Here is a 56494-nt window from a genome sequence, read left to right as displayed (position 1 = left end):
CTCCAGGGTCTGTTCCAGCACGCGCCACACCAGCTCTTCGAAGCTGATGCCGGCCTGGCCTGCGGCCTTGGGCACCAGCGAATGGCTGGTCATGCCCGGCGCGGTATTCACTTCCAGCAGGAAGAAGCGGCCGCTGCTGCGATCGCGCATCACGTCCACGCGGCCCCAGCCACGGCAGCCAGCGGCACGGAACGCGGCCAGCGCGATGCGGCGGATTTCCTCTTCGTCGTCACCGTCCAGGCCTGGGCACAGGTACTGGGTGTCCTCGGCGATGTACTTGGCGTTGTAGTCGTACCACTGGCCCTTGGGCACGATGCGGATCGACGGCAGTGCGACATCGCCGAGGATGGCCACGGTCAGTTCGTCGCCCACCACCATCTGTTCCATCAGCAGCTGGCCGTCGTAGCGCGCGGCCAGCGCCACGGCTTCATCGAGGCCGGCGTCGTCGGTGACCCGGCTGATACCCACGCTGGAGCCTTCATTGGCCGGCTTCACCACTACCGGCAGGCCCAGTTCGGCTGCCAGTGCATGCACCGTGGTCGCGTCCACCTTCCGGTACTGCGGGGTGGGCAGGCCCAGCGACAGCCACACCTGCTTGGTGCGGATCTTGTCCATGCTCAGCGCCGAGCCCAGCACGTTCGAGCCGGTGTACGGCACGCCGAAGGCGTCCATCAGGCCCTGCACGATGCCGTCCTCACCGCCACCGTTGTGGCCATGCAGGATGTTGAACACGCGATCGATGCCACCGGCGGCGAGCGCCTTGGCCAGCGCCGGAATGCCATCCACCGCGAACGCATCGACGCCGCGCGACTGCAGCGCTTCCAGTACGTTGTGGCCGGAGTCCAGCGACACCTCGCGTTCGCTGGAACTGCCACCGAGCAGCACGGCGACGCGGCCGAACACGGCCGGGTCGGTCACGCGCAGCGGCGGGAAGGTCAGCGCGCTCACGCCTCGCCCTCCCCCTTGAAGCCTTCCACCGCGATATGGGTGGCCACGGCACCGATGTCGCCGGCACCCATCATCAGCAGCAGGTCACCGTCCTGCAGCACGTCCGGCAGCACGCTGGCCAGCTCGGCGGCCTTGCCCACCACCACCGGCTCGCTGCGGCCACGCGCACGGATGGCGCGGGCCAACGCATGCGAATCGGCACCAGCAATCGGTTCCTCGCCGGCCGGGTAGACCTCGCTCAGCACCAGTGCATCGACGCTGGACAGCACCGCGGCGAACTTGTCGAACTGGTCGCGGGTACGGCTGTAGCGGTGCGGCTGGAAGGCCACCACCAGGCGCTTGTCGGCCCAGCCACCACGGGCGGCGGCGAACACCGCTTCCAGCTCGCTCGGGTGATGACCGTAGTCGTCGATGATGCGGACCTTGGCGCCGCTGGCGGTGGTCACTTCGCCCAGATCGTTGAAGCGACGGCCGACACCGGCGAAGCCTTCCAGTGCACGCGCGATCGCGTCCGGTGCCACGCCCAGCTGCCAGCCCACCGCAGCGGCGGCCAGCGCGTTGAGTACGTTGTGCTTGCCCGGCAGCGCCAGCACCACTTCCTGGCTGGTGCCCTGCGGCAGGCGCAGGGTGAAGCGCATGCGCGAGCCTTCCTGCACCACGTTCTCGGCGCGCACGTCGGCCTGCGGGCTCATGCCGTAGCTCATCACGTGGCGCGGGGTCTTGGCAGCCAGAGCCGCGACTTCTGGATCGTCGATGCACAGCACCGCCAGGCCGTAGAACGGCAGGCGCTGCAGAAACTCGGCGAACGCCGCCTGCACGCGGGCGAAGTCGTTGCCGTAGTTCTCCAGGTGGTCGGCATCAATGTTGGTGATGATCGACATCAGCGGATTCAGGCGCAGGAAGCTGCCATCGCTTTCGTCAGCCTCGGCCACCAGCCACTGGCCACCACCCAGCTTGGCGTTGGCACCGGCGGCCAGCAGCTGGCCTCCGATCACGAACGTCGGGTCCAGGCCGCCTTCGCTCAGCACCGCAGCGGTGAGGCTGGTGGTGGTGGTCTTGCCATGGGTACCGGCCACCGCGATGCCGCGGCGGAAGCGCATCAGCTCGGCCAGCATCGCCGCACGCGGCATGATCGGAATACGCTGGCTGCGCGCTTCCATCAGTTCCGGGTTGTCTTCGCGGATGGCACTGGAGACCACCACGCAGTCGGTGCCCAGCACGTTGGCTGCGGAGTGGCCGCGCATGATGCGCGCACCCAGGCTGGCCAGGCGACGGGTCGCCACGTTGTCGGCATTGTCCGAGCCGGACACCTCATAGCCCAGCGTCAGCATCACTTCGGCGATACCGCTCATGCCGGTGCCGCCGATGCCGACGAAATGCACGCGCGGGAACGCGCGCACGAGGTCGTTGGTGTCGTGCAGGCGACGGATCATGCGCGGCCTCGCGCAGGGCAGGCGCGGTGGCATGCCTTCTTCATACAGCTTCCTCAAGAATGATATCGGCGATGCGCTCGGCGGCATCGACCTTGGCCAGGGCACGCGCGGCTTGCGCCATCTGCATGCGGCGGGCGGGATTTTCGGACAGATCGCGCAGCAGTGCGGCAATGCCGTCGGCCAGCGTTCCGTCCTGCTTCAGCAAAACCGCCGCGCCGCGCTCGACCAGGTACTCCGCATTGCGGGTCTGGTGATCGTCGACGGCAGCGGGGAAAGGCACCAGCACGCTGCCGACACCCACCGCACACAGCTCGGCCAATGTCGAGGCGCCCGCGCGACACACCACCAGGTCCGCCCAGGCAAAGGCCTCGGCCATGTCGGCGATGAACGGCGTGATTTCTGCCTGCACGCCGGCCTTGGCATACGCCTCGACCGCTTCGGCATGCATCTTCTCGCCGCTCTGGTGGCGCACCTGCACCGGAACCCCGGTACCCAGTGCGGCGATCGCCTGCGGCACGCCGGTGTTGAGTGCGCGCGCGCCCTGGCTGCCGCCCACCACCAGCACGCGCAGCGGGCCATGACGGTCGGCGAAGCGTTGTTCCGGCGGTGCGATGGCGGCGATCTCCGCACGTACCGGGTTGCCGACGAACTCCTCGCCCTTGGCGAAGGTGCCCGGGAAGCCGGTCAGCAGCCGGCGCGCATAGCGCGACAGGATGCGGTTGGTCATGCCGGGAGCGCGATTCTGTTCGTGCACCAGCAGCGGCAGGCCGTGCAGGCGTGTGGCCATGCCCCCCGGGCCGGACGCGAAACCACCGAAGGCGACCACCGCACGCGGCTGGCGCTTGCGGATGATCATGCCGGCGGCACGCAGCGCGCGCATCAGCCGCCACGGCGCGCCCAGCAGGGCCAGCTTGCCTTTGCCGCGCAGGCCGGTGATGGCCAGGGTGTCGATCGGAATGTCGTGCTGCGGCACCAGGCGGGTTTCCATCGCACCATCGGCGCCCATCCAGGTGACCGGTACGCCGCGGGCGCGCAGCACGCGGGCCACGGCCAGGCCGGGGAAGATGTGACCGCCGGTGCCACCGGCCAGGATCATCACCGGGCGCACGTTATCGGTGGCTGCGCTCATGACAGCCTCCCGAAGGTCGGTTCGATGCGCGACTGCAGGCGGCTGGTGCCGCGTGCAGCGTTCGCTGCAGCGGCAGCCGTCGGCTCGGCGCTCATCGGCACGCTGGCCGCAGCCGGTGCGGCCGGCGCGTCCACGGGTGCATCGGCCACGGCCTCGTCGCCACCACCGATGCGCACGGCCTGGCGACGCTCGGCGCGCTTGAGTTCATAGGACACGCGCAGCAGCAGGCCCATCGCCACACAGGTCATCAGCACCGACGAACCGCCGGAGGAGATCAGCGGCAGGGTCAGGCCCTTGGTCGGCAGGATGCCCAGGTTCACGCCGATCGAGACGAAGGTCTGCATGCTGATCCACAGGCCGATGCCGAAGGCGATGTAACCGGAGAAGTGGCGCTTCATTTCCACGCAGCGCATGCCCAGCCAGAACGTGCGGCCGACCAGCAGCGCGTACAGGGCCACGATCACGCAGGTGCCGAGGAAACCGAATTCCTCGGCAGCAACCGAGAAGATGAAGTCGGTATGTGCTTCCGGCAGGTAGTACAGCTTCTGCACCGAGTTGCCCAGGCCAACGCCGGTCCACTCGCCGCGGCCCACGGCCATCAGCGCGTTGGACAGCTGGTAGCCGTCGCCCTGCTGGTCGGCCCACGGGTCGAGGAAGGAGGTGATGCGGCGCATGCGGTACGGTTCGATGATCGCCAGCGCGCTCATGCCGACCAGGCCGATGATCACCGGCATCGACATGCGCGGCATGTTCACACCGCCCAGCACCAGCATGCCGGCGGTGATCGCCAGCAGCAGGGTCGAGGAACCGAAGTCCGGCTGCAGCAGCAGCAACAGCACCAGCGCACCGGCCACGCCCAGTGGCTTGAGCATCGCCGGCCAGGTCGCGTTGACCTCGTCGCGGAAGCGCACCAGGTAGCTGGACAGCCAGACGATATAGAGCACCTTCACCGCTTCCACCGTCTGGAACTTGGAGATGCCCAGATTGATCCAGCGGCGTGCGCCGTTGACCGTGCTGCCCAGGCCCGGTGCGAACACCGCCAACAGCAGCACGAAGCAGCCCAGCAGCAGCATCTGGTTGTACTGCTCGATGGACTTCAGTTCAGTGCGGGCGGCAACGACCGCCAGCACGATACCCACCGCCAGGAAGATCAGGTGGCGGTTGAGGTAGTAGAACGGGCTGCTCATCAGAGCGATCGAGCTGGACGCCACCATCACCACGCCGATGCCCGTGAGCGCGATGATCGCGCCCAGCAGCCACTTGTCGTAGCTGCCTTCGATGGCCTCAAGGCGTGTTGCCTGGCGGGACAGGTCGTTCATCTCAGCGCACCTTCAACGTGGCCAGGCCGATCAGCACGAGCACGACCGAGATGATCCAGAAGCGCACGATCACGCGCGGCTCCGGCCAGCCCTTCAGTTCGAAGTGGTGGTGGATCGGCGCCATGCGGAACACGCGCTTGCCGGTCAGCTTGAACGAGGCGACCTGGATCATCACCGACAGCGTTTCGATGACGAACACGCCGCCCATGATCACCAGCACCAGCTCCTGGCGGGTGATCACTGCGATCGTACCCAGCACCGCACCCAGCGCCAGCGCGCCGATGTCGCCCATGAACACCATGGCCGGATAGGTGTTGAACCACAGGAACCCCAGGCCCGCACCGGCGATGGCCGCGCAGATGATGACCAGCTCGCCGGCGCCCGGGATCTGCGGGATCTGCAGGTAGTTGGCGAACACCACGTTGCCCGAGGCGTAGGCGAACACGCCCAGTGCGCAGGCCACCAGCACGGTCGGCATGATCGCCAGGCCGTCCAGGCCGTCGGTCAGGTTCACCGCGTTGGAGAAGCCGACGATCCAGAAGTAGGCGATGGCCACGAATCCGATGCCGGCCAGCGGCAGCGCGATCGACTTGAACATCGGGATGTAGAAGGTCAGTGCTGCCGGCACGTCGGCCGTGTAGAACAGGAACAGGCCCGCGGCCAGGCCGAAGATCGACTGCAGCAGGTACTTCCAGCGCGACTTCAGGCCGTTCGGGTCGCGGCGGACGATCTTGATCCAGTCGTCATACCAGCCGATGGCGCCGAAGCACAGCATCACCGCCAGCACCAGCCACACGTAGCGGTTGCGCAGGTCGGCCCACATCAGCACCGACAGGGTGATGGTGAGCAGGATCAGCGAACCGCCCATGGTCGGCGTACCGGCCTTGGAGAAATGGGTCTGCGGACCGTCCTTGCGGATCGGCTGGCCGCCCTTGAACTGGGCAAGCTTGCGGATCATCGCCGGGCCGAGCCACAGCGACAGGAACAGGGCCGTCAACGCGGCAAGGATGGCGCGGAACGTCTGGTAGTTGAACAGCCCGAACAGGCTCTCCAACTGCTGCAACCATCGAGCCAGTTCATACAACATGCGGGGATTCCTCTCCTTGCGCCAGCAGCGCTTTGACAATCGTGTCCATGGCGCTGCCACGGGAACCCTTGACCAGGCAGCGCACGCCGGCGTGCAGCTCGTCCTTCAGCGCCTGCGACAGCGCGTCATGGGTGGCGAAATGACGGCCGCCTTCACCGAAGGCGGTGGCGGCAGCGGCGCTGAGCGGGCCCAGCGCATACAGGCGCTTCAGGCCAGCAGCGCGCGCGCGGAGCCCTGCCTGCGCGTGCAGCGCTTCGGCGTCCGGACCCAGCTCGCGCATGTCGCCCAGCACCAGCCAACCATCTTCCGGTGCGGCGGCAAGGGCGTCGATGGCCGCGGCCAGCGAACCGGGGTTGGCGTTGTAGCTGTCGTCCACCAGCACCGCGCCGTTGCGCAGCTGATGGGCGATCTGGCGGCCCGGTACCGGCTGTGCTTCGGCCAGGCCGGCCGCGATCAGCGCCAGATCGACACCGGCGGCCAGCGCCAGGCTGGCAGCGGCCAGCGCATTGCTGACGTTGTGGCGACCCGGCAGGCCCAGCACCACGCGGGCTTCGCCGCCCGGTGCGACCAGGGTGAACTGGCTGCCCTGCGCGCCGGCGCGGATGTCGCGCGCGGTGATGTCCGCGGTGTGCTCCAAGCCATAGCGCAGTACGCGGCAGCGCGGCGGGGTGCCGACGAAGTGCTGTTCGAACCAGCGGCCGTAGGCATCGTCGACGTTGATCACGGCCACGCCATCGGCCGGCAGCGCGGCATAGATCGCGCCCTTGGTCACTGCCACGCCGAGCAGGCTGCCCATTCGTTCCAGGTGCGCCGGGGCGATGTTGTTGACCAGCGCATAGCGCGGGCGGGCGATATCGGTCAGGTAGGCGATGTCACCCGGCTTGCCCGCGCCCATCTCGTAGACAGCGTAGTCGGCATCTTCCGGGGCATCGATCACTGCCAGCGGCAGGCCGATCTCGTTGTTGCGGTTGCCCGGGTTGGCGTAGACCACCTTGTGCGCATGACGGGCCACCTGCTGCAGGATCGACAGCAGCAGGCTCTTCACGCTGGTCTTGCCGTTGCTGCCGGTGATCGCGAACACCTCGGTATCACGGTCACGCTGCATGCCGGTGGCGATCTTCGCCAGCGCCAGTTCGCTGTCGGCCACCAGCACCTGCGGCAGTTCGATCGGCAGCAGGCGCTCGACCAGCAGCGCGCTGGCACCGCGCGCCTGCGCGTCGGCGGCAAAGTCATGGCCATCGAAACGCTCACCGCGCAGCGCCACATACAGGCTGCCCGGGCCGAGGCTGCGGGTGTCATTGCTGACCGCATCGATGGCCACGTCGTCGCCGTGGATCTCGCCGCCGGCCCAGTGTGCGATCAGCGAAAGCAGAGTGCGCTTCATGCGATGCCCTCCCCGGCCTGCGCGCTGAGCACACCGGCCTTGGCGGCCAACGCAGCGGCGGCCACTTCGGTGTCGTCGAAGTCATGGCGCACGCCATTCACTTCCTGGTACGGCTCGTGGCCCTTGCCAGCGATCAGGATGATGTCGCCGGCACCGGCACGCTTCACCGCCAGGCCGATCGCACGCGCGCGGCTGCGCTGCACGGTCACGGCGGAGGCATCGGTGAAGCCGGCCAGGATGTCGGCTACGATCACGTCGCCATCTTCGCCACGCGGATTGTCGTCGGTGACGATGACCTGGTTGGCCAAGCGCTCGGCGATCGCGGCCATCTGCGGGCGCTTGCCGGTATCACGCTCGCCACCGCAGCCGAACACGCAGAACAGCGTGCCCTGCAGGTGGCCGTGCAGGCTGTCCAGCGCCTGTTCCAGTGCGTCCGGGGTATGCGCGTAATCGACCACCACGGTCGGCAGGCCGTCTTCGCCGCCGAGGCGGTTCATGCGGCCACGGATCGGCTGCAGCGCCGACAACACCTCGGCAATGCGCGGCAGCGGCTGACCCTGCGCGTGCAGGGTGCCGGCCACGGCCAGCAGGTTGTCCACGTTGAAGCGGCCCAGCAGCGGCGACTGCACCGCCGCGCGCTGGCCGTCGATGACCAGTTCGAAGGCAATGCCACGGCCGTCCAGCTGCAGCGCCTCGGCGCGCACGCTGGCATCGGTGGCACCGCGCGAGCTCAGGCCGATCGGTTGCACGCCCGCCGGGAGGCCGGCGAACAGCTGGCGACCGAACGCGTCGTCAAGATTGATCACCGCGGCCTTCAGTCCCGGGCGATGGAACAGCCGTGCCTTGGCCGCGCCGTAGCTGGCCATGTCGCCGTGGTAGTCCAGATGGTCGCGGGTGAGATTGGTAAACACCGCCACGTCGTAGTGCACCGCATCCACGCGGCCCTGGTCCAGCGCGTGCGAGCTGACTTCCATCGCCACCGCGCGCGCACCGGCATCACGCAGCTGCGCCAGCAGCGCATGCATCTGCAGCACCAGCGGCGTAGTGAAACCGGTCGGCTCAACCGAACCATAAAGTCCGGCGCCCAACGTGCCGATACTGCCACTGGGCGTTCCGAGCAGGTGCCAGGCCTGGGCCAGCAGCTGCACGGTGGAGGTCTTGCCGTTGGTGCCGGTCACGCCCACCATCGCCATCGCCCGCGACGGCGCGCCATGGAACTGGTCGGCCATCGCACCCATGCGCGCGCGCAGGCCCGGCACAGCGATCGCATCGTCCGGTGCCGGCAGTTCGACCGGTGCCGGCGGTTCGAACAGGATGGCGCCAGCGCCGGCCGCACGGGCCTGCTCGACAAAGCCCAGGCCATGCGCGCCGAAACCGGCGATGGCGACGAAGGCATTGCCGGGGCGCACGGCGCGGCTGTCCAGCACCAGGCCGGTCAGAACGGGATCGTGGCCCGCCAGGGCCACATCCGGAAGCAACTGCGAAAGCAACATCGAAGGACTCATTGCGTGCCTCCCGTAGCGGGCGGCGTCTGGGCTTGCGCGCTGGGCAGCGCAGCGTCGAATTCAGCGGCGGCATCCACCGGCAGCGCGGCCTCGGCCGGCGGCGCGGGCAGGATCGAGGCCGAGTGACCGACCTTGCCGGACTGCTGTGCGGCCAGCCACGACTGCAGGTCGTCCAGCGGCACGTCCATCAGGCGCAGGGTGCCTTCCATCACGTTGTGGTAGACCGGCGCCGACACCAGGCCGCCGTAGAACTTGCCGGCCTGCGGGTCGTTGATGACGATGACGGTCGCGAAGCGCGGATTGGTGGCCGGCACCACGCCGGCGAACAGCGCGTTGTAATGGCCACGCTCGTAACCACCCGGGCCGGTCTTGCGCGCGGTACCGGTCTTGCCGGCCACGCGGTAACCCAGCACCGCCGCCTGCTTGGCGCCGCCTTGGGTAACAACCGTTTCCATCATCGCCACCACCTGCCTGGCGACGCTCTCATCGATGATCTGATGCGCTTCGTTGCGCTGGCCTTTGACAAAGGTCGGCGCGATCAATTTGCCGCCATTGGCCAGCGCCGAATAGGCGGTGGCGATCTGCAGCGGGGTCACATTCAGGCCGTAGCCGTAGGACATGGTGGTTTTGGTGGCACCGTCCCAGTTGGCCGGGCGCCGCACGACGCCGCCGGATTCACCCGGGAAGCCGCTGTGCGGCACCGAGCCATAGCCGAAGCGGCGCACGCCGTCATAGAACACCTGGTCCGGCATCTTCGCCGCGACCTTGGCCGCGCCGATGTTGGAACTGCGGGTGATCACGCCGGTCACGTTCAGCACGCCGTTGTTGCGCGGCACGTCGCGGATGGTGAAGCGCGCCACCTGCATGTAGCCCGGATTGGTGTCGATGACGGTGTCCTTGGTCACCGCACCGGCCTGCAATGCGGTGGCGATGGTCAGCGGCTTCATCGTCGAACCCGGCTCGACCAGGTCGGTCACTGCACGGTTACGGCGCGCATCGGGCAGCGCGCCGGTCAGCGAATTCGGGTTGTAGGTCGGCAGGTTGACCATGGCCAGGATCTCGCCGGTGGTCACGTCCATGATCACCATCGAACCGCCGGCCGCCTTGTTGGCCACCAGCGCGTTGCGCAGTTCCTTGAACGCCAGGTACTGGATGCGGCGGTCGATGCTGAGGGTCAGGTCCTTGCCCGGTTCGGCGGCGCGCAGCAGATCGCTTTCGACGGTCTCGCCCTTGCGGTTGCGGATCACCCGCTTGGCACCGGCCTTGCCGCGCAGCCATTCGTCGAACGCCAGCTCCAGGCCTTCCTGGCCGCGGTCGTCGATGTTGGTGAAGCCCAGCACGTGCGCCATCGCCTCACCCTGCGGGTAGAAGCGGCGGAACTCGCGCTGCGCGGCCACGCCCGGAATCTTCAGCGCGACCACCTTCTCTGCCTCGTCCGGATTGATCCGGCGGCGCAGGTACATGAATTCCTTGTCCGACTTCTGCGACAGGCGGCTGCTCAGTTCATCCACCGACATGCCGACCGCCTGGGCCAGCTCAGGGATGCGCTCAGGCGAACGCAGCAGGTCCTGCGGGTTGACCCAGATCGAAGCGACCGGGGTCGACACCGCCAGCGGCTCGCCGTTGCGGTCGGTGATCATGCCGCGCGAGGTCTTGATCGGCAGCTCACGCAGGTAGCGGGCCTCACCCTGGCGCTGGTAGAAGTCGCTGTTGATGATCTGCACGTAGGCCGCGCGGCCGACCAGCGACACCGAGCACAGGCCGAGCGCCAGGGCAACCCAACGCAGGCGCTGGCGCAGGTTGAAGGCGTTGCGGGGGCGGTTGCGGCCGGTCTTGCTCATGGGCGCACCACCACGATGTCGGCGGCCTCGGGGAACTTCATGCCGAGCTTCTCGCGGGCGATGCGATCCACACGGTTGGCTTCGGCCAGGGTGGCCTGTTCCAGCTGCAGGCGGCCGAATTCCAGATTGATGTCATCGCGCTTGCGCTCAGCGCGCGACAGCTCGATGAACGTCTGCCGGTGACGGTGACGCACGAACACGACGCCGATCGCCGAGGCCACGGTCGAGGCCAACAGGATGATCAGCAGCAGCCGGCTCATGCATCAGCCTCCCGCTTCTGGGCCACGCGCAGCACGGCGCTGCGGGCACGCGGGTTGGCCGCCAGTTCTTCGTCGGTGGCCTTGATGGCGCCACCGATCAGATCCAGGGTCGGCACGAACACCTCCGCCTCGGGCAGGCGGCGGTTGGCCGGCGGCGCCTTGGCCAGGCGGTTCATGTACTGCTTGACGATTCGATCTTCCAGCGAGTGGAAGCTGATGATCGCCAGGCGGCCGCCGGGCTTGAGCCGTTCCACGGCCGCATCGAGCCCGGCTTCCAGATCGGCCAGCTCGCGGTTGATGTGGATGCGGATGGCCTGGAAGCTGCGCGTGGCCGGGTGGATCTTGTCCTTGCCGCGCGGCATCACCGAGGCGATCAGCTCAGCCAGTTCGGCGGTGCGGGAGAACGGCTGCTTCTCGCGGCGGGCCACGATGGCACGGGCGATACGGCGGCTCTGGCGCTCTTCGCCGTAGGTCCACAGCACGTCGGCAATCTCGCGTTCTTCAACGCGGTTGATCCATTGTGCGGCGCTTTCACCGTTGTCCGGATCCATGCGCATGTCCAGCGGGCCGTCCTTGCCGAAGCTGAAGCCACGTTCGGCCACGTCCAACTGCGGCGACGACACGCCCAGGTCGAACAGGACGCCGTCCAGGCCTTCAGCCGTCGCATCCCACTGCAGCAGCTGGGCGAAGCTGCCACGGAAGATGGACACGCGCGGGTCCGGCGCGAAATCGCGCTCGGCTACGGCGATGGCTTCCGGATCCTTGTCCATGACCAGCAGGCGCCCCTCGGGACCGAGCTGGGTGAGCACGCCACGTGCATGACCGCCACGACCGAACGTGCCATCCAGATAACGTCCGTTTTCGATCACCCTCAGGCCTTCAAGGACCTGGGTGTACAGGACCGGCAGGTGCACCGCCGGCGACTGCGACACCGGAAGGTGACCGGCCTGCGCTTCTGGGCGCATCCGGGCACCCCGGCTCACAACTTCAGGTCGAGCAACCCATCACCCAGATCCTCGTCAGACAATGTCTGCTGGATCAGGGCCCGATGCGCCTGCTCGCTCCACAATTCGAACTTGTCGCCCATACCGAGCAATACCGCCTTCTTCTCAATGCCCACCGCACCGCGGTGGCTGGCGGGGATGCTGATGCGACCGTTGCCGTCCAGCTCAAGATGGGCGGCCGAACCGACCAGCTTCTGCTGCAACAGGCGCACGACGCGCTGGGTGTTGGGCTTGGACATCACGTCGTCGCGGACCCGCTCCCATTCCGACTCTGCATACAGCCACAGGCAGCCGGCTTCGAACGGGTTGTAGGTCAGCACGAGACGGTTGTTGCTGGCGCGCGCGACGAGGTCGCGGTAAGCGGTGGGAACCGCCATGCGCCCTTTATCGTCAACTGTGATGGCCGTCTCGCCCTGGAACACGACGCGTGCACCTATCCTTCGCCCGGTGAAACATTGAACCACGAAAACCCACAAAACACCCGGATTTCCCTCTGATGCCCACCTTAGCAGCGGCCGAAGGGTTGTCAACAACTTTTCAGCGGGGAAATCGCCAGCCACATCAATGGCTTGCAACAACCTTTAGAGAATTGTTCAAGGCTTATCCACAAGTTGCTGATCCGTCTCAATTTTTGAGATTGAACGGAAGTTCAGGGCTGTGGACAGCGCGTGAAACATCGGCCGCGCATTCATCCAAAACGGGCCGGAAGCGGCGCCAGACTGCGCAAACCGTGCACAATGAGGCCATGTGCCTGCTCGCTCTTGGCTGGATGCACCACCCGCGCTGGCGGCTGGTGATGACCGGCAACCGTGATGAGTTCCACGCCCGCCCGACGGCGGCGCTGGCCCCCTGGCAAGATGAGACCTCCGTCATCGGGGGGCGCGACCTGCGCTCCGGCGGCGGCTGGGCGGGCGTCGGTGCCGCAGGCCGGATGGCGGTGGTCACCAATGTGCGTGATCCGCTGGCCTCCCAGACCGGTCCTTCACGGGGCGCGCTGGTGGCCGACTTCCTGCGCGGCCGCGACCCGGCCGCCGTGCATATCGACCGGTTGGCAACCGTGGCCGGCGCCTATGCGCCCTTCAACCTGTTGCTGGCCGACGGCCACAGCCTGGAGTTCCTGGGCAACCACCCCGCCGAGCGGCAGCGCCTGGGCCCGGGCGTGCATGGCATGTCCAACGGTGCGCTGGACGCGCCCTGGCCGAAGACCCGGCGGCTGATGGCGGCCCTTGAATCCTGGCTGCAGGAAGACCGGGTCAGATCCCTTTCGCAAAGCGAAAAGGATCTGACCCCGGACCTGACCCCGCTCTGGGCCGCCCTGGCCGACGAACATCGCCCCGCCGACAGCGACCTGCCCGACACCGGCATCGGCCTGGAACGCGAGCGCTGGCTGAGCCCCGCCTTCATCCGCGGCGACGACTACGGCACCCGCGCCAGCACCGTGCTGCTGATCGACGCCGATGGCCACGGCCAGATCCACGAGCGCCGCTTTGGCCCACAGGGCGCAGCCAACGGACAGAGTCACGTCATTTTCTGACCGGGTCGTGCCGGCCGCTGGCCGGAATCTCTTTCCAGCAGGGTAGTGGGGGGGGGGGGGGGGGGCCCCCCCCGGCGGGGGGGGGGGGGGGGGGGGGGGGGGGCGCCCGGGGGGGCCGCCCCCCCCCCCCCCCGCGGGGGGCGCCCCCCCCGCCGCCCCCCCCCCCCCCCCCCCCACTACCCGTCACTGCGATCCAAGGCTGCCAACGTCATTCAGCTTCCCGACGCAGCGCCTTTCCGCCCGCGCCACAGGGCCTGCGTTGCCGCAGCCACCCCACTGTGCCCTTTTTGCGCTTGGCACTGTGTCTATAAATGCCGCCCGCAACCTCCCAAGGTGGTCATGCCCGGCACCATGCCGCGCGATCCACATCCACATGGAGGCCCCATGCGCCGCACCCTCATCCTGCTCGCCACCCACCTGCTCACCCTCGGCCTCGGCTTCGGCCTGGGCGTCTACTTCCTGCCGATCCTGATCGCTCCTGATGATCCGCCCGCGGCACAGGTGCAGGCCGCCATGAACGACGCCACCCATCACACCACGTTCCGCCGCGACCTCAAGGGCAGCGACGCGGTGCACTGGGCGGAAGGCAAGGTCAGCGTCAGCGCACGCCAGGTGGCCTTCGACGGCAAGATGGGACCCGGCCCGGACTACAAGGTCTACCTGGTCCGCGATTTCGTCGACAACAAGGCGGACTTCCTGAAGATCAAGGCGCAGGCCCGGCGCATCGGCGAGGTGAAGACCTTCAACCGTTTCCTGGTCGATGTACCCGATGACGTCAACGTGGACGACTACACCACGGTGGTGGTGTGGTGCGAGCGCTTCTCGCAGTTCATTTCCGCAGGGCAGTACCGCACGCCGGGCTGACGAACGCGCGACGTCGAGGTAGTGCCGGCCGCTGGCCGGCATTCTGTCCGCCCTGCAGGCAACGTGAAGCTGCCGGCCAGCGGCCGGCACAAACCAGTCGCGGGTCACGCCGAGTATTTATTGCGGCCCGGCGCCCGCATTTGTTGCCGCCCCTCCGGCACGGTTGCGCTGCCGGCCAGCGGCCGGCACTACCGATGCGCGGTTCACGCATATGGAAGAAGGAGGCGGAGCCGGCCGATAAGCCGGGTTCTGTCGTGGACAGTCATTCCTCTAGGCGTTACGTCACCGCAACGCTCAAGCAACCTACCCGGATCCAACGCGGGCCGCGCCAAAGGATCCCTATTTGGTCTTGCTCCAGGTGGGGTTTGCCGTGCCGGTCTGTTGCCAGACTCGCGGTGCGCTCTTACCGCACCATTTCACCCTTACCGGCCTTCCGAAGAAGACGTAGGCGGTATCTTTCTGTTGCACTTTCCGTCGGCTTGCGCCGCCCAGGCGTTACCTGGCACCTTGCCCTATGGAGCCCGGACTTTCCTCGGCACCCCCGAAGGGATGACGCGACTGTCTGGCCGGCTCCGCCAGTGCACATTCTAGCCTACGCACGCCCTTCCTGCCGTGCTGATCGCGGCGTCCGGTTCATCCATCCACGCATGGCGTGGATCTACCGATTCACTGGACAGGGCCGGCGAAACCCGCGCGGCTCTGGTGGGTGCAGATTCCGCTCTGGTGGGTGCGGACCTTGGTCCGCACCATTCACTCGTCACTCGCCGCAGCCAACGATGTTCCTTTTTGTCGGTCGATATTCAAAACACCCGACATTATGGAACAATGCCGTCATGGGAAACGCCGAGGCCAAGGCACGAAAGCTATTGCGACGCGCAGGCACCCTGCGCGCCCGCGAACTGGTGACTGCCGGGATCGCCCGCGCCCAACTGACCCGCCTGGTCGAGGCAGGCGCACTGATCCGGTTGTCCCGTGGCGTCTACGCGTTGGCGGAAAGAAAGAGCGACGACACCGATGATGGACTGCGGATCATTGCAGAACGCCTGCCACACCCCCGTCTATGCCTGCTGAGTGCCCTGCGCCTGCATGGCCTGACCACCCAGGCACCATTCGAAAGCTGGGTCTCCATCGGCAACAGCGACCGCGTTCCGCGGATCGACTGGCCGCCCCTCCGTGTGGTCCGCATGTCGGCAACGACCCTCAATGCGGGGCTGGAAGAACGTCGCGTAGGCGGACGTCTCATATACGTCAGCAACGTAGCCAAAACCGTCGCCGATTGCTTCAAGTTCCGCAATCTCGTAGGGCTTGATGTCGCACTTGAAGCCCTGCGTGACGCGCTTCACAGCCGTGCAACCACGCCGGATGCGTTGATGGAGTATGCGCGGATCTGCCGCGTTGCCAGACTGATGAGACCGTACCTCGATGCCCTGGCTTGATCCCCTCTCCAACACCTCCCCACCGCGTTGCCTCCATCCGGCAACGGCTGCTCGATCTCGCACGCAAGCGGGGTGAGGACTTTCAGTTCGTGCTGGACAGGTTCGCCGTTGAGCGCCTGCTCTACCGGCTCTCCGCTTCTCGATACCGCGACCAGTTCCTGCTGAAGGGTGCCATGCTGTTCGCAGTGTGGTTCGACGCGCCGCACCGCCCTACACGGGATGCCGATTTCCTGGGATCCGGCAGCGCTGAGCCCGATCGCCTGCTACATATCGCACTTTCGCTCTGTGGAATGCCCGGGGACGACGGCCTGCGCTTCGATCCAGGCAGCATCGTCATCGAGGCCATACGTGAAGAAGCCACGTACGAGGGGCTGCGCATGCGCCTGATCGCACATCTGGGCCGCGCACGCTGCCATGTGCAGTGGGACGTCGGGTTTGGCGACGCGGTGATCACCCCGCCGCCGGAAATCACCTATCCGGTGATTCTGGAGGGATTCCCTCCAGCCTGCCTGCGCGTCTATCCACGCGAAACCGTGTTTGCCGAAAAGCTCGAGGCTATAGCGGCACTGGGCATCGCTAACAGCAGGATGAAGGACTTCTTCGACTTGCTGGCACTGATCCGTGAAGACGCCATGGATCGCCCGCACCTTGTTGCGGCCATTGGCGCGACGTTTGATCGACGAAGGACCCCGCCGCCAACGCCCCTGCCCTACGGACTGACTCAGTCATTCGCCGCAGATACCCAGAAGCAGACCCAGTGGCGCGCCTTCCTGCGCAGGAATCGCCTGATCGCGCCGGACCTCTCTTCGGTGATTGCCGAGATTGCCAACTATCTGGACACCCTCGACACACCCGTACAGTCCTGACGCGGCAAGGCCTGGCGCTACCGCGTCCGCCCGGGTGGACGCGGACCTTGGCGCGGCCCGTTCATCCACGCATGGCGCGGATCTACCGACTCCGCTGCTCTGGTGGGTGCGGATTCCGCTCTGGTGGGTGCGGACCTTGGTCCGCACGATCCATCAACTCCCGTACAACGCCTTGCGCGGTGCGCCGGTCAGCTCGGCAGCCAGCTTGGCGGCGGTCGACGGCGGCAGATGCTCGCTCAATTTGGCGTAGACACGGCGGCCATGCGCCAGCTGCGCTTCCTCATCGTCGCCAGCACCCTGCACCATCACCACGAACTCGCCCTTGCGCTGGTTCTCGTCAGCTTCCACCTTCGCCAGCAGGCCGGCCAGGTCACCATCAAGCACGGTCTCGAACAGCTTGGTCAGCTCGCGGGCCAACACCGCCGGGCGCTCACCGCCGAAGATCGCCGCCATGTCGGCCAGCGATTCGGCGATGCGGTGCGAGGATTCGTAGAACACCATGGTGCGTACTTCACCGGCCAGCGCCTGCAGGCGGTCGCGGCGGCCGCTGGCCTTGGCCGGCAGGAAACCCTCGAAACTGAAACGGTCGCTGGGCAGGCCGGCCACGCTCAGCGCGGCGATGGCAGCACAGGCGCCGGGAATCGGACTGACCTTGATGCCCGCCGCGCGCGCAGCACGCACCAGGCGGAAACCGGGATCACTGACCAGCGGGGTGCCGGCATCACTGACCAGCGCCAGCGATTCGCCGGCCTGCAGGCGCGAGACCAGGCGCTGGGCCAGGGCCTCTTCATTGTGTTCGTGCAGGGCCACCAACGGCTGCTGGATGCCGAAATGGGACAGCAGCTGGCCACTGCGGCGGGTGTCTTCAGCACAGATGGCCGCCACCGACCGCAGCACCTCCTGCGCGCGCGGGCTCAGATCGGCCAGGTTGCCGATCGGGGTGGCGACGACGTACAGGGTTGGCACACTCATTTCAGCGGTACTCACAGGGCAAGGGTAGAATCGTAGCGTGTACCCGGCCAAGGCCGCTGCCCTCATCGCATGGACCCGATCATGAACAAGCCCGCCGCACGGATCTCCGCCCTGTCGCTGTCGCTGATGCTGCTGGCCGGTTGTGCCACCACCAGCCTGACCAGCACGCCCGATTCGCCGGCCCAGAGCCAGGCGCTGGCGCTGATCGAACAGGGCAAGCCGCGCGACGCCGCGCTGCAGCTGGAAGCCCTGGCCGCCACCCTGCGCGGCGGTGCCCGCAGCAACGCGCTGGCCGACGCGGCCTGGGCCTGGCACCTGGCCGGTGACAGTGCGCGCGCGCGCAGCCTGCTGGGCCAGCTCACCGCCCGCCAGCTGTCCGGCGCCAGCCTGCAGCGCTACCAGCTGACCGGCGCCGAGCTGGCACTGGCCGACAAGCAGCCGGCGCAGGCCCTGGCCCTGCTGAAGGACCACGGCGACAACGTGCTGCCGGCGCTGCGTACGCGCTGGTATCTGGCCCGCGCCAGTGCCCTGCAGGGCACCGGCGATGCCTTCGGCGCCGCCACCGAACGTGCACGCGCCCATGCCAGCCTGACCGGCAGTGCGCGCAGCGAGAACCAGGCCGCCATCTCCGGCCTGCTCGGTACCCTCGACGACGCCACTTTGCGCAGCCGTGCCGCTGCCCTGCCGGCCAACGATCCTCTGTACAACTTCGCCGGCCGTGCGCTGATCGCGCGCGGCCTGCCGCTGCCGCGCCCGTTCGACCGCGATGGCGCGGCCCAGTTTGATACCAGCAAGCGTCCGCCGGCGATGAGCGACGGCTACCGGCCGCCGGCCAAGCTGGCCGTGCTGCTGCCGCTCAGCGGCCGCCTGGCCACCGCCGCGCAGCCGGTGCGCGACGGCCTGTTGAGCGCCTACTACGGTGAAAGCCGTCGCCGCCCGGACATCAATTTCTTCGACACCGCTGGCACCCCGGCTGGTGCCCTCGCCGCCTACGACAAGGCCGTCGCCTCCGGTGCCGACTTCGTGGTCGGCCCGCTGGGCCGCGACGAAGTGGACGCCGTGTACGGCCGCCAGCAGCTGCAGGTACCGGTGCTGGCCCTGAACCGCGGCAAGGATGCACCGCCGGCCGGCAGCGCTGGTTTCTCGCTGGCACCGGAAGACGACGGCATCGTCGCCGCCGAGTACCTGCGTGGCCGCGAGCGCAACCGCGCGCTGGTGATCAGCAGCAACGACGACACCGGCCGCCGTTCCGCCGCCGCCTTTGCCCAGCGCTTCGCACAGCGCGGCGGCCAGGTGGTGGCCACGGTCAATGTCAGCGAAGCCGTCGGCGATGTCGGCGCGCAGGTGCGCAATGCCGGTCAGGTCGATGCCGTGTTCCTCGCCGTGCGCGCCCCGCAGGCCCGGCTGCTGGCGCCGCAGCTGGCGTTGGCCGGTGCCGGTGGCGCGACCCGCGTCGGCACCTCGCAGCTGACCGTCGGCAGCGGCAAGGTGGAAGAAGACGTGGCGCTGGACGGCATCGTCTACCCGAACGAAGCCTGGAATGTGCGCAGCGTGTCCGGCCTGCCGTCGGCCAGCCAGGTGGCCAGCGCGCTGCCCAGCGCTCGCGGCGCCGCTGGCCGCCTGTTCGCTTTCGGTGCCGATGCCTGGAAGATCACCGCCTATCTGGACAAGCTGTCCAACGAGGGCGGCCTGGACGGTGCCACCGGCACCCTGTTCCTGGACAGCAACGGCAACATCCTGCGCCAGCCGGCATGGTCCACCTTCAATGGCGGCCGGCCGATGCCGATCGTCGGTGGTCGCTGAGCGCAGCCAACGTGGCTCGGCGGTGGAAGCCGCCGCCGAGCTGCATCTGCAACAGGCCGGACTGCAGCCGCGTGCGCGCAACGTGCGCTATCGCGGTGGTGAACTGGACCTGGTGATGGACGACGCTGGCACCGTGGTGTTCGTGGAAGTGCGCTATCGCGCGCGTTCCGATTTCGGTGGCGGCGCCGCCTCGGTCGATGCGCGCAAATGCCGCCGCCTGGCCCATGCCGCGCAGCTGTATCTGCAGGACAACCCGGCGCTGGCCAATGCACCCTGCCGTTTTGATGTGGTTGAAGCCAGCGGTGAACCGCCGCAGCTGCGGTGGCTGCGTGATGCGTTCCGGCTGGATGACTGCTGATGGTTACCGTCCGCTCTGGTAGAGGCCGACCTTGGTCGGCGCCTCTGTGCCAACCATGGTTGGCACCTACCAGAGCGCAGCCTGGCCGGCACAACCACGGTGCGTGACTGATGCCTTCGATCATCACCCATGCCGCTGTGCCGTTGGCGCTCTGGTGCGCCGCTGACCGTGGCCGCATCCCGCCGCGCCTGCTGGCGGCCGGTGTGATCGCTGCGATGCTGCCCGATGCCGACGTATTGGCCTTTGCACTGCACATTCCCTATGCCGATGCCTTCGGCCACCGCGGTGCCAGCCATTCGTTGCTGTTTGCCGGCGTGCTGGCGGCATTGGCCGCGGTGTTGGCGTTCTTTGGTAGCCGCCGGCCTTGGTCGGCACCCCGCAACCCCGGTAGTCGCCGACCTTGGTCGGCGCTTCTGTGCCAACCAAGGTTGGCACCTACCGAAGAGGCAATGGCACGCTCTGGTAGTGGCCGACCTTGGTCGGCACCACGCAGCTTAGGTAGTCGCCGACCTTGGTCGGCGCTTCTGTGCCAACCAAGGTTGGCACCTACCAAGGCAGGGCCAACGGTGGCATCGACCGTACAAGCCGCTGTATTCGTCTTCGTCTGCGCCGCCAGCCACCCGCTGCTGGATGCGATGACCTCCGGCGGCCTCGGCGTCGCTCTGGCCTGGCCATGGAGCGAACAACGCTTCTTCGCGCCGTGGCGACCCATCCGCGTTTCACCCTTCGCCCCGCAGTTCTTCAGCGCGCGGGGCGTGGCCACCCTGCTCTCTGAACTGCGCTGGGTGTGGCTGCCACTGGCTACCGCCGTTGTTGCCTGGAAACTGATCCAACCCGCTCCCGTTGCCCCACGAGATCCGTCATGAGTCCTGCCCTGCCTGCTGCACTGGTTGCCGAACTGTCCGCCCTGCTGGGCGCGGAGGGCTGGCGCATGGATGACGGCGCGCTGGAGGCGAACGCGCAGGACAACTCATGGCGTCACCAGCGCCCGGCGGCGGTGGCGCTGCCAGCCGACATCGAACAGGTGCAGGCTTTGGTGCGGGCCTGCCGTGCGCATGGCGTGGCCCTGGTCGCACGTGGCGCTGGTACCGGCACCACCGGCGCGGCGGTGCCGCTGCCCGGCAGTATCGTGCTGTCGTTCACCCGCATGGACCGCATCGTCGAGATCCGCGCCGGTGACCGTTGCGCGGTGGTGCAGCCGGGCGTGCTCAACGGCGCCCTGCAGCAGGCGCTGGCCCCGCATGGTCTGTTCTGGGCACCGGACCCCTCCAGCGCCGAGATCTGCAGCATCGGCGGCAACCTGGCCTGCAATGCCGGCGGCCCGCGCGCGGTGAAGTACGGCACCAGCCGCGACAACGTGCTGGGCCTGGTTGCCGTTACCGGCACCGGCGACGTGATCCGCTGCGGCGGTGCCTACACCAAGGACGCCACCGGCTATGACCTCACGCATCTGCTGGTAGGCAGCGAAGGCACGCTGGCATTGATCGTGGAAGCCACGCTGAAACTGACCCCGCTGCCGGTCAGCCAGGCCGGCCTGCGCGTGCTGTACCGCGATGCCGATGCCGCCGCGGCCGCCGTATCGCGATTGATGTCGCAACCGGTGGTGCCCACGCGCCTGGAATTCATGGACGCACGCAGCCTGGAGCTGCTGCGGCTGAATGGTGCCGACGTGCCGGAGGCCGGTGCGATGCTGCTGGTCGAAGCCGATGGTGACCACGACACCCTGCCCTACCTGCTGCAGGCGCTGGCCAGCGCCGCAGAGGGCGACGGCATGATCGAACTGGATGTGGCGATGGAAGGTCGTGCACGCGATCAGCTGTGGGCCGCACGCAAAGCGTTGTCGCCCGCACTGCGCAGCGTCGCGCCGGGCAAGATCAACGAAGACGTGGTGGTACCGGTGTCGCGCATTCCGGAACTGGTGGCCGGCGTGCAGGCACTGGCACGTGACTACGCACTCACCATCGTCACCTTCGGCCATGCCGGCAACGGCAACCTGCACGTCAACATCCTCTACCACCCGGATGATGCCGACGAGAACGCGCGCGCGCATGCCGCGCTGCCAAAGATCTTCGAACTGACGCTGGCGCTGGGTGGAACTCTGTCGGGTGAGCACGGCATTGGCCTGGCCAAGCGCGATTTCATGGCGCAGGCGTTCACTGCGGAAACGCTGGCGACGATGCGAGCGATCAAGGCCGCGCTGGACCCGGACGGCATCCTCAACCCCGGTAAGGTGCTGCCGCCAGTGTAGTGCCACTGCCAATGTGTTGACGACGACCCGCAGGAGCCCTCCCCAGCTGGAGGCGTCGCACTGTGCCCGCTACGGACCTTCACGCTGCCAGCCGTCAACTGAAGCTCCATCCGGTGTCCAGTGTGCTTTGCAACTTGTTGCATGGGAAAACTGCGCCTTTGCCAGGAACATATCGCCAACAGCACCACACAGCTCTGACTCACGCCCGCCGTGAGCGCCAGCTGCCTGGTCCAGTGAGCCTGCAGTGACAGCACCATCGGCATCTCTGTGAGCCGTTGGCAACCGCCGAACGGGTTGGGTCGAAGCAACAGCGCCCACGCCCTGCGAACAAGGATGCCGAGATGTACAAGCCTCTCTATCCCCATGTCATCACCACTCTTGGCGAAGCCGCTGCGCGCCTGCCACATGACCTCGCGCCGATCCTGGAGCAGGCCCTGGCCGCGGTCAACGATGCGCGGTCGCTGGCAACGGTCACGTGTGAGTCCTGCCTGCAGCAGCGTCGCGGCAGGCAGCCGCAGGCTGACTGAGTACTGGATGTGCAGTTGCAGGCAGCTTAGCGACATCTGCAGAGCCGAGCCCATGCTCGGCTGCCATGGGGCACATCGCGATGAAAGCCGCGCTTCGCGCGTGAGCCGAGCGTAGGCTCGGCTCTGCAGCGTCGATGTCATCCAGCAACCGCGCACCGATACGGCAGCACCCGGTCATGCCCGGCGGTTTCAGTCGCGTGGCAGCGCCGGGCCATGCCCGGCGTCATCAATCAGACGAAGTGCTGGTATCCGCCGTCGGCGGCTTCGCCATCCACATGCACGCCCTGCCCTTCGGCAATGCGACCGATGCGGGTGAGCGGCACGTCCAGCGATTCGGCCAGGTAGTGCAGCGCGTCGCGCTGGTCGGCGGCGGCGGTGAAGCACAGTTCGTAGTCGTCGCCACCGCGCAGTGCGCAGTCGCGCGCGCCATCGCGGCCGAGCAGCTCACGCAGCGCGTGGGAGATCGGCAACGAATCGGCATCGACATGTGCGGCCACGTTGCTGCGCGTGGTGATGTGACCCAGATCGGCCAGCAGGCCATCGGACACATCCACCGCCGCGTGTGCGAACGCACGCAGGCGCAGGCCCAGGGTCACACGCGGCGTCGGCCGCAGCAGACGCAGGCGCAGGCTTTCGTAGTCGGCCAGCAGCGTGGCGGTGGCGATGCTCAGCGCAGCTTGCTGCCACAGGCGCAGCGCGCCAGCGGCATCGCCGAGCGTGCCGCTCACCCAGATGTCATCGCCCACCTGCGCGCGGTCGCGACGCAGCGCCTGGCCACGTCCCACCTGGCCCATCGCGGTCACCGACAGCGACAACGGACCACGCGTGGTGTCACCGCCGATCAACGCGATGTCGTGCTGATCGGCCAGGGCGAAAAAGCCATCGGCGAACGCATCGATCCAGTCTTCGGAGGCTTCCGGCAGCGACAACGCCAGCGTGCACCACGCCGGGCGCGCGCCCATCGCGGCCAGGTCCGACAGATTGACCGCCAAGGTCTTCCAGCCGATGTCGAAGGCCGGGGTTTCCACCGGGAAGTGCACGCCGCTGTTGAGCGTGTCGGCAGTGACCACCAGTTGCTCATTGGCACGCGGCTGCAGCAGCGCAGCGTCGTCGCCGATGCCGAGCAGGATGTCGTCGCGCTCGAGGGTACGGGCGCGGATGCGGTCAATGAGGGCGAATTCGGCCAGGGACATGGGGCGTTCCCGCTGTTGTACGTGCCGCGCAGTGCGCGGTGGGCGGTAGTGGCGGGGGGGGGGGGGGGGCGCGCGGGCGGCCCGCGCCCCCCCCCCCCCCCCGCCCGCCCCCCCCCCCCCCCCCCCCACGACCACAGGTGGGTCAGTGACCCGATTCGACCTTCCGCCATTCCACGGCGGCACGATCCAGCACGCCGTTGACGTAGGTATGGCCATGCTCGGAACCGAAGCGCTTGGCCGATTCGATGGCTTCGTTGATCACCACGCGGTACGGCACGTCCAGGCGGTAGCGCAGCTCGTAGGCGGCCAGGCGCAGCACCGCGCGTTCGATCGCGTCCACTTCTTCGATGCCACGGTCCAGGTACGGGCCGAGCGCTTCGTCGATGTCGCGGCGGTTGTCGAGCACGCCGTGCAGCAGTGCTTCGAAGTACGCCAGGTCGGCGATTTCGCGGGCCTGCTCGTGGGCGAACTGGGCGATCAGCGACTGGGCGTTGCCGCCGGAGATCTGCCAGGCGTAGATGGCCTGCACAGCACGACGGCGCGCGCGCGAGCGCAGCACCGGATCGACGCCATCACGGCGGACGGGTTTACCGGAGGGCTTGCCCTGGGTGTTCTTGTTCATGGCAGCTGCTCCAGAAGATTGACCATTTCCAATGCGGCGAGTGCGACTTCCTCGCCCTTGTTGCCGTGGCTGCCGCCTGCGCGGGCCTCGGCGTCTTCAACGCGTTCCACCGCCAGCACGCCGTTCAGCACCGGCACGCCGAAGTCCAGCTGCACGCGCATCAGGCCTTCGGCGCAGCGATCGGCCACGTGCTCGTAGTGGCGGGTATCGCCACGGATCACGCAGCCCAGGGTAAGGATGGCGGCGTGTTCGTGGGCGGCGGCCAGGCGCGCGGCCACCAGCGGCAGTTCCCAGGCACCCGGCACGCGGATCACGTCGATGTTGGCTTCGGTGATGCCGTTGCCAGCCAGGCTCTGGCGGGCGCCAGCGACCAGCGTGTCGGTGATGCGGGCGTTCCAGCGGCTGGCCAGGATGGCGAAGCGCGCCGATTCGGGAGTGCGAAGATCGCCTTCGAAGTGGCTCATATGCGGCTTGGGGGACTCGATAAGGGGGTAATTCTAGCGTGGATGGGCCCCGGCCGTGGCCGATGGGGGCCCGGGGGGGGGGGGCCCCCCGGGGGGGCCCCCCCCGGGGGGGGGGGGGGCCCCCCCACGGTGGGGGGCGGGGGGGCGGCGGCGACCCCCCCTCCGGTGGCCCGGGCCGGGGCCCGCACCCCCGGGGCCCGCGGGGGCCCCCCCCCCCCCCGCCACTACCCATTACAGGGTCACCGTCTCCACCACTTCCAGGCCGTAGCCGGCCAGGCCGATCTGGCGGCGCGGGGTGCCCAGTACGCGCAGCTTGCCCAGGCCCAGGTCGGACAGGATCTGTGCGCCAGCACCATTGCGGCGCCACTGGCTCACGTCCTTGTCCTTGCCCGGTACCACCGGCGCCGGCTGCTGCCGCAGGCGGGCCAGCAGGGCCTCGCCGTCGCGCGGGGCCGACAGCACCACCATCACGCCGGCGCCTTCGGCATCGATCGCGCGCAGGGCATCGGTGGCAGCCACGCCGAAGTCATCGCGGCGCCAGTGCAGCAGGTCGGCCAGCGGGTTTTCCACCTGCACGCGCACCAGGGTCGGCGTTTCGGCATCCGGGGTGCCGCGCACCAGGGCGAAATGCACGTCGTGGGCGATGCGATCGCGGTAGGTGACCAGCTTGAACGGGCCGAACTCGGTCTCGATCTCGCGCTCGTCCACACGCTCGACGGTCTTTTCGGTGGCCAGGCGGTAGGCGATCAGGTCGGCGATGGAGCCCATCTTCAGACCGTGCTCGCGGGCGAACACTTCCAGTTCCGGGCGGCGTGCCATGCTGCCATCCGGGTTCAGGATCTCCACCAGCACGCCGGCCGGTTCCAGCCCGGCCAGCATGGCCATGTCCACGGCCGCCTCGGTGTGGCCGGCGCGGGTCAGCACGCCGCCCGGCTGAGCGATCAGCGGGAAGATGTGGCCCGGCTGGTGCAGGTCCGACGGCTTGGCGTTGGGCTTCACCGCGGTGCGGATGGTATGCGCGCGGTCATGCGCCGAGATGCCGGTGGTGACGCCCTCGGCGGCCTCGATGCTGACCGTGAAATTGGTCTGGAACTGCGCGGTATTGGCCTGCACCATCGGCGCCAGGCCGAGATCGGCGGCGCGGGTGCGGTTCAGCGGCAGGCACACCAGGCCACGGCCATGGGTGACCATGAAGTTGATGTCGCTGGCCTTGACCAGCTCGGCGGCCATGATCAGGTCGCCTTCGTTCTCGCGGTCTTCGTCATCGACGATGACGACCATGCGGCCCAGGCGGATGTCTTCCAGGATCTCCGGAATCGGGGCGAAATTCATGCTGCATCTCCATGTGGGTGCTGACCGTTGGCCGGCACACTGATCAACCGCTCCACATAACGGGCGACCAGATCGATTTCAAGATTGACCGCGCTGCCCACGCCTGCGGCGGAGAAGGCGGTGTTGGCCACCGTGTGCGGGATCAGGGCGACTTCAAAACCTTCATCGTCCACTTCGTTGACGGTGAGGCTGACGCCGTCCACGCAGATCGAGCCCTTCTTGGCGATGTAGCGGCGCAGCGAGGCCGGCGCGGCGAAACGCCAGCGCTGGGCACGTGCGTCTTCGTGGATGGACAGCACCTGGCCGAGGCCGTCGACGTGGCCGCTGACCAGATGGCCGCCGAGGCGGTCGGTCGGGCGCATGGCGCGCTCCAGGTTGATGACCGCACCCTCGCCCAGCTGGCCCAGCGTGGTCAGGCCCAGGGTCTCGGTGGAGGCATCGGCCTGGAAGCTGCTGGCGTCGAATGCGATGACGGTGAGGCAGACGCCGTTGATGGCAATGCTCTCGCCCATCTGCACGTTGTCGAACGGCAGAGTCCCGACATTGAAGGTGAAGCGGACATCGCCGCCGATGGATTCGCGTGCGGCCAGACGGCCGACGCCTTCGATGATTCCAGTAAACAAGTAACGTTCTCCGCGAAAAGTGAGCGAAAAACGCCGCAAGGCAAACAGGCGCACGCAGGGCATGAGCCCTGTGGCACCGTCTTCTTTCATCCGGACTATGACCGTCGGCTCCGGCATTGGACCGGATCTGCTGACCCCCGGCCGTGGGCCGGGGCGCTCGCGGGCTCGTGCTTGCGCACCTACCGCCGGTGGGGAATTGCACCCCGCCCTGAAGACGTTTGTGTACCGGCGAACCGGCGTGGCTAGTGTACCAGCCCGTGCTGAACGGGGTCGGATGCCACAGCTGTGACGGCCGTCGCTCGCAATTTGTAAAACTTTCATTAAAATTCTGCCCCGGACGACATGAGGTCGCCACGGGCAGCCCGCTGGGCAGGCCCGCCAAAGGACTGAAATTCACAGGAATTCCCATGCGCAAGATGCTGATCGTGGCCGCCCTGCTGGCCACCGCCCCGCTCTCGGCTTCGGCCGACGCCCTGAGCTACACCTACGTTGAAGGCGGTTGGACGCAGGTCAAGGTTGACGACAACGCACTGGACGACCCGAAGGTCGACGGCGGCTACCTGCGTGGCTCCGTGGCCATCGCCGAACAGGTCTACGTGTTTGGTGGCTGGTCGCGCACCAGCAAGACCTATCACTACAGCGACGGTTCGCTGAAGGTTGAACTGAATCAGCCGGAGCTGGGCATCGGCTACCACATGCCGTGGACCGACCGCGTCGACTTCACCGCCGACATCGCCTGGGTGCGCCAGAACGCTGAGCTGACCGATCGTTATGACGGCTACAGCGACCGCTACAAGGACCACACCAACCTGGCCCGCGCCACCATGGGCATCCGCGGCAAGCCGTCGCGCATGACCGAAGCCTGGGCCAAGGCCGGTTACATGGACGGCGGCAACAACTACAAGGGCACCTGGGTCGGCACCATCGGTGGCCAGATCAACTTCACCAGGACCTGGGGTCTGGTGGGCGAGATCTCCGGCTACCGCGACGTCACCCAGTACTCGGCCGGCGTCCGCGCCAGCTTCTGATCCAGCGATCGCTCCTCGTCGTGCGATCGAACGGGCCCCGCAAGGGGCCCGTTTTTTTGGCCGCCATACACGACCTCGTGACCCCATCGCGCCATCGAAAGTCCACGCAGATGCGCTAGGCTTGCGCGCCTCTGGAACAGGAAAACACCGTCATGAAGACCCCCACCCGTACTCTGCTGGCCAGCATGCTGCTGTGCGCCCCGCTGATCGCCACGGCCGCCCCGGCCACGCTGTCGCCCGAACAGGCGTTCGACCTGTATGCACGCACCCTGCTGGAAGACGACGCGACCGCCACGCGCGCGCTCAACGACGCACTGAAACCGGCATTCGAAGGCCAGGACGCTGTGACCCCGAACCCGGGTGCGCTGGCCAAGGCATTGGCCGAACCCTGGCAGACCGTACTGGCCAGCACCGGCGCCAAGGTAGACGCTGCAGCCACCGAAGCGCTGTACGCCAAGGCGCTGCGTGATTCGAAGTGCCGCGCCACCAAGAGCGTGATCGAAGACAACGAATACGTTGAAGACCAGAAGCTGGCTCGGATCACCTACAGCTGCCAGCTGCCCGACCTGGGCAAGGTGCGCCCGCTGTTCGCCGCCAGCCTCGCATCCGATGCCAGCCCGGCCTCGCGCAAGCAGTTCACCGATGCCTACACCCAAGCGCTGCAGAGTGGCGCGCGCGTGCCGGTCAGCGGCACCTTCACCCTGTACCCGGCCAAGGACAACGGCTACTGGTACAGCGGCAATTTCGATGACCTGGTGGGCACCGTGGCCGGTGCGCTGGCACCGTTCGAGGACTGGATGCAGGACGCGCAGGCGGCCAACGCGCCGAAGGTGACCGGCGTACCGGGCTGCGACCTGTTGCTGCAGCAGCATCGTGCCTGCGTGGCGAAGGTCGCACCGGACCAGATCAGCGGCGTGGACGCCATGGCCGAGGAGCTGAAGGCCAAGGCACAGGTGCAGTCGGCCGATGAGATGACGCAGGAGTGCAAGGCACTGCGCCCGATCGCCGAGATGATGTGGACCGACGAGTGCGCGTGAGCCGCGTGTAGAGCCGAGCCCACGCTCGGCTCATTGTCGCCGACGACGAGGGCGGCCGCACTTTCAGAACCGTTGCATGGCCCTGCGTGGCCTGCATGGTCAATGCTGTTGCCCTCTTCCATCGGGGCAACCGCATGAAACACCGCACGACGTCGACCATGGTCATGTTGCTGACGCTGCTGACGCTGCTGGCGCTTGTGGCGTGCGGGCAAGCCAAAGCTCCCAAGTCCAGGATTACGACCTTCTCGGTCATCCCAGCGGTTGCCTTCGAGTCAACCCTGCTGAGCGACAGGCAGCTGGATGCGTGGATGAGCGAAGACGACGACTGTCACGCGTTCCTGATGTACCACGATCAGTGTGCCGTGCTGGTATTGCCGCATGAGTACGACGACGGGTTTACCCGTCACCAGTTGCGATTGAAGGCGAAGAACCTGCCGGGCGAGGCACTGGGCGCGTACTGCCGCAACCTGCATGCGCTGTGGAAGCAGCAATGGAAGGGCCAGTGCCCGGTCGGCGAAGAAGACGACGAAGATGCCTGACGACAAAGGCGTAGCCCATGCTCTGCGTCATTCCCTCACGGGCGCAGCAGCAGCCTGATGTCCTCACCGACCTGACGCTGGTCAACCACACGCAGGCGACGCTGCTGGTCCATGGCATCGATGCCGAGGCCGGCCAGCAGCGGGCGACCGGTATCGCCCAGCAGCGTGGGCGCCTGATACAGCAGCAGTTCGTCCACCCAGCCGCCGTGCAGCAAGGCACCGGCCAGCGTCGCGCCGGCTTCGGTATGCACTTCGTTGATGCCGCGTTCGGCCAGCAGTGCCAGCACCGCGCCAAGATCGAGACGGCCGTCAACACTGGGCACGCTGGCGAATTCGGCATCGGCCGCATCCGGTGCACTCACTGCAGCATCGTGCAGGTACAGCGTCGGTGCCCCGCCCTCGCGCACGCGGCTGCACTCCAGTGAGCGCAGGCGCGAATCCAGCACTACGCGCAGTGGCGGCATCACCTCGGCATCAGCCAGGCGCACGGTCAGCATCGGGTCGTCGGCCAGCACGGTCTCGGCGCCGGTCAGGATCGCACCCGCACGCGCGCGCCAGTGCTGCACGTCTTCGCGCGCGGCCGGCCCGGTGATCCACTTGGAGCTGCCATCGGCCATCGCGGTACGGCCATCGAGGCTGGCGGCCAGCTTCACCCGCAACCACGGTCGGTTGCGCTCCACACGCGACAGGAAGCCCTTGTTGAGCTCGCGTGCCTGCGCCGCCATCAGCCCTTCTGCGACCTCGATGCCGGCGTTGCGCAGCAGATCGAAGCCACCACCATCGACCTTCGGGAACGGATCGCGCATGGCCGCGACTACGCGCGATACGCCCGCTTCGATCAGGGCCAGCGCACACGGCGGCGTACGACCGTAGTGTGCGCAGGGTTCCAGGGTGACGTAGGCGGTGGCACCACGTGCCTCGCTGCCGGCCTCGCGCAGCGCGAACACTTCGGCGTGCGGTCCACCTGCGCGCTGGTGCCAGCCCTGCCCGACCACACGTTCGCCGTGGGCGATCACGCAGCCGACCATCGGGTTGGGGCGGGTGGTGTAGGCGGCACGCTCGGCCAGACGCAGTGCGTTGGCCATGTGCAGGTGGTCGAGAACGGAGAACGGGGTGGTCATGCGGCCATGGTAGCGCCGTTGGTGGCGGTGTAGATCCACGCCATGCGTGGATGGGCGCCACTGTGCCAACCAAGGTTGGCACCCACCGGAGCAGATATCTGTGCCAACCAAGGTTGGCACCCACCGGAGCAGATATCTGTGCCAACCAAGGTTGGCACCTACCAGAGCTTCAGCCCTTCTTCTTCTTGGTCAGGGCGATCACGTCGCCCAGCAGCTGCAGCTGTTCGGTACTGGACGGCAGATCGCGTTCAAGCTTCTCGATCTCCTCGCGGAAATCGGCCACGTCCTCGAAGCTGCGGTAGACCGACGCGAAGCGTACGTAGCCGACATGGTCGAGCTTGCGCAGTTCGTTCATGACGAACTCGCCGACCTTGATCGAGGGCACTTCGCGCTCGCCGCTGATGCGCAGCTGGTGGACCACGGCGCGTACCGCCGCTTCGATCTTGTCTTCGGCCACCGCACGCTTCTGCAGCGCGCGGTCGAAGCCAGCGCGGACCTTGCGCTGGTCGAATGCTTCACGGGTGCCATCGCTCTTGACGATGGCGGGCAGTTTCAACTCCACCGTTTCCATGGTGCTGAAGCGCTCGCCACAGGCTTCGCATTCACGCCGACGACGGATCGTCGCGCCGTCTTCGGAGACGCGCGAGTCGATGACCCGGGTATCGGCATGTTGGCAGAAGGGGCAGTGCATGGAACGCCTGGCTCAGGAAAGTACCTATTGCCACGGTCATGGCAGCGTCGCAAAGGTACCTGAGAAAGGGCCCCGCAGCAAATGCTGTCTGCGCGGAAGTGCCTGCATTTCGGCCGAACAGAGCCGCCAGCGCGGTCAGCGCTGCGCGTTCAACCGGGTGCCGGCGGCGCCGAGGCCGCGCGCGCCCAACGCAGCCACGCCAGATGCCCTGCCATCACCAGCAACGGCGGGCCGAACCCGAGGAAGGCCAGGGTCGAGATCTCCCCGTGCTTGAAGGTGAAGTACAGCGTGGCGCCAACCACGCCCAGCGCGGCCAGGGCCCCCAGCGCCAGGCCGACCCAGGCGACAACCGGCGATTGGCGCAGGCCGCTGACACCGCGCCACAGGAACAGGCCGCTCAGCCACAACCACGACAGCAGGCCGATGATCCCGGCCGACGACCACAGCAGCAGGATCCTGTACTCGTCACCGGTCAGGTACTTGCCATCCCATACGACCATCAGACCCAGCACGGCACCCGTGCCTCCGGCGGCCACCGTTGGCAGGCCCACCAACAGGCCGGCAATGGCCATCCAGCGTTTGTGCAGACGCTCATCCATGCGTTCGGTTTCCTTCCCTGGGCCGCATCATCCGCGGCGTTTGATCCACACCAGCATCGCAGCCGGCACCAGCATCGACGGGCCCAGCAGCAACAAGCCGAGGCCTTCGCCGTGCACGGCGATGCCCCACCACAGCGCCAGCCCCAGCGGGGGCAAGGCGGCGAGACCGCCCGCCAGCAGCATCCACCACCAGAGGCGGTGCACGTGCAGCCCGGCACGCCCCTGCAGCAGAAAACCCGCGCTCAGCCACAACCAGGCCAGGCAGCCGGCAATGCCGGCCAGGCCCCACAGCGGCATCACCGTTACCGAGGCCAGCGTGCCATGACCAAACTGGCCCAGCCCCATCAGCAGCAGCATCGTCGCCGCCGCGCCGCCCATCGCCAGGCTGGGCAGGCCGAACAGCACCGCCAGGACGGTGTAGAGGTACTTGAGGTGGCGCTCATCCATGCGCGGTTACTCCCATACCGGGGTCGGAGCCCTTCCCGGCGGGAAGGGATCCGACCCCTGCTGCGATCAGCCGTAGACCGGGTACTTGCGGCACTGCGCGCTGACGGCGTCGCGCACGCGGGCGATGACGGCGTCATCGTTCGGTGCGTCGAGCACGTCGGCGATCCAGTTGGCCAGGTCCACGCAATCCTGTTCGACGTAACCACGGGTGGTCACCGCCGGGGTGCCCAGGCGCAGGCCCGAGGTCACGAACGGCGAACGCGGATCGTTCGGCACCGAGTTCTTGTTGACGGTGATGTGGGCCTTGCCCAGCGCGGCTTCCGCGTCCTTGCCGGACACGTCCTTGCCGATCATGTCGACCAGCATCAGGTGGTTCTGGGTGCCGCCGGAGACGATCTTGTAGCCGCGCGCGATCAGCGTGTTGGCCATCGCCTGGGCGTTCTTCACCACCTGCTGCTGGTAGGCCTTGAAGCCCGGTTCCAGCGCTTCCTTGAAAGCCACGGCCTTGCCGGCGATGACGTGCATCAGCGGACCGCCCTGGATGCCCGGGAACACGATCGACTGCAGCTTCTTGACCAGGTCATCGTCGGCGCCCTTGGCGACGATGATGCCGCCGCGCGGGCCGCGCAGGGTCTTGTGGGTGGTCGAGGTGACCACGTGCGCGTGTTCCAGCGGGCTGGGATAGACGCCAGCAGCAACCAGGCCGGCGACGTGGGCCATGTCAACGAACAGGTAGGCACCGACCTTGTCGGCGATGGCGCGGAAGCGCGCCCAGTCGATCACCTGCGAGTAGGCCGAGAAGCCAGCCACGACCATCTTCGGCTTGTGCTCCAGGGCCAGGCGCTCGACTTCGTCGTAATCGATCAGGCCCTGGTCGTTCACACCGTACTGCACGGCGTTGAACAGCTTGCCCGAGGCATTGACCTTGGCACCGTGGGTGAGGTGGCCGCCGTGGGCCAGGCTCATGCCGAGGATGGTGTCACCCGGCTGCAGCAGGGCGAAGTACACGGCCTGGTTGGCCTGCGAGCCGCTGTGCGGCTGCACGTTGGCGTAGTCGGCGCCGAACAGCTGCTTGAGGCGGTCGATCGCCAGCTGCTCGGCGATGTCCACGTATTCGCAGCCACCGTAGTAGCGCTTGCCCGGGTAGCCTTCGGCGTACTTGTTGGTCAGCTGGCTGCCCTGGGCTTCCATCACCGCCGGGCTGGTGTAGTTCTCGCTGGCGATCAGCTCGACGTGGTCTTCCTGGCGCTGGGTTTCAGCGGCGATGGCCTTGGCCAGTTCGGGATCGTAGGATTCGATGCGGACGTCACGCGGGAACATCGGGTACTCCAGCAGGCAGGGAAAAGGGGTACGGCTCAGCCCCCGATTGTAGCCCCGCACCGGGCCTGCCGGGGCCGAAACGGACGGGGCCGGCATCCCCGAAGGAATCCGGCCCCGTATGGTTTCGATTGATGTTGTGGGGTCAGAGCCCTTTCCGTGGGAAAGGGATCCGCCCCCGGCCGCGATCCTCAGCGGTTGCTGAGCACGTACTGGGCGATCACACCGGTGGCGATGGCCACCAGCAGCATGTTGCCGCGGTCATCGCGGATCCAGTGGTGGCCATACGGCGGGCGACGCAGGTGATAGCGCGGGTAGTCGTTCACCACATAGACCGGGCCACGGTAGTAGTCGCGGTAGCGATGGCCGACCTTCCAGCCGTAGCCCGGGCCATAGGCCGGGCGGTACACCACACGCGGCGGTGCCGGGCGGTAGTAGCGGTCATGGTCGCGGTGCCACTCGCGGCGATCCTGGCGGTAGTCGCGCCGGGCCTCGCGGCGGTCGCGTTCCCAGTCACGACGGTCCTGGCGCCATTCGCGGCGGTCCTCGCGCCACTCGCGGCGGTCGTGGTCGCGGCGGTGGTCGTTGTCGGCGAAGGCCGGGGCCACGGCGCCGAGCGCCAGCACAGAGGCCACGGCGCCGGCCATTACTCGATTGATGCGCATGTCAGACCTCTGCTCGGGTGGGTGGTGAGCCCATATTGCGCACCCGATCTGAACCGTTTCCGGCTGGAAACGCTTCCCGCTGCAGGACTGTGACGAGGTATTCAGGCCGCGGCCAGCCCGGCAGCCCCTTCCAGGCGCGGCCCGGAACCGGTTCCGGCTATAATTGGCGGTATTCCATTTCAGTCTGTGCCCGCTGCCGCAACGGGATGTTCCCGTGACGGGTCGGGTGCAGGGCCGCGCCTACGGAGACCGCATGTCCTCGCAATACATCTACACCATGAACCGCGTGTCCAAGGTGGTCCCGCCCAAGCGGCAGATCATCAAGGACATCTCGCTGTCCTTCTTCCCGGGCGCGAAGATCGGCCTGCTGGGCCTGAACGGCGCCGGCAAGTCCACCGTGCTGAAGATCATGGCCGGCGTGGACACCGATTTCGAAGGCGAAGCCCGCCCGCAGCCGGGCATCAAGGTCGGCTACCTGGCGCAGGAACCGGAACTGGACCCGACCAAGACCGTGCGTGAAGCGGTCGAGGAAGGCGTGGGCGAAGTGCTGCAGGCCCAGGCCGCGCTGGACGCGGTGTACCTGGCCTACGCCGAGGAAGGCGCCGACTTCGACGCGCTGGCCAAGGAACAGGAGCGCCTGGAGGCGATCCTGGCCGCTGGCGACGCGCACACCCTGGAGAACCAGCTGGACGTGGCCGCCGATGCGCTGCGCCTGCCGCCGTGGGATGCCGTGGTCGGCAAGCTGTCCGGTGGTGAAAAGCGCCGCGTAGCGCTGTGCCGCCTGCTGCTGCAGAAGCCGGACATGCTGCTGCTCGACGAACCGACCAACCACCTCGACGCCGAGTCGGTGGAATGGCTGGAACAGTTCCTGGCGCGCTACACCGGCACCGTGGTGGCCGTTACCCACGATCGCTACTTCCTGGACAACGCCGCCGAGTGGATCCTGGAACTGGACCGCGGCCGCGGCATTCCGTGGAAGGGCAACTACACCGACTGGCTGACCCAGAAGGATGAGCGCCTGAAGCAGGAAGACAACCAGGAAAAGGCCCGCCAGAAGGCGATCCAGAAGGAACTGGAGTGGTCGCGCCAGAACGCCAAGGGCGGCCGCACCAAGGGCAAGGCCCGTCTGGCCCGCCTGGAAGAGCTGCAGTCGGTCGATTACCAGAAGCGCAACGAGACCAATGAAATCTTCATCCCGCCGGGCGAGCGCCTGGGCAATGCGGTGATGGAGTTCAAGAACGTCTCCAAGAAGTTCGGCGACCGCCTGCTGTTCGACAACCTGAGCTTCCTGGTGCCGGCCGGCGCCATCGTCGGCATCATCGGCCCGAACGGTGCCGGTAAGTCGACCCTGTTCAAGATGATCACCGGCCAGGAAAAGCCGGATACCGGCGAGATCGTGGTTGGCCCGACCGTGAAGCTGTCCTACGTGGACCAGAGCCGCGACGCGCTGGAAGGCAACCACAACGTCTTCCAGGAAATCGCTGGCGGCCTGGACATCCTCAACATCAACGGCATCGAGATCCAGTCGCGCGCCTACATCGGCCGCTTCAACTTCAAGGGCCAGGACCAGCAGAAGATGGTCGGTTCGCTGTCCGGTGGTGAGCGTGGCCGCCTGCACATGGCCAAGACCCTGCTGCAGGGTGGCAACGTGCTGCTGCTCGACGAACCGTCCAACGATCTGGACATCGAAACCCTGCGTGCGCTGGAAGATGCGCTGCTGGAGTTCCCGGGCAACACCTTCGTCATTTCGCATGACCGCTGGTTCCTGGATCGCATCGCGACCCACATCCTGGCGTTCGAAGGCGACTCGCACGTGGAGTTCTTCCAGGGCAACTACCGCGAGTACGAAGAAGACAAGCGCCGCCGCATGGGCGACGACGCTGCGCCGAAGCGCCTGCGCTTCAAGGCGCTGAAGTAAGGCAACAGGAAAGGCCGCGCTCGCGCGGCCTTTCTCCTTTTGGTAGGTCGCCACCGTTGGTGGTGACGCTGTGAAGCGTACCGACCAACGGTCGGCACCCACGTTCTGCATTCGGGTAGGTCACGACCGTTGGTCGTGACGCATTATTGTCGCGAGATTCCCCCATGTCCCTGTTCGAGCGCCTGTTCCAGCTGCAGCAGCACGGCACCACCGTGCGCACCGAGCTGCTGGCCGGTGTCACCACCTTCCTGACGATGTCCTACATCGTCTTCGTCAATCCCGAGATTCTCGGCACCACCGGCATGGATGCGGGCGCGGTGTTCGTGGCCACCTGCCTGGCGGCTGCGCTGGGTTCGGCAGTGATGGCGCTGGCCGCCAACTTCCCGGTCGGCATGGCGCCCGGCATGGGCCTGAACGCGTTCTTCGCCTTCACTGTGGTCGGCGCTGCCGGCCTGCCGTGGCAGCAGGCACTGGGCGCGGTGTTCATCTCCGGCCTGGTGTTCCTGGTGCTGTCGCTGACCGGTGTGCGTGCATGGCTGGTGTCGGGTATTCCTTCGTCGCTGCGCTCGGCCATCGTGGCCGGCATCGGCCTGTTCCTGGCGATCATCGCGCTGCAGAAGTCCGGCGTGATCGTCGGCAATGAAGACACGCTGGTGGCGCTGGGCCCGTTGAACACGGCGCCGCCGCTGCTGGCGCTGGCCGGTTTCCTGCTGATCGCGGTGCTGGAAGCGCGCCGCATCCGTGGCGCGATCCTGATCGGCATCCTGGCGGTGACCGGCGCCGGTTGGGCGCTGGGCGACGTGCAGTACCAGGGCCTGGTCTCGCTGCCGCCAAGCCTGGCGCCGACCTTCCTGCAGCTGGACCTGCCGGGCCTGCTGCACCATGACGGCGGTGCGCCGATCGCGGTGCTGCTGCAGGTGGTGCTGGTGTTCGTGCTGGTGGAAGTGTTCGATGCCACTGGCACCCTGTATGGCGTGGTCGGCCGCGCCGGCCTGCTGAAGCTGCCGGGCGCGCAGAAGCGCTTCGGCCGTGCGCTGCTGGCCGACAGCACCGCGATCGTGGCCGGTTCGATGCTCGGCACCAGCAGCACCACGGCCTTTGCCGAAAGCGCCTCGGGCGTGCAGGTCGGCGGCCGCACCGGCCTGACCGCACTGGTGGTATCGGCTCTGTTCCTGGCCGCGCTGCTGTTCTCGCCGCTGGCGGCGATGGTGCCCAGCTATGCCACCGCACCGGCGTTGCTGTTCGTGGCCGGGCTGATGCTGCGTGAGCTGGTGGAAGTGGACTGGAGCGACCTGACCGAATCGGTGCCGGCCGCACTGTGTGCGCTGGCGATGCCGTTCACCTACTCCATCGCCAATGGCCTGGCGTTCGGCTTCATCGCCTATGCCGCGCTGAAGGCCGGTACCGGCCGCTGGCGCGAAGTGCATCCGGCGGTGTGGCTGGTGGCGGTGCTGTTCACCCTGCGCTACGCGTTGGAATAAGCGGTAGGTGATGCCGGCCAGCGGCCGGCACTACCAGAGCACGCTTCGGCCAGCGGCCGGCGCTACCGGGCGCTGGTTCACCTGCTGCGCACGGTGCTCTGGGATGATGCGGGCATGGTTCGGCCTGACCTTCCCGCGGATCCGTCTTCGCCGTTGCGCCGCCGGCTGCTGCGTGCGGCAGTGCTGGCACCGCTGGCCACTGCGCTGACCACCCTGCCCGGCTGCTCGTTGCCGGTGCAGGTCGATGGCACCTTCCTGCAGCCGTGGCGCAGCCACCTGCAGTGGGACCTGGCCGACTGGCAACGATCCTTGAAGCTTGCACGTACGCTGGGCTGCCGGCAGCTGGTGCTGCAGTGGACCGGCATCGTCGGTGGCAGCGACGGCGACTGGTCGCTGCCGGACAGCAGCCTGCAGCAGCTGTTCACCGCCGCCAGCGAGAACGACATCCGCATCCGCGTCGGCCTGCCCTTCCAGCAGCGCTGGTGGCAGGCCATCGGCGCCGACGATGCCACGCTGCAGGCCTTCCTGGCCGACAGCCTGGTGCAGGCACGCCGCTGGTTGGCACAGGCGCCCTGGGCGCAGCAGCCGGCCTTCGGGGGCTGGTACCTGCCCTACGAGCTGGAGCAGTATCACTGGGCCGATCCGGCCCGCCAGCTGTGGCTGGCGCAGTGGTTGCACGGCCTGGTGCAGGCCGCCGGCGCACGCGGCGGTGACTGTGCGATCTCCTGTTACTTCAGCCGCCTGCAGACCAATGGCAACCTGGTCACGCTGTGGCAGGCGGTACTCGCGCACGCGGCCGTGCGGCCCATGGTGCAGGACGGCGTGGGGGTGGCCGGCGCCGGCAACGTGCAGCAGCTGCAACCGCTGCTCGATCTTCTCCATGCCAACGGCATCGGTTTCGATGCGATCGTTGAACTGTTCCGCGAACTGCCCGGCGGCCCCGCCGACGGCAGCGGATTCAAGGGCGAAACGGCCGATGCCGCACGCATCCAGCGGCAGTTGGCATGGGCACGCGACAGCGGCGCACAGCACGTGCTGGTCTATGCACTGGAGCCATGGCTGACCCAGGACACACCGCAGGCCGCAGCGCTGCGGCGACGCTGGGGCCTGCCTCAGTAGTAGAGGATGGCGGTGGCGAACAGGCCCTTGGCACGCTGCGTATCACCACCGCCGATGGCGATGCGGTACTGCACGGTCAGGTCCAGGTAGGAACGCGGCGTGTTGTAGTGGTCCTCGCGGAACCAGTAACGCACGCCCACACCTGGCCCTGCGCCAAGTGACCAGCTGCGCTGTGTATCATTGAGCGCGAACGACTGCGCCGGGAACGGCGGATAACGGATGTCACGCACGCGCGAGCGCTGGTCCAGCCAATCGGCGCCAACCACGACATAGGGTGTCACCACCCAGTGCGTCTGCCCGGCACCGAAACGGAAGCTGCGCCCGGCGCGCAGTTCACCAGCAGCGAACCACTGTTCGCGATGCAGGCGCCCGTTGGCGTCGCCGATCCGCCGCACCGGCGTGCCGTTGGCATCGAGCGCGTCGAGGGTGAAGGTGGCACCGTTGTCGTCCCAGGTATATCCCCCCTGCGCATAGCCACTGACCATCCACCACTGGTTCACATCGGTGCGCAGATCGGTGCCGTGGTAATAACCATAGGTCAGGTAGGACATCCATCCACCGGAACCGCTGGCCAAGCGGTAGCGCGCCAGCGTGCTGGCTTCCAGTGGCCGGTTCAGGGCCAGCTGCAGGCGGCACTGCACCGCTGCCGATGCGGGGTAGACCTCGCCCTGGCGGGTGGCACTGCCCAGGAACTGGCGGCGCTCGATGCCGGCGCTCAAACCGGTCTGGCCAAAGGCGTAGCGCAGGCCGAACGAGGCGATGGTGGACGGCCAGCCGGTGGTCGAGCGCGAATGACTGAGGCGCTCGGCGCGTGCACGCGCATCTGGCGTTGATTCGCCGGTGCACGGATCCACCGCACGGATCGACTCGTAGGTGCCACCCTCGTCGTACAGCGTGTTGAGCAGGCGTGCGTAGAGCTCCAGCGTGCCATGCTGGTCATTGAACGCTGGTGGCCGCCAGAACGCCTCCAGCGTACTGAACACCGAATCGCCGGGCGTACTGATCGCCGCACCGCCGACATTGGTTGCGGCCTGGCGCGCACCCCGGAAACCCGCCGAGGCGACCACGCCCCACTCGCGTGAATAGTTGGCGATGGCATTGCGCACGTTGTAGCGCTGATGCTCATCCAGCGGCAGCTCACCGACGTCGGCGCGGTCGATGGCGCTACGCAGCAGTGACACCGCCTGTGGATGATCGCCGTTGGCTGCGCTGGCGTAGGCCTGGTCCAGCACCACGCTTTTCGGTGCCTTGCCGGTGGCCTCGGCGGCACGGAAGTCGGCCAGTGCCTGCGCAGGTTCGTGCGCCTTCTGGTTGAGGTAGCCGCGCTGCATCAGCGCCTCCGCATCGTCAGGACGCTGTGCCAGTGCCGCATCCAGGCGCTGCCGTGCTTCGTCCTGCTGTGCGCGGTTGCCCGCTGCCAGCGTGGTGGTCAGCAGGGCTTGCAGGTTCGCGTCGTCCGGTGCGAGTTGCACGGCCTGCCGTGCCTCACCGATGGCATCGGTGTAATCCTGGCGCGCGTAGGCAGCATAGGCACGCTGTGCGGCACCGCCGTCGCCCTGCAGGTCGGCCGGCATCAACTCGCAGACATTGCCTGTGTCGCCCGACTGGCAGTGCTGGAACGGCACCGGATAGGTCTGCGCGCTCATACGCGGAAGCTCGCGACTGGAGCGGATCGCCCGGCTGCGTTGCTCGATGCCCTGCTGCAGAAGCTGCCGTGTCCGTGCATCGCCTTCAGCTGGCGGTACCGCCGCCTGCAACGGTGCCAGCAGTGCAGCAGCGCGTACCCGATCACCTGCGGCCAGTGCCGCATCTACCGCCAGCAGTCGCACGTTGCGCTGCTGCGCGGTTGATCCCGGCGTGGCAAGCGCGGCGTCGAAATCTTCATTGGCCCGTAACGTGCTGCCCTGGCGCTGGCGCAGGTAACCGCGCATGACCCGTGCATTGAGGTCGTTGGCATCTACCTGCAATGCCTGATCAGCACTGTGCTCAGCGTCGGCCAGCTGATCGCCCTGCAGCTGCGCGGTGATCAGCAGCAGCCGGTATGAAGCCACGTCGGGGGCCAGTTCCACGGCAGCGTGTGCCTGCTCAATGGCGGCGGCATCCTCGCCTGCGGACAGCGATTGATAGGCCTGCTGGGCCTGCAGCAGGGCGCGTTGGCGACCCAGTGCCACGCGCCGCGTGCGCAGCGCCTCGGCATTCGGTGCACCCAGCTGCAGCGCGGTGCCGATGGCGGCGTCGGCCTGTTCGGGCTGTTGCTGTGCCTCCAGTGCCGCCACCCACAGCAGGGCCCATGCGCCCTGTTTCGGCTGCTGCCGGAACGCCTGCTCGGCCTTGCTGGCCGCCTCTCCCATCCGCCCGGCGTCATAGGCCGCGTACGCCTCGGTGGCCAGCGCGTAGGCCTGCTGCCTGCTGCGGTCTGCGGCGCTGCCGACCGGACGCGATGGGGATGTCGTGCGCGCACCTTCGCCTCCGGTTGCCGCGCTACGTGCAGCGGTGGCAGCCGCCAGCGCCGGCAAGGCCGGATCTTTCATCCCCGCGTCCAGCGCACGGCGCGCCTGCTGCTGCGCTTCTGCGCCACGCCCGAGCTTCTGCAGCGCATAGATCTGCAGCAGGCGCAGCCGCACCACATCCGGGCGCAGCCGGATCGCTTCACTGGACTGCTGGTAGGCCGCGGGGTAATCGCCACGTTCATAGGCGGCAAACGCCTGCTCGGCGATGCGGTAGGCAGCTCCAGACAATGGCAGCTGCGCATCGGCCTGGGCCTGTACCGATACGCTGGCCGTGGCCAACGCGACGGCAATGACGGTGGACAGCAGCGTGGTCTTCATGCCGGCAAGGCTCCTGGAGGCGGCGACTGCAGCGTGGCCGCACGCCGGCGCTGCTCCTGCATGGCCTGGGCCACGGCCTCCTCGGTGGTGATGCCCTGCTTGACCAGGTAATCGCCGATGCGGCCGTCGCGCTGCGGCATGTAGTCATCCAGTGCGATCTCGAAGCGCGCGTGGTCGATCAGGCGCATCTCCACCAGCAGGTCGCCCAGCAGCGGCACGTTGTCCAGGTGCCACTGCCGGTCGCCGCCGATCAGGCGCAGGCCCGCGTTGATTTCGCTTTCGCGGGCGATGCTCTGTTCGACGTGCTCACTGCGGGTTTCCTGCTTCAGCAGCGCCAACGCCTCTTCGGGCAATGGGCTGGCGACGGCCAGCCGCAGGGTGCCTTGCTCACGCGGTGGCAGCGGCAGCATGCGCCATTGCACGCAGGCATCGGCACTGACCGGGAACTGGCAGGCGCGCAGGTAGTCCACGTCGATGACCGCGCGTGGCAGGTCGCCCTGGAAGGCGATCGCCTCGGCCAGCGTTTCATCATCCAGCCAGCCCTGGGTGAGCAGGATGCGGCCCAGCGGCTGCTGGCGCCCTGCCTGCTGCTGATCCAGCGCCTGCTGCAGGCGTTCGGGTTCCACCGCCTGCCAGGTGGTCAACAGCTCACCGAGCTGCTTGCGGGTCTGCACCAGCTGCGCCGCATCCGGGAAGTCGTGCATGGTCTTGTCCCAGACCATGCGCTTGCCGAACAGCAGGTAGGCCAGGAACACCTTCCACGCGCGTGCGGTGGCCATGAAATTGATCATGTTGCCGACCACCATGCGCGGGATCGACATCAGCGCATGCTCCCAGCCATACAGCCGGTTGACGAAGTAGAAGCGCTGCACGACGCGGGTGGCCAGCGCCGCCGTGGTCAGCAGCGCCACGTTCATCTGCCAGGTACCGGCCTGGAACACGCTGGGAAACTGCATCGTCCACAGCCCGGTCATCTTCAACAGCCAGAACAGCAGCAGCTGCAGGAAGATGACGTAGGCGATGATGCTGACGAACGAGGTGATGATGCCCTTGCGGTCGCGCGCCAGCAGGTACTTGGTGGCCAGCGAGCCGCGCCAGCCCAGCGACTCCCAGCTCTGCAGGCCGATGCCCAGCACCCACCGCGCCTTCTGCCGGTACGATGCGCGGAAGTTGTCGGGGAAGTACTCGCGCACGCACAGCGCCATCTGCTGGGTGCGCTCGCGTACCGGGCCCCAGCCGAACCAGGACGGGCGACGCACGCGGAACTGCACCGGGAAGCGCGCGAAGATCGACTGCATCCCCATCGCCGCCAGCCGCGCACCGACGTCGTAGTCCTCGGTGAGGCTGTCGGTGTTGAAGGGCTGGTTGTCGGTCTGCGCGCTCAGTGCCAGCAGCGCGCGCCGCGAGAAGCAGGTGCCGACGCCCGCCGACGGCACCATGCCGGAAACACTTTCACGCACCACCAGATCCTTGGCATGCCATTCGGCGAACTCGTCCATGTAGACGCCGGCCACCAGTTCGTACCACTCGCGGTCCAGCGAGGTGACCGGCAACTGGATCATGTCCTTGCGCGGCAGCAGGTAGTTGTAGAAGCGCAGTTCCATCGGGTGCAGCACGTCCTCGCTGTCGTGCAGGATCACCCCGGCGAACTCGATGTCGTGGCGTTTCTCGTAATCGAAGATGGCCAGGATCAGCCAGTTCAGGCAGTCGGCCTTGCTGGTCGGCCCGTCATGCGGCACTTCCACGCGGCGCAGGCGCTTGTAGCGGCGGCGCATGCGCTCCACTTCGTCGATGGTCTGCTGGTCGTTGGGATAGGTGCCGACGAACACGACGTACTCGCGGTAGTCGAGTACGTTGATCATGTTCTCCACCATCTGCGCGATGACGTCGTACTCCATCCACGCCGGCACCATGATCGCCAGCGGCTGTTGCGGCCGCTGCAGCAGGTCTTCCTGGGTCAGTGGCCGGTACGCCTCGCGACGCTTGATGGTGAGCGCCCGCCAGCTCTCGCGCACCCAGTACCAGACATCGATGAACAGGTCATCGAGGCTGGAGATCAGGATCAGCACGGCCACCGCCGCCGCCGTGGTTTCCAGGGCAGCGTAGTAGTTGGCCAGCTGGATGTTCCAGAACAGACCGTCCACGGTGGATCAGTGCCCTGTGTTGGCGGACTTGCGGCGGCGCACCTGGGTAACGCGGGCGGCCAGCAGCGCGAACACGATCACGCCGACCAGCAGCAGCAACCAGACCATGTGCCGTTCCCACTTCGATTGCGGATTGCCGTCCTGCGCGATACGCGTGCCATAGGGATCCTGGCGGTCGAATTCGCGCACGGCATCACTGCCGTCGAGCACGGCGAGATCACCGCGCAGCAGCCGGAACGGTGCGCCGAACGGCGGTGCCTGTGCGCCCAGGTCGCTGTACAGCACGCCGAGCTGCCCGCCGGCGGTGCCGACCTGCACCACCGCGGCACGATCCAGCCCGCTGACATCCAGCAGCGGCTGCGGCTCCCCGCCGAGCAGCAGATGACCGTCCTTCAGGCCGGCCACATCGACACCCGATGGCGCCACACCGAACGCCAGCCACGGCGCACCCGGGCTGACCGCCGCACCGGCATCGACCACCTTCAGTTCCGACGCCTCCGGCGAGGCACCCACTGCACTGGCCACCGCAATCACCTTGCGCAGCGATGCCGGTGCATCCTGCAGCCACGTGGCCGGCACGAACACCTGGTTGCCGCGCGACAGCTGACTGCTGGCGCCGACGAAATCACTGCCCAGCGACCGCTTGGCCAGGGTCAGGTGGCTGCTGGGCAGGATCGAGACCGGATAGGCGGTGGCGGGATCGTGGCAATAAGGTCGTGCCGGCTGGCGCAGGAAGCTGACGCGGATCTCGTTGCGCGCCGACAGCGCGTAGGCCGGCACCTTGGCCACCAGCCGTTGCGGCTGGCCATTGGCCGACAGCACCTTGCCGCCCAGCAGGTAATCGTTGAAATGGATCGTGGCCACCGCGCCCTGCCCGGCGGCGTTGGGCGCCGCCGAGACATCGATCACCACTTCCTCGGGCAGGCGCCCATCGGCCGACAGCGCGCCGAGGTCGAAGGTGGCACTGCGGTCCGCGCGGGTGACCACATCCATCGTACCGGCGATGTTGCCGAGCCGGCTCAGCAGCACCTGGTCTCCTTCCAGCTTCGGTGTTCCCGCCGCGCTGACCTGCAGGCTGCGGCCCAGCGCATAGCTGCGCCACTGTTCGGCGAACAACCCGGCGACCTTGCCCGCCGCCGCCGGGTCGACCACCAGCGTCGGACGGCCAGCAACGGCGACCACGCTGACCGATGCGTTGGCCGTGGGCTTTTCCAGGCCGCCCATATCGGTACCGCGCCACGCGGCGAAGGCAGCGCCCGCATCGGCACCCGTAGCCGCAACCTGTACGGCCAGCGCGTCCAGTGCCGCGCGTACGCCGGCCCGCAGCGCATCACTGCCGATCATCACGTCAGCGGCCAAGGGCCCGCTGTCACGCAGCGACAGCAGCGCGCCAACTTCAGCCAGATCCTTGATCACATGCGCACGCTCGCCCGTCGCCAGCGCAGCGTAGGCCGGCACGCTCTGCAGGCTGGCCGGGATGCTGATGCCGGTCAGGTCGACACTGTCACCGACCTTGGGCAGCGCCACCACCTGCACCTGCTTGCCACCGCCCTGCAACGCGGTACCGACGCGCCAGGCGGCATCGTAGGCCGGCGCCTGCAGCGCCTTGCCGTCCACCAGCAGGCGCACCTGCGGTGGCAGCGCGCCCCAGGCCTTGGCCACGGTGTCCACGGCGCGGCCGTCGAAGCGGTAGCTGAAACGCGAGTCCGGCGACAGCCGCAACACGTTGGCCGGCGCGCTCTGGTCGGCACATTGGTAGTCGGAGACGATCGACCACCAGCCGACGCCGACCCGCACGAAGCCGTTCTGGCGAGGTTCGCCATCAATGGCCAGCAGCTGGCTGGCGTCGCCCTGCGCATCGGTGATCGAGCGCGCGGCGATCGGATCGCCATCGACCGACCACAGGCCGGAAGTGCGCCCGGCGTGGCCGCGCACATAGCGCCCGTCCAGCTGCAGCTGCGCATCGCGGGTGGCGACGCCGGCCGGCACCGGCAGGTAGACCTCGCGCTGGCTCTCCTGCCCGCTGAGCACCAGCGGTTGGCGGAAACCGAGTTCACGCAGGGTCATCTGCCGGTTGACCGTGCTGTCGCCGCTCCATTCGGCGAATTGGCCGGCGACGCTGTCGGCGGCATGGGCACTGGCAACCACGCCCGACAGGACGAACGCGGCGGCGGATGCAAACAGGGGAGAGCGGCCGGTCTGGGTCATGGCGTCACTTCGCGTGGATGGAGGTGGGCGGCACCGCTGTTGCGGAGGCCGGGCGAGAATTCGGGAAGGGGCGTGCCACGCAGGGCGGCGACGATGCGCGCGCTGGCACGGCCATCGCCGTAGGGACTGGCGTCGGGATCGAAGCGGGTCGGATGCGGTGGTTGTGCCAGTGCCGCGTTGACCGCCTCGACAATGCGCGAGGGCCTGGTGCCGACCAGCGTCACCACTCCGGCCTCGACCGCCTCCGGGCGTTCGGTGACATCGCGCATGACCAGCACGGGCTTGGCCAGCGCAGGCGCTTCTTCCTGCACGCCACCGGAGTCGGTGAGGATGACGTCGGCGCGCTGCATCAGGCGCACGAAGTGCAGGTAGTCCTGCGGCGGCACCAGGTGCACATTGTCGAGATGGCCGAGGTGGGCGTTGACCGGCCCCTGCACGTTCGGGTTGAGATGCACCGGATACAGCACCTGCAGGTCCGGCCGCCGGGCCAGTTCGGCCAGCGCACGGCAGATGTCCTCGAAGCCCTGGCCGAAACTCTCGCGGCGATGGCCGGTGACCAGCAGCAGGCGACGATCGGGGTCAAGCATGTGGAAGGGTTCGTCAGCCCGCGCACGCAGCGCCGGGTCGGCATCCAGCCGCTCTACGGTCTGCTGCAGGGCATCGATGACGGTATTGCCGGTGACCAGGATCTGCCCGCCCAGGTGTTCACCGGCCAGGTTGGCGCGCGAGCTGGGCGTGGGCGCGTACAGCTGGTGGCCGACCACATCGATCACCCGCCGGTTCATTTCCTCCGGCCACGGCCGGTTGATGTCGCCGGTGCGCAGGCCGGCCTCGACGTGACCGATCGGAATGCGGTGGTGGAACGCGGCCAGTGCGGCGGTCATCGCCGTGGTGGTATCGCCGTGCACCAGTACCCGGTCCGGGCGAACCTGCGTGTAGAGCGCGTCAAGCCGTTCGAACAGCTTGGAACACAGGCCATTGAGGGTCTGGTTGGGCACCATGACATCGAGGTCATGGTCGGCGGTGATCGCGAACAGCGACATCACCTGGTCCAGCATCGCCCGGTGCTGGCCGGTGATGCAGACCACCGATTCGATGTCCGCAGCCTCCGCCAGGGCCCTTACCAGCGGCCCCATCTTGATCGCTTCCGGTCGCGTGCCGAACACCGACAGGACCTTCATCGCAGCGCTCCGAAAGGCCGGCGCGAGGGAATGCCAGGAGCTGTAGCCACGTCTGGATCCTTTCGGCGTTCCCGTCCAACACCCGCAGGCAGGAGACGGTCACCTCATGAGGAAACTCCAAAATCGCGACGTACATCACATTCGAATGATGGTACGTGCGTCGTGGCATTGATCTTCATCGTTGGAAGATCAAGACGCAGTCAACGCCGCCCGTGGAACGGGCGACGTTGCGGTGGAACGCAGCAGTGGCGCGGCCTGCGGCCGACTTACTCGTACTGGATGGTGAAGGTGGCCTGGCCGTTTGCGACACCTGCACCCACCGTGCCGGCCTGGGTCTGCACGTAACGCGCACGCAGCGGCAAGGTCATCGTGCTGGTGCCGGGCGTGGTGGTACCGACGTTGACGGTCTGGCCGAAACGCACTTCGCGCTCGGTGCTGCCATCACGCTGGACCATCTGGATGCCGATGCGGGTGGCACTGTTGGTGGCCGCGCTGAGCTTCAGCACGCCCGGCATGTTCGAGCTGTCCTGGTCGGCATCCAGGCGGATACCGATCTTGCTCTGATACTGCGCGACATTGCTGCCCTGGCAGTTCAGGCGGATCTCGAAATCGCGATCGACAGCCTTGGAACCGACACCGGTGAAGGTGGTGTTGGGCACGCTGCCGAAATCGACAGCAATGTTGCGGCTGCCGGCCTGCACTTCACAGGTCGGGCTGACCACGGTGGTGCCCGAGCCCCTGAAGGTCGAGGTCAATACCGGGCGGCCAGTACCATCGCCGTCGTAGTAGTAGGTGGTGAACCGGCCATTCGGCGCAATGATGCCGGAGCCGGTCTGCGCCGCGGTCTTGATCAGCTCGACACGGAAGCGACCGCCATTGAGCGATATATTGGCAGGGCCGCGCAAATTGAGAGTATGTGGGTAGTAGGTCTGGATATCCCCAGAATCGCGATAGACGCGAATACCCACCCCAGCCACATCGGTGGCATAAACGTTGCTGAACCCCGGAACCGGCGTCTGCTGTGCAGCATTGACGAAGCGGCCACTGGCATTGCCGCCCCAGCCATCACAGCGGGCGATACTGTTCCGCTGATTGATGGTCACGATCAACTCTTTGATCACTCCACCCACAGCGAGATTGGGCAGGATCACGATCTGCCCCATATCCATCTGAACATCCTGCGCAACGAAGCCGGATTGGGTGATGTAGCAACTGGCGAACGCCGGACTGGCGAAGGCGACGCCACCGAGCACGGCCATGGCAGCCAACGCCTTGCGGCCACGGGAAGAAATCATCGGCATGCTGCCTCCAGCGGGATGAAGCCGGTCTTGGACGCATCGGCGCCTGCCGGTACCTGGTAATCAACGGTGCAGCGCTGGTCGGCGCCGGCGCCCCACTCCACCAGCAGGCTGCCCTGGTTCTTGTCACTGCGCACGTACAGGCGGCCGCCCTGGCTGACCATGCCCACGGGCTGGCCCTGCTCGTCCTTGACCTGCGCACCGAACGGCATGGTGCGGCCATCGGGGTTGCGCACCTGGATCAGCAGCGCGTTGCCCTTGCGGGTATCGAAGCGCAGGTAGCTGATGGCACCGGCGAACGGCGCGATCGACTGGCTGGTGCTTTCCAGCTCGACGTCGTGGGCCATGCCCTGCGGGTCGAGGGTGACGGTGTTGAGGCGGTACGGCGACACGTACGGGACCACCGCATAGCCACGGCCGTCGACGCGCAGGCCCGGGGCGTTGCTGACGATCGCATCGCGCGCGCCCGGCGCTTCCACCAGCACCATGGTGTCGCCACGCTGCGGGGTGAAGGTGAAGCCGCCCGGATGCACGACCACGCTGCCGTTGGCACCGACCGACGCCTGGCGGAAATCGCGCGAGTGGCTGTAGGTCGCGTTCAACGCGCTGTAGCGGCTGCGGTATTCCGCACTGCCCACCGCGGTGGTGCCACCTTCGCGGGAGTCGGACAGCGCCACACCGTAGCTGAAGTTGTTGTCGATGCCGGTCGAACCGGTGATGCCAACGCGGCTGTTGTCGTAGCCACCGCGCTCGCGCACGCCGAGGTCGGCGCTGAACGACACCGGGTGCGAACCACGACCCAGCGGCACGCTCATCGACAGCAGGTACTGGGTATCGGAACGGCCGAGCACGCCCTCTTCGGTGCGCAGCGCCGAGAAGCCGTAGTTCACCGAACGCCAGGCGTTGTTGTAGCCCACCTGATACTGCTTGGAGGTGCCGGGGCGGTCGTAGAAGTCACGCACCGAGCCGGTCACGTACAGCGCGCCGCCGCGACGGCCCAGCGGCTGGTTCAGCGTTACCTGGAACTGGCTGCGCTGACGGCCACGGGTGGTCGGATCGATGCCGCGCTTGTCCGAATCACGGCCATACAGCGCGTCCTGCAGACTGTAGAAGCCTTCGGTCGAATAGCGGTAGGCGGCCAGGGTCAGGTTGGTCCCGGTCTCGCCGATCATGTTGCTGTAGCTCAAGCGCACGCTGGCACCGGTGTGGTTGCCGTAGTGGTCGAACGTCGTACGTGCGTGGGTGACGTCGGCGGCGAACGCGCCAACCGGCGTGGACAGGCCGACGCCGTACAGCAGCGACAGGTAGCCGTCGCTCAGTGCACTGCCGCCGTACAGCGTCAGCTGGTTGCCGATACCGCGCTGGTAGGTACCCTGCACCAGCCACGGCTCATCGGCCAGCAGCTTGTTGCGCACCTGGCCGGCGGTCAGCGAGTAACGCGACACGCCTTCGCGCAGCATCTGCGGCACCGAACCGAACGGCACCTTGAATTCGCGGCGGCGGCCATCGGCCTCGATCACGCTCACTTCCAGGTCGCCGCCGTAGCCGGTCGGGTACAGGTCGTCGATGACGAAGCTGCCCGGCGACACGGTGGAGGAGTAGATCAGCTGCTCGTTCTGGCGCACTTCGATGCGTGCGTTGGTCTCGGCGATGCCGCGCACGACCGGCGCGTAACCGCGCAGCGAATCGGGCAGCATGCGGTCGTCGCTGGCCAGGCTGGCACCGCGGTAACCGATCGAGTCGAACAGTTCACCGGTGGTGTAGGCCTCACCGATGGTGAGCATGCCGCGCACCTGCGGGATGCCGCGCTGCGCATAGGTGGCGATGCTCTGCCAATGGCGGCCATCGCCCTCGGACCAGGTCAGGTTCGAATCGTGGCGGAACTGCCAGCCACCCAGGTTCATGCCGGCGTTGAGGCCGAGGTAGGCACTGCGGTTGCGCTGGCCACCTTCGACACGGCTGTCGCTGTCGATGGCATTGAAGCTGTAGCCGACGAAGCCGGCATTGATGCCGCGGTCCCACAGCGCCGGGTTGACGTAGCCGCGTGCCTCACGACGCAGGAACACCTGCGGGATGCTCAGGTCGTAGCGCAGGTTGCCGCTGTCATAGACGCCATAGGCATTGGCCATGCGCTGCTGGACCGGCACGCAGCTGGTCTTGTCGGTCGGCACGGACGGATCCTGCTGCAGCAGCACGGCTTCGCTGTCCACGCCCATTTCTTCCAGCATCGGCAGCGGCAGGCAGGCGTCGACACGGCCCTGCGCATCGGCCTTGAACTGCAGATCGCGACGGCCCTGCCAGGCACCGTTGACGTAGACGTCGACACGGTAGGTGCCGGCCACCATCGGGTTGCCGTTGCTGAAGGCCGCCAGATCGACCTGCTTGGCCTGGCCAGACAGGAAGCTGGAGTTGAACTGGGCCGATTCCGGTGCACGCGCATTGGCCGCACCACTCTGCGCCATCAGCGCCTGTTCGCCGAGATTGGCCGGGGCAGCCAGCGCCCATCCTGGGCAGGCCACGCCAGCAACCAACAGGCAAAGCGCCTGATGGATCGACAATGTCAATCTGTTTCCGATCACACTGACATTCCTTCAATTCGCCGCACAGCGGCGGTGGCGGGATGCGCAGGCCCAAGGCCGGCGCGGCGCGTTCAGCCCCCGGTGCTGCCGAGGCGAATGGTGTGTTCCACCCGGCCGCCGTAGTCGTTGATGGTGATGAAGCGGACCTGGTCGGTGCCCGCCGGTGCGGCGAACTCCAGGCTCTGCTTCGGCGCGACCATCGCGCCCTTGTCCTCGACGGCCTTTTCACTGCTGCCGGTCACGGCATGTACTTCGGCCAGAGTGACGTGGAAGGGGCTCGGGTTTTCCACCCGCAGACGGTCGCCCGTGCGGGTCCAGCGCAGCGCTGCCGGCGCGTCGTTGGCGACGCCCTTCAGGCCCTGCGGCCGGTAGAAAAGCTTCAGGCGCGAACGGAACGCGACCTGCAGGTAATTCTGTTCGCCGCTGTCGGCGTTGTCCGGGGACGGCGGAACATCCAGCACGTTGAGCCAGAACACCGACTCACGGTCGGTCGGCAGCTGCGCGCCGGAGAAGATCAGTCGCAGCGCCTGGCTGCGGCCCGGTTCGACGCGCGCGATCGGCGGCGTCAGCACGAACGGGGCATCGCTGGTATCGGCAGTCTGGTTGGCGTCGCCGCTGTCGATCCAGGCCTGCACCAGCGCCGGCGAATCGCCCACGTTGTCGACCTGCACGGTGACTTCGCGCGCCTGCGCCGGATAGATCACTCGCGTGCCATTGACCACCACGCCGGCCAGAGCGTTCTGGCAGAAGGGCAGCGTGAACGCTGCCAGCAGCAGCGCCCGGGGAAAGAATGCTTTCATCGGAAGTACTACGCTCGAGGTATGTGGCCAGGGGCCGCGATGCACTGGCCGGCGCGTACGCCGGCCAGTGCGGGTACGACTACGATCAGTTGTAGATGATCGTGTACTTGACGCTGCTGGTGACGTCGCCCGGGGTGGCGGCGGCAGTGGCGTAGTACTCAGCGTAGTAGTTCAGATCGGCCGAGCCGTCGGTGCCGACGGTGACCCACTGCGAGTTGGTCTGGGCCTGGCCAGCGCCTGCAGCCTTGATCGGCAGGACCTGGTTGTTCGAGCCCAGCAGCTGCAGCTGCACGTTGGTGGCAGCGTTGGCCGAAGCCTGGTTCAGCAGGCGGCCGGTGTTGAAGTCAACGGTCGAACCCGGCTCGAAGTAGGTCGCGACGTTGCCGGCGCTGCACTTGGTCAGGTTGATGGCGAACGGGGTGCGACCGGCAACGTTACCGGCGGCGGCCAGGGTGTTCTTGGACACGGTCGGCAGGTTGACGGAGAAGTCCTTGCCGCCCGGGGTCGAGATGGTGCAGGTCTTGTCGGTCACCTTGCCGTTGAAGGTGATGGTGCCGTCGGCGGCGTTGGCGGCCAGCGGAGCGGCGGCCAGCATCAGAGCGGCGATGATATTGATCTTGTGCATTCGCTTTTACCTAACCCTACTGAAGAGATGAGAAGTAGAGGAGGAAGCAAGGAGCACTGCCGGGCTATCAAGACCCATCCTTGCGTCTCACCTGTGGCCGGACTCGGACATACCTTCCCCTGAATCCGTGACGCAAGTATAGGCACAACTGTGATGAAAGTCTCATTATTTTTCTGAACGCCAATTCATTGACGCCTCAAATGTGACGTGGTAGGCGGAATGAGAGCCCGGCGGGCGTGGGGGATTTGACGGCAAGGCGATCAGGTCACAAACGACCCTGCATGACGCTTCCCGTGGCGCGTTCGGCATGCGCGAAAACAGGCTTTTTTCAGGTGGAAATCGCCTTATTTGATGCGCATCACTCTTTCTTGGTGATGGCCCTAGCAGATTCGGATTTGTCCTATTAAAGACGGATCGAACCTGTCGCTAACTAGGACACACCGAACCAGAGAACGTGTCATGAGGAACTCCATTCTGCTGTGTGTGGCCCTGATGTCCGTCAGTGCGCTGGCCCAGGCCAGCAGCGGCAGCATCCGTTTCAGCGGCCGTATCGCCGAGCCGGGCTGCACGACGAACCTGTCCCAGGGTGAGCTGAGCCTGGCCGCCTGCCCGCCCTCGGCCAAGGGCTCGACGGTGGCCGTGACGGCGCTGGCCGATGGCCAGGCCGCGACGCTGCGCAACGGCAAGCGCCAGGGCCAGAAGCTGTCGGTGTCGGCCAGCGCGATGCGCGCCGGCGATATCGCCTTCTCCGAGCGTTACAGCGTGCAGGCTTCGAAGCAGCAGCCGCTGCAGGGCGCCTACCTGGTGGTGGTCGACTACCTGTAAGCCGACGTGTTTACGCCGGCGGCAGCTCGAACACCTGGCGCAGATAGGCCAGGTAGCCCGGGTCGTCGCACATGCTCTTGCCCGGCGAATCGCTGAGCTTGGCCACCGGCTGGCCGTTGCAGCGGACCATCTTGATGACGATGTTGAGCGGCGTTGGCCCCAGATCATTGGTCAGGTGGGTGCCGACGCCGAAGGCGACCTGGCAGCGACCACGGAAGTAGTCGTACAGGCGCATCACCTTGGCGATGTCGAGCCCATCGCTGAACACCAGCACCTTGCTGCGTGCATCCACCCGGCGCTGCTGGAAGTGCGCCAGCATGCGGTCGCCCCAGTCGAACGGATCGCCGGAGTCATGGCGGACGCCGTCGAACAGCTTGCAGAAGTACATGTCGAAGTCGCGCAGGAACGCATCCAGGCCGACCACGTCGGACAGCGCGATGCCGAGGTCGCCGCGATACTCGCGTGCCCACGACTCCAGTGCCGCCACCTGCGAATCGCGCAGGCGCGGGCCCAGCGCCTGGAACGCCTGCAGGTACTCATGGGCCATGGTGCCGTGCGGGGTCATGCCGTACAGGCGGGCGAAGTGCACGTTGCTGGTGCCGACCAGCTGCGGGCCGAGCGCATCGCGCAGCAGCGGCAGCAGACGGGCATGCCAGTCACGCGAGTAGCGGCGGCGGCTGCCGTAGTCGGCGATGCGGCACTGCTCGAACCCCGGGGTATCACGCAGCAGCGCGGCTTTGGCCTGCAGGCGGCGCTCGCCCTCGGCGAAGTCGGCGGTGGTGGTGTTGCGGAACCAGACTTCGTTGATGATCGCCAGCAGCGGCACTTCGAACAGAATGGTGTGCAGCCAGGGCCCGGTGATGTCCAGTTCGATCTCGCCGGGCACGGTCTTCGACGCGCGCAGCTGGATGTACTTGCGGTCGAGGTGGAACAGGCCGAGGAAATCGGCGAAGTCCGGCTTCACGAAGCGCAGGCCACGCATGTAGTCCAGCTCCGCGTCGCTGAAACGCAGGCTGCACAGGTGGTCGATCTCTTCGTCGATCTGGTCGATGTAATGGGCCAGGTCGATGCCGGGCGTGCGGCACTTGAACCGGTACTGCACCTGGGCGCCGGGGTGCTGGTGGAGCACCGCCTGCATCATGGTGAACTTGTACAGGTCGGTGTCGAGCAGGGACTGGATGATAGGCATGGGGCGGATTATGCGCCCGGCAGGGTGAACCGGGGTGCCTGCGGCCACACTCAGCTCACGGGAAACAACATTGGTAGATCCACGCCATGCGTGGATGCTCTTGCGGCGCTACAGCGCCCTGCGCAGCAGCTTCGGCACCAGCATCAGCGCGTGCGCCCAGATCGCGCCCCACACCGCTACCCGCACCGGCAGCGAACGCTGCCTGGCCTCGAACTTCTGGAAATAGCGCCACAGGCCCTTGTGCTTGTGCCATTCAACGAAGAACGGCCGCGAGCGGCTGGAGACGCCACGAACGTGGGTGACCTGCAGGTCATTGGCGATCGCCACCACTGCTCCGGCTTCGCGTACACGCCGGCACAGGTCCAGGTCTTCGGCATGCAGGCGATAGCCGGCGTCCCAACCTCCGATGCAGTCGAACAATGCACGCGGCATCATCAGCAGCGCACCGGACAACGCCGGCACCCGCTGCAGCGCCTGCTGCGGGTCACGCGGCACCGCCAGCTTCGAGCCCTTGCCCGGCGAGCGCAGCATCATCAGGAAATCCGGGTCGCGGCGGCGCACGGCTTCGTCGGCATGGCCCTGCTCGTCCACCTGCTCGACACCGAGCAGGCAGTCGCCCAGTCCTTCCGCGCGGCTGCGCAGTGCGGCCAACGTCTCCGGTTCGACCATCAGGTCCGGGTTGATGAAGGCCAGCCATGGGCTGTGCGAATCGGCCACGCCCTGGTTGTTGGCGGCGGCAAAGCCGGGATTGTCCGGATTGCCGACGAAACGCACGCGCGGGTCGTGGCTGGCATGGCGCTGCACGATATCCAGCGTGCCATCCATCGAGCCATTGTCGATCACCCGGATCTCGGCCACGTCCTGCGCCTGGCGCAGACGCGAGAGGCAGGCGTCGATGGTGCTGCCGCTCTGGTAGGTGACGACGATGGCGGCAATGGCAACATTCAAGCAGGAGGCTCCGGCGCGGAAGACGAGACGAACAGGTCACCCTGTTCCTTCGGCATTATCGCCTGCCGCATGCGCTGCTGCAGGTCGGCACGCAGGCCATGCAGCGGATCGTGCATGAGGAAGTCAGCCAGCCGTGGCACCCACCCGGGCCAGCGCGCGGCCAGGGCCTCGAGATCGCCATCACGGCTGACCGCCTCCCCTGCCCCGCTGACGAAGGCGGTCTCGCACAGCACGTTGCGCCATCCCAGGCCAGCCATGCGCAGGCTCAGGTCCACCAGTGCCGCGTTCCAACCCACGTAGCTGTCCACGTCCAGGCCGCCGGCACGCCGGCGCGCGTTGCCGCGCACCAGTACCGCGTGGGTGACCGCCGAGGGCAGCTCCGGATGCAGCACCGGCAGCGTGGCACAGGTGCGTGCCAGCAGCGCCGGGTCCTCCGGTTCGGGATTGATCTCGCCCAGCCGCGGCCATGCAGCGGTTTCGCCGGCATTGCACCACGGGGTTGCGGTGGCGATGGCGGCATCGCGGGCGAAGGCATCCTGCAGCTGCTGCAGCCAGCCCGGCGCGGGCACGCTGTCCGGCGCCAGCACCGCCACGTCCATGCCCTCGCAGGCGCGCAGCATCTCATCCAGATGGGCGACCTCGCCCAACGGCCGCGCGCGGCGGGTGTATTCGGCCTGCAGTGGCGTATGCGCCAACCAATGCTCCACCACCGCCTGCGCACGCGGGCCGGTCTGCGCGTCATCGGCCAGCCAGACCGCGGTTCCCGGCGCAGTGCCAGCATCCAGCGCGGCCAGGCAGCGGTCGAGTGCGGCATCGTCCACGCACAGCGGCAACAACACGATCGCCCCCATCCCGCCTCCGTGGTTGTCGGTAGCCACAGCCTAGCACTGGGAGGGTATCGGCCGGGTTGCACCCGGCACCTGCAGAGGCCAGAGCCGAAGCAACAGCAGAAGCCGGCTATCCGTGGCATGGCGGGGGGGGGGGGGGGGGGGGGGGGGGGGCGGGAGGGGGGGGGGGGGGGGGGGGGGGGGGGGGGGGGGGGGGGGGGGGGGGCGCCGCCCCCCCCCCCCCGGGGGGGGGCCCGGGCCACCCAGCCCGCCCACCCCCCCCCACCCGCCCCCACCCCGCCTTCGACAGTTTCCTGCGATCTGTCGG

At 67.4% G+C, this 56494-nt stretch carries 50 protein-coding genes, 1 other RNA gene and 1 riboswitch (1 of these 52 cut by a window edge); of the genes, 16 read left to right on the top strand and 35 right to left on the bottom strand.

Features of this window, described 5'->3' with window-relative positions; genetic code table 11:
• The 11 genes in view from V3B64_RS17930 to mraZ are tightly spaced (at most 40 nt apart) and all read right to left on the bottom strand, a layout consistent with a single transcriptional unit that may run on beyond the window.
• On the bottom strand, positions 1 to 948 hold the 5' portion of the coding sequence (locus V3B64_RS17930; protein ID WP_329914622.1) for a D-alanine--D-alanine ligase. Its footprint begins 15 nt before the window's first position; the window shows 948 of its 963 coding nt (coding positions 1-948); the start codon lies at positions 946 to 948; its stop codon lies off the left edge, out of view.
• Positions 945 to 2381: a UDP-N-acetylmuramate--L-alanine ligase gene (gene murC, locus V3B64_RS17925; RefSeq protein WP_012510048.1), complete on the bottom strand. Its 1437-nt coding sequence runs from the start codon at positions 2379 to 2381 to the stop codon at positions 945 to 947. The genes V3B64_RS17930 and murC overlap by 4 nt, the downstream gene beginning before the upstream one ends.
• 40 nt (positions 2382 to 2421) lie before the next feature.
• Complete coding sequence (gene murG, locus V3B64_RS17920) at positions 2422 to 3510, bottom strand: undecaprenyldiphospho-muramoylpentapeptide beta-N-acetylglucosaminyltransferase (RefSeq protein WP_032128030.1); 1089 nt, start codon at positions 3508 to 3510, stop codon at positions 2422 to 2424.
• Positions 3507 to 4829: a putative lipid II flippase FtsW gene (gene ftsW / locus V3B64_RS17915; RefSeq protein ID WP_329914621.1), complete on the bottom strand. Its 1323-nt coding sequence runs from the start codon at positions 4827 to 4829 to the stop codon at positions 3507 to 3509. The genes murG and ftsW overlap by 4 nt, the downstream gene beginning before the upstream one ends.
• A 1-nt stretch (position 4830) precedes the next feature.
• Complete coding sequence (mraY, locus tag V3B64_RS17910) at positions 4831 to 5916, bottom strand: phospho-N-acetylmuramoyl-pentapeptide-transferase (protein ID WP_010481929.1); 1086 nt, start codon at positions 5914 to 5916, stop codon at positions 4831 to 4833.
• Entirely contained in the window at positions 5906 to 7300 is a 1395-nt protein-coding gene (gene murF, locus V3B64_RS17905) for a UDP-N-acetylmuramoyl-tripeptide--D-alanyl-D-alanine ligase (RefSeq protein ID WP_285301871.1), read from the bottom strand. The genes mraY and murF overlap by 11 nt, the downstream gene beginning before the upstream one ends.
• On the bottom strand, positions 7297 to 8805 hold the full coding sequence (locus V3B64_RS17900) for a UDP-N-acetylmuramoyl-L-alanyl-D-glutamate--2,6-diaminopimelate ligase (RefSeq protein ID WP_049425024.1): 1509 nt from the start codon (positions 8803 to 8805) through the stop codon (positions 7297 to 7299). Before V3B64_RS17900 ends, murF begins: the two co-directional genes overlap by 4 nt.
• The gene (locus V3B64_RS17895; RefSeq protein WP_049425022.1) at positions 8802 to 10646 is read right to left on the bottom strand and encodes a penicillin-binding protein 2; all 1845 of its coding nucleotides are present in this window, start codon (positions 10644 to 10646) and stop codon (positions 8802 to 8804) included. The genes V3B64_RS17900 and V3B64_RS17895 overlap by 4 nt, the downstream gene beginning before the upstream one ends.
• Complete coding sequence (gene ftsL / locus V3B64_RS17890; RefSeq protein ID WP_005412242.1) at positions 10643 to 10906, bottom strand: cell division protein FtsL; 264 nt, start codon at positions 10904 to 10906, stop codon at positions 10643 to 10645. The genes V3B64_RS17895 and ftsL overlap by 4 nt, the downstream gene beginning before the upstream one ends.
• Positions 10903 to 11871 (bottom strand): 16S rRNA (cytosine(1402)-N(4))-methyltransferase RsmH, encoded by a 969-nt coding sequence (gene rsmH, locus V3B64_RS17885; RefSeq protein ID WP_049425020.1) that lies wholly within the window; start codon positions 11869 to 11871, stop codon positions 10903 to 10905. Before rsmH ends, ftsL begins: the two co-directional genes overlap by 4 nt.
• 14 nt (positions 11872 to 11885) lie before the next feature.
• Positions 11886 to 12332, bottom strand: a complete 447-nt coding sequence (gene mraZ / locus V3B64_RS17880) for a division/cell wall cluster transcriptional repressor MraZ (protein WP_004143635.1) — start codon at positions 12330 to 12332, stop codon at positions 11886 to 11888.
• Positions 12333 to 12655: 323 nt separating this feature from the next.
• Here mraZ and V3B64_RS17875 point away from each other — a divergent pair, with 323 nt between their 5' ends.
• Entirely contained in the window at positions 12656 to 13444 is a 789-nt protein-coding gene (locus tag V3B64_RS17875; RefSeq protein WP_329914620.1) for an NRDE family protein, read from the top strand.
• A gap of 384 nt (positions 13445 to 13828) precedes the next feature.
• Positions 13829 to 14308: a DM13 domain-containing protein gene (locus V3B64_RS17870; RefSeq protein WP_049461627.1), complete on the top strand. Its 480-nt coding sequence runs from the start codon at positions 13829 to 13831 to the stop codon at positions 14306 to 14308.
• A 222-nt stretch (positions 14309 to 14530) separates the two neighbouring features.
• On the opposite strand, the gene rnpB is transcribed toward V3B64_RS17870, so the two are convergent.
• An RNA gene (gene rnpB, locus V3B64_RS17865) (RNase P RNA component class A) lies at positions 14531 to 14882 on the bottom strand.
• A gap of 202 nt (positions 14883 to 15084) precedes the next feature.
• On the opposite strand from rnpB, the gene V3B64_RS17860 reads away from it, so the two are divergent.
• The gene (locus tag V3B64_RS17860; protein WP_329914619.1) at positions 15085 to 15744 is read left to right on the top strand and encodes a type IV toxin-antitoxin system AbiEi family antitoxin domain-containing protein; all 660 of its coding nucleotides are present in this window, start codon (positions 15085 to 15087) and stop codon (positions 15742 to 15744) included.
• A complete protein-coding gene (locus V3B64_RS17855; protein ID WP_329914618.1) occupies positions 15741 to 16610 on the top strand; it encodes a nucleotidyl transferase AbiEii/AbiGii toxin family protein in 870 nt (289 codons plus the stop codon). Before V3B64_RS17860 ends, V3B64_RS17855 begins: the two co-directional genes overlap by 4 nt.
• A 153-nt stretch (positions 16611 to 16763) precedes the next feature.
• Here the strand turns inward: V3B64_RS17855 and rsmI are convergent, their stop codons facing one another.
• The gene (gene rsmI / locus V3B64_RS17850) at positions 16764 to 17582 is read right to left on the bottom strand and encodes a 16S rRNA (cytidine(1402)-2'-O)-methyltransferase (protein ID WP_005412235.1); all 819 of its coding nucleotides are present in this window, start codon (positions 17580 to 17582) and stop codon (positions 16764 to 16766) included.
• A gap of 81 nt (positions 17583 to 17663) precedes the next feature.
• Here rsmI and V3B64_RS17845 point away from each other — a divergent pair, with 81 nt between their 5' ends.
• From V3B64_RS17845 to V3B64_RS17825, 5 genes are all read left to right on the top strand, one after another.
• Positions 17664 to 19385, top strand: coding sequence for a penicillin-binding protein activator (locus V3B64_RS17845; protein ID WP_121504870.1), 1722 nt, complete (start codon positions 17664 to 17666; stop codon positions 19383 to 19385).
• Positions 19375 to 19743, top strand: a complete 369-nt coding sequence (locus V3B64_RS17840; RefSeq protein ID WP_182267263.1) for a YraN family protein — start codon at positions 19375 to 19377, stop codon at positions 19741 to 19743. The genes V3B64_RS17845 and V3B64_RS17840 overlap by 11 nt, the downstream gene beginning before the upstream one ends.
• Before the next feature lie 110 nt (positions 19744 to 19853).
• Complete coding sequence (locus V3B64_RS17835; RefSeq protein WP_329914617.1) at positions 19854 to 20609, top strand: metal-dependent hydrolase; 756 nt, start codon at positions 19854 to 19856, stop codon at positions 20607 to 20609.
• On the top strand, positions 20606 to 21991 hold the full coding sequence (locus tag V3B64_RS17830; protein WP_121504867.1) for an FAD-linked oxidase C-terminal domain-containing protein: 1386 nt from the start codon (positions 20606 to 20608) through the stop codon (positions 21989 to 21991). Before V3B64_RS17835 ends, V3B64_RS17830 begins: the two co-directional genes overlap by 4 nt.
• Positions 21992 to 22332: 341 nt before the next feature.
• Positions 22333 to 22518, top strand: coding sequence for a hypothetical protein (locus V3B64_RS17825; RefSeq protein WP_032128040.1), 186 nt, complete (start codon positions 22333 to 22335; stop codon positions 22516 to 22518).
• Between the two features lie 230 nt (positions 22519 to 22748).
• Here V3B64_RS17825 and thiL read toward each other — a convergent pair whose 3' ends face one another.
• From thiL to V3B64_RS17800, 5 genes are all read right to left on the bottom strand, one after another.
• Positions 22749 to 23711: a thiamine-phosphate kinase gene (thiL, locus tag V3B64_RS17820; protein ID WP_080355242.1), complete on the bottom strand. Its 963-nt coding sequence runs from the start codon at positions 23709 to 23711 to the stop codon at positions 22749 to 22751.
• Positions 23712 to 23853: 142 nt separating this feature from the next.
• A complete protein-coding gene (gene nusB / locus V3B64_RS17815) occupies positions 23854 to 24333 on the bottom strand; it encodes a transcription antitermination factor NusB (protein WP_005408062.1) in 480 nt (159 codons plus the stop codon).
• Entirely contained in the window at positions 24330 to 24797 is a 468-nt protein-coding gene (gene ribH / locus V3B64_RS17810; RefSeq protein WP_005408061.1) for a 6,7-dimethyl-8-ribityllumazine synthase, read from the bottom strand. The genes nusB and ribH overlap by 4 nt, the downstream gene beginning before the upstream one ends.
• A 231-nt stretch (positions 24798 to 25028) precedes the next feature.
• The gene (gene ribB / locus V3B64_RS17805; RefSeq protein ID WP_049425006.1) at positions 25029 to 26129 is read right to left on the bottom strand and encodes a 3,4-dihydroxy-2-butanone-4-phosphate synthase; all 1101 of its coding nucleotides are present in this window, start codon (positions 26127 to 26129) and stop codon (positions 25029 to 25031) included.
• Positions 26126 to 26752: a riboflavin synthase gene (locus V3B64_RS17800; protein WP_121504934.1), complete on the bottom strand. Its 627-nt coding sequence runs from the start codon at positions 26750 to 26752 to the stop codon at positions 26126 to 26128. Before V3B64_RS17800 ends, ribB begins: the two co-directional genes overlap by 4 nt.
• A 74-nt stretch (positions 26753 to 26826) precedes the next feature.
• Positions 26827 to 26972, bottom strand: a riboswitch (FMN riboswitch).
• A gap of 187 nt (positions 26973 to 27159) precedes the next feature.
• Here V3B64_RS17800 and V3B64_RS17795 point away from each other — a divergent pair.
• From V3B64_RS17795 to V3B64_RS17785, 3 genes are all read left to right on the top strand, one after another.
• Positions 27160 to 27780 carry a hypothetical protein gene (locus V3B64_RS17795; protein WP_121504866.1) on the top strand — a complete coding sequence of 207 codons (621 nt, stop codon included), beginning with the start codon at positions 27160 to 27162 and terminating at the stop codon, positions 27778 to 27780.
• 152 nt (positions 27781 to 27932) lie between these two features.
• Positions 27933 to 28817 carry a hypothetical protein gene (locus tag V3B64_RS17790; RefSeq protein ID WP_121504865.1) on the top strand — a complete coding sequence of 295 codons (885 nt, stop codon included), beginning with the start codon at positions 27933 to 27935 and terminating at the stop codon, positions 28815 to 28817.
• Between the two features lie 95 nt (positions 28818 to 28912).
• On the top strand, positions 28913 to 29356 hold the full coding sequence (locus V3B64_RS17785) for a hypothetical protein (RefSeq protein ID WP_329914616.1): 444 nt from the start codon (positions 28913 to 28915) through the stop codon (positions 29354 to 29356).
• 35 nt (positions 29357 to 29391) lie between these two features.
• On the opposite strand, the gene ribD is transcribed toward V3B64_RS17785, so the two are convergent.
• The 6 genes from ribD to V3B64_RS17755 all read right to left on the bottom strand — a co-directional run bounded on the left by ribD (position 29392) and on the right by V3B64_RS17755 (position 34196).
• Positions 29392 to 30477 carry a bifunctional diaminohydroxyphosphoribosylaminopyrimidine deaminase/5-amino-6-(5-phosphoribosylamino)uracil reductase RibD gene (gene ribD / locus V3B64_RS17780; protein ID WP_049399823.1) on the bottom strand — a complete coding sequence of 362 codons (1086 nt, stop codon included), beginning with the start codon at positions 30475 to 30477 and terminating at the stop codon, positions 29392 to 29394.
• A 169-nt stretch (positions 30478 to 30646) separates the two neighbouring features.
• Complete coding sequence (nrdR, locus tag V3B64_RS17775; protein WP_004143350.1) at positions 30647 to 31168, bottom strand: transcriptional regulator NrdR; 522 nt, start codon at positions 31166 to 31168, stop codon at positions 30647 to 30649.
• 149 nt (positions 31169 to 31317) lie between these two features.
• Positions 31318 to 31767, bottom strand: a complete 450-nt coding sequence (locus V3B64_RS17770; protein WP_032128045.1) for a hypothetical protein — start codon at positions 31765 to 31767, stop codon at positions 31318 to 31320.
• A 27-nt stretch (positions 31768 to 31794) separates the two neighbouring features.
• Entirely contained in the window at positions 31795 to 32214 is a 420-nt protein-coding gene (locus tag V3B64_RS17765; RefSeq protein WP_253143433.1) for a hypothetical protein, read from the bottom strand.
• Between the two features lie 66 nt (positions 32215 to 32280).
• Complete coding sequence (glyA, locus tag V3B64_RS17760) at positions 32281 to 33534, bottom strand: serine hydroxymethyltransferase (RefSeq protein WP_121504863.1); 1254 nt, start codon at positions 33532 to 33534, stop codon at positions 32281 to 32283.
• A gap of 188 nt (positions 33535 to 33722) precedes the next feature.
• Positions 33723 to 34196: an RcnB family protein gene (locus V3B64_RS17755; RefSeq protein WP_329914615.1), complete on the bottom strand. Its 474-nt coding sequence runs from the start codon at positions 34194 to 34196 to the stop codon at positions 33723 to 33725.
• 253 nt (positions 34197 to 34449) lie between these two features.
• Here V3B64_RS17755 and ettA point away from each other — a divergent pair, with 253 nt between their 5' ends.
• The 3 genes from ettA (at position 34450) to V3B64_RS17740 (ending at position 38714) form a co-directional block, all read left to right on the top strand.
• Positions 34450 to 36114 (top strand): energy-dependent translational throttle protein EttA, encoded by a 1665-nt coding sequence (ettA, locus tag V3B64_RS17750; protein WP_005412220.1) that lies wholly within the window; start codon positions 34450 to 34452, stop codon positions 36112 to 36114.
• A gap of 164 nt (positions 36115 to 36278) precedes the next feature.
• Complete coding sequence (locus tag V3B64_RS17745; RefSeq protein WP_005408048.1) at positions 36279 to 37595, top strand: NCS2 family permease; 1317 nt, start codon at positions 36279 to 36281, stop codon at positions 37593 to 37595.
• A gap of 114 nt (positions 37596 to 37709) precedes the next feature.
• Positions 37710 to 38714 (top strand): DUF4434 domain-containing protein, encoded by a 1005-nt coding sequence (locus V3B64_RS17740; protein ID WP_329914614.1) that lies wholly within the window; start codon positions 37710 to 37712, stop codon positions 38712 to 38714.
• Here the strand turns inward: V3B64_RS17740 and V3B64_RS17735 are convergent.
• The 8 genes from V3B64_RS17735 to V3B64_RS17700 all read right to left on the bottom strand — a co-directional run bounded on the left by V3B64_RS17735 (position 38708) and on the right by V3B64_RS17700 (position 52377).
• A complete protein-coding gene (locus tag V3B64_RS17735) occupies positions 38708 to 41542 on the bottom strand; it encodes a hypothetical protein (protein WP_329914613.1) in 2835 nt (944 codons plus the stop codon). The genes V3B64_RS17740 and V3B64_RS17735 overlap by 7 nt on opposite strands.
• Positions 41539 to 43686, bottom strand: coding sequence for a glycosyl transferase family protein (locus V3B64_RS17730; RefSeq protein ID WP_134950783.1), 2148 nt, complete (start codon positions 43684 to 43686; stop codon positions 41539 to 41541). Before V3B64_RS17730 ends, V3B64_RS17735 begins: the two co-directional genes overlap by 4 nt.
• Before the next feature lie 6 nt (positions 43687 to 43692).
• Positions 43693 to 45894 carry a hypothetical protein gene (locus V3B64_RS17725; RefSeq protein WP_329914612.1) on the bottom strand — a complete coding sequence of 734 codons (2202 nt, stop codon included), beginning with the start codon at positions 45892 to 45894 and terminating at the stop codon, positions 43693 to 43695.
• Positions 45891 to 47075, bottom strand: coding sequence for a UDP-N-acetylglucosamine 2-epimerase (non-hydrolyzing) (gene wecB, locus V3B64_RS17720; RefSeq protein WP_329914611.1), 1185 nt, complete (start codon positions 47073 to 47075; stop codon positions 45891 to 45893). Before wecB ends, V3B64_RS17725 begins: the two co-directional genes overlap by 4 nt.
• Positions 47076 to 47341: 266 nt before the next feature.
• A complete protein-coding gene (locus tag V3B64_RS17715) occupies positions 47342 to 48376 on the bottom strand; it encodes a fimbrial protein (protein WP_329914610.1) in 1035 nt (344 codons plus the stop codon).
• Positions 48367 to 50931, bottom strand: coding sequence for a fimbria/pilus outer membrane usher protein (locus V3B64_RS17710; protein ID WP_329914632.1), 2565 nt, complete (start codon positions 50929 to 50931; stop codon positions 48367 to 48369). The genes V3B64_RS17715 and V3B64_RS17710 overlap by 10 nt, the downstream gene beginning before the upstream one ends.
• A gap of 92 nt (positions 50932 to 51023) precedes the next feature.
• The gene (locus V3B64_RS17705; protein WP_032128056.1) at positions 51024 to 51752 is read right to left on the bottom strand and encodes a molecular chaperone; all 729 of its coding nucleotides are present in this window, start codon (positions 51750 to 51752) and stop codon (positions 51024 to 51026) included.
• 85 nt (positions 51753 to 51837) lie between these two features.
• Complete coding sequence (locus V3B64_RS17700) at positions 51838 to 52377, bottom strand: fimbrial protein (protein WP_032128057.1); 540 nt, start codon at positions 52375 to 52377, stop codon at positions 51838 to 51840.
• 459 nt (positions 52378 to 52836) lie between these two features.
• Between V3B64_RS17700 and V3B64_RS17695 the strand changes: the two genes are divergently transcribed.
• Positions 52837 to 53202 (top strand): hypothetical protein, encoded by a 366-nt coding sequence (locus V3B64_RS17695; RefSeq protein ID WP_329914609.1) that lies wholly within the window; start codon positions 52837 to 52839, stop codon positions 53200 to 53202.
• 10 nt (positions 53203 to 53212) lie between these two features.
• Here the strand turns inward: V3B64_RS17695 and pncB are convergent, their stop codons facing one another.
• From pncB to V3B64_RS17680, 3 genes are all read right to left on the bottom strand, one after another.
• The gene (gene pncB / locus V3B64_RS17690; RefSeq protein ID WP_010482009.1) at positions 53213 to 54391 is read right to left on the bottom strand and encodes a nicotinate phosphoribosyltransferase; all 1179 of its coding nucleotides are present in this window, start codon (positions 54389 to 54391) and stop codon (positions 53213 to 53215) included.
• Positions 54392 to 54499: 108 nt separating this feature from the next.
• Entirely contained in the window at positions 54500 to 55339 is an 840-nt protein-coding gene (locus tag V3B64_RS17685; protein WP_329914608.1) for a glycosyltransferase family 2 protein, read from the bottom strand.
• The gene (locus V3B64_RS17680) at positions 55336 to 56190 is read right to left on the bottom strand and encodes a glycosyltransferase (protein WP_329914607.1); all 855 of its coding nucleotides are present in this window, start codon (positions 56188 to 56190) and stop codon (positions 55336 to 55338) included. Before V3B64_RS17680 ends, V3B64_RS17685 begins: the two co-directional genes overlap by 4 nt.
• Positions 56191 to 56494: the final 304 nt, after the last annotated feature.

It is taken from the genome of Stenotrophomonas sp. SMYL86 (genome assembly GCF_036320025.1).
Lineage (GTDB): Bacteria > Pseudomonadota > Gammaproteobacteria > Xanthomonadales > Xanthomonadaceae > Stenotrophomonas > Stenotrophomonas maltophilia_A.
The sequence above is the reverse complement of the archived record's forward strand: the minus strand, read 5'-3'. Positions and strand labels throughout refer to the sequence as shown.

Excerpts from the sequence above, each read along its gene's own strand:
- mraY (WP_010481929.1), bottom strand. The coding sequence starts at position 5,916 with ATGTTGTATGAACTGGCTCGATGGTTGCAGCAGTTGGAGAGCCTGTTC.
- wecB (WP_329914611.1), bottom strand. The coding sequence starts at position 47,075 with ATGAAGGTCCTGTCGGTGTTCGGCACGCGACCGGAAGCGATCAAGATG.
- glyA (WP_121504863.1), bottom strand. The coding sequence starts at position 33,534 with ATGTTCCCGCGTGACGTCCGCATCGAATCCTACGATCCCGAACTGGCC.
- V3B64_RS17700 (WP_032128057.1), bottom strand. The coding sequence starts at position 52,377 with ATGCACAAGATCAATATCATCGCCGCTCTGATGCTGGCCGCCGCTCCG.
- murF (WP_285301871.1), bottom strand. The coding sequence starts at position 7,300 with ATGAAGCGCACTCTGCTTTCGCTGATCGCACACTGGGCCGGCGGCGAG.
- V3B64_RS17725 (WP_329914612.1), bottom strand. The coding sequence starts at position 45,894 with ATGACCCAGACCGGCCGCTCTCCCCTGTTTGCATCCGCCGCCGCGTTC.
- V3B64_RS17900 (WP_049425024.1), bottom strand. The coding sequence starts at position 8,805 with ATGAGTCCTTCGATGTTGCTTTCGCAGTTGCTTCCGGATGTGGCCCTG.
- V3B64_RS17895 (WP_049425022.1), bottom strand. The coding sequence starts at position 10,646 with ATGAGCAAGACCGGCCGCAACCGCCCCCGCAACGCCTTCAACCTGCGC.
- V3B64_RS17740 (WP_329914614.1), top strand. The coding sequence starts at position 37,710 with ATGGTTCGGCCTGACCTTCCCGCGGATCCGTCTTCGCCGTTGCGCCGC.
- rsmI (WP_005412235.1), bottom strand. The coding sequence starts at position 17,582 with ATGAGTGTGCCAACCCTGTACGTCGTCGCCACCCCGATCGGCAACCTG.
- rsmH (WP_049425020.1), bottom strand. The coding sequence starts at position 11,871 with ATGCGCCCAGAAGCGCAGGCCGGTCACCTTCCGGTGTCGCAGTCGCCG.
- V3B64_RS17825 (WP_032128040.1), top strand. The coding sequence starts at position 22,333 with ATGTACAAGCCTCTCTATCCCCATGTCATCACCACTCTTGGCGAAGCC.
- V3B64_RS17745 (WP_005408048.1), top strand. The coding sequence starts at position 36,279 with ATGTCCCTGTTCGAGCGCCTGTTCCAGCTGCAGCAGCACGGCACCACC.
- V3B64_RS17830 (WP_121504867.1), top strand. The coding sequence starts at position 20,606 with ATGAGTCCTGCCCTGCCTGCTGCACTGGTTGCCGAACTGTCCGCCCTG.
- V3B64_RS17795 (WP_121504866.1), top strand. The coding sequence starts at position 27,160 with ATGCGCAAGATGCTGATCGTGGCCGCCCTGCTGGCCACCGCCCCGCTC.
- V3B64_RS17835 (WP_329914617.1), top strand. The coding sequence starts at position 19,854 with ATGCCTTCGATCATCACCCATGCCGCTGTGCCGTTGGCGCTCTGGTGC.
- V3B64_RS17680 (WP_329914607.1), bottom strand. The coding sequence starts at position 56,190 with ATGGGGGCGATCGTGTTGTTGCCGCTGTGCGTGGACGATGCCGCACTC.
- ribB (WP_049425006.1), bottom strand. The coding sequence starts at position 26,129 with ATGAATTTCGCCCCGATTCCGGAGATCCTGGAAGACATCCGCCTGGGC.
- V3B64_RS17770 (WP_032128045.1), bottom strand. The coding sequence starts at position 31,767 with ATGGATGAGCGTCTGCACAAACGCTGGATGGCCATTGCCGGCCTGTTG.
- V3B64_RS17870 (WP_049461627.1), top strand. The coding sequence starts at position 13,829 with ATGCGCCGCACCCTCATCCTGCTCGCCACCCACCTGCTCACCCTCGGC.
- ftsL (WP_005412242.1), bottom strand. The coding sequence starts at position 10,906 with ATGAGCCGGCTGCTGCTGATCATCCTGTTGGCCTCGACCGTGGCCTCG.
- V3B64_RS17785 (WP_329914616.1), top strand. The coding sequence starts at position 28,913 with ATGGTCAATGCTGTTGCCCTCTTCCATCGGGGCAACCGCATGAAACAC.
- thiL (WP_080355242.1), bottom strand. The coding sequence starts at position 23,711 with ATGTCCCTGGCCGAATTCGCCCTCATTGACCGCATCCGCGCCCGTACC.
- V3B64_RS17695 (WP_329914609.1), top strand. The coding sequence starts at position 52,837 with ATGAGGAACTCCATTCTGCTGTGTGTGGCCCTGATGTCCGTCAGTGCG.
- murC (WP_012510048.1), bottom strand. The coding sequence starts at position 2,381 with ATGATCCGTCGCCTGCACGACACCAACGACCTCGTGCGCGCGTTCCCG.
- V3B64_RS17715 (WP_329914610.1), bottom strand. The coding sequence starts at position 48,376 with ATGCCGATGATTTCTTCCCGTGGCCGCAAGGCGTTGGCTGCCATGGCC.
- V3B64_RS17755 (WP_329914615.1), bottom strand. The coding sequence starts at position 34,196 with ATGCGCATCAATCGAGTAATGGCCGGCGCCGTGGCCTCTGTGCTGGCG.
- nusB (WP_005408062.1), bottom strand. The coding sequence starts at position 24,333 with ATGAACAAGAACACCCAGGGCAAGCCCTCCGGTAAACCCGTCCGCCGT.
- V3B64_RS17790 (WP_121504865.1), top strand. The coding sequence starts at position 27,933 with ATGAAGACCCCCACCCGTACTCTGCTGGCCAGCATGCTGCTGTGCGCC.
- murG (WP_032128030.1), bottom strand. The coding sequence starts at position 3,510 with ATGAGCGCAGCCACCGATAACGTGCGCCCGGTGATGATCCTGGCCGGT.
- V3B64_RS17705 (WP_032128056.1), bottom strand. The coding sequence starts at position 51,752 with ATGAAAGCATTCTTTCCCCGGGCGCTGCTGCTGGCAGCGTTCACGCTG.
- V3B64_RS17875 (WP_329914620.1), top strand. The coding sequence starts at position 12,656 with ATGTGCCTGCTCGCTCTTGGCTGGATGCACCACCCGCGCTGGCGGCTG.
- V3B64_RS17845 (WP_121504870.1), top strand. The coding sequence starts at position 17,664 with ATGAACAAGCCCGCCGCACGGATCTCCGCCCTGTCGCTGTCGCTGATG.
- V3B64_RS17735 (WP_329914613.1), bottom strand. The coding sequence starts at position 41,542 with ATGAAGACCACGCTGCTGTCCACCGTCATTGCCGTCGCGTTGGCCACG.
- V3B64_RS17860 (WP_329914619.1), top strand. The coding sequence starts at position 15,085 with ATGTTCCTTTTTGTCGGTCGATATTCAAAACACCCGACATTATGGAAC.
- V3B64_RS17765 (WP_253143433.1), bottom strand. The coding sequence starts at position 32,214 with ATGGATGAGCGCCACCTCAAGTACCTCTACACCGTCCTGGCGGTGCTG.
- ribH (WP_005408061.1), bottom strand. The coding sequence starts at position 24,797 with ATGAGCCACTTCGAAGGCGATCTTCGCACTCCCGAATCGGCGCGCTTC.
- pncB (WP_010482009.1), bottom strand. The coding sequence starts at position 54,391 with ATGCCTATCATCCAGTCCCTGCTCGACACCGACCTGTACAAGTTCACC.
- ribD (WP_049399823.1), bottom strand. The coding sequence starts at position 30,477 with ATGACCACCCCGTTCTCCGTTCTCGACCACCTGCACATGGCCAACGCA.
- ettA (WP_005412220.1), top strand. The coding sequence starts at position 34,450 with ATGTCCTCGCAATACATCTACACCATGAACCGCGTGTCCAAGGTGGTC.
- nrdR (WP_004143350.1), bottom strand. The coding sequence starts at position 31,168 with ATGCACTGCCCCTTCTGCCAACATGCCGATACCCGGGTCATCGACTCG.
- ftsW (WP_329914621.1), bottom strand. The coding sequence starts at position 4,829 with ATGAACGACCTGTCCCGCCAGGCAACACGCCTTGAGGCCATCGAAGGC.